Below are 56143 nucleotides of genomic sequence, written 5' to 3'. Positions count from 1 at the left end.
CACTCCGCGACCTCCTCCCAGGTCACCGGCGCCGACACCAGCGGAACCCGGCGCGCGCGCACCGTGTACGGCGCGGCGGTGGTCTTGCGGGCCGCGTTCTGGCTCCAGTCGACGAACACCTTCCCCGGCCGCAGACTCCGCGTCATCCGGTGCACCACCAGCCTCGGCAGCGCCCGCTCGGCCTCCACCGCGAGGGCTTTCGCGTACTCGGAGGTCTGTTCGGACGACCCTCCGCGCACCGCCGCCAGCAGGTGCAGCCCCTTCGACCCGGCCGTCTTCGCGTACGCCTCGATCCCGTCCGCCGCGAGCCGCTCGCGCAGCCACAGGGCGACCTCGCAGCAGTGGACGATCGTCGCCGGCGCGCCCGGATCGAGGTCGAAGACCAGCCGGTCGGCCTCGTCCGGCGTCTGCACCAGCCACTGGTGCGTATGGAACTCGGTGACCAGGTTCGCCGCCCAGACCAGGCTCGGCAGATCCTGCACCAGCACCATCCGGACCGGCCCCTCCGACCGCGGCACCTCGGCGGTGGTGACCCACTCGGGCGTACCCGGCGGCACGTTCTTCGTGAAGAACACCTGCCCCTGCGGCCCGTCCGGATAGCGCAGGAAGGACACCGCCCGGTCGCGCAGATGCGGCAGCAGCACACCGGCGGTGGTCGCGTAGTAGTGCAGCAGCTCCCCCTTGGTGAAGCCGGTCTCCGGGTACAGCACCTTGGGCAGGTTGCTGAGCGCGACCCGTCGCCCCTCCACCTCTGTGATAGGCGTCATAGCATGACAATCCCAGACATCGAGCAAGAAACCGGCTATTTCGCCTGGACCGGATATTGAAGAAGGAAGGGTGCGGCACGTGCGATCCATATGGAACGGCGCCATCTCCTTCGGCCTCGTCAGCATCCCGATCAAGCTGGTGAACGCCACCGAGAGCCACGCCATCGCCTTCCGCCAGATCCACACCGAGGACAACGGGCGCATCCGCTACCGCAAGGTGTGCGAGCTGGAGGACCGCGAGGTCAGCCAGGCGGAGATCGGCAAGGCGTACGAGGACGCGGACGGCACGATCATCCCGATCACCGACGAGGAACTCTCCCACCTCCCGATCCCGACCACCCGCACGATCGAGATCGTCGCCTTCGTACCGGCCGACCGGATCGACCCGCTCCAGATGGGTGCGGCGTACTACCTGGCGGCCGGCGGCGCCCCGGCGGCCAAGCCGTACACCCTCCTCCGCGAGGCCCTGAAGCGCAGCAACAAGGTCGCCATCGCCAAATACGCGCTGCGCGGCCGGGAACGCCTGGGCATGCTGCGCGTCGTCGGCGACGCCATCGCCATGCACGGTCTGCTGTGGCCGGACGAGGTCCGCGCGCCCGAGGGCGTGGCCCCCGACGTGGCCGTCACCGTCCGCGACAAGGAACTCGATCTCGCGGACGCCCTGATGGAGACGCTGGGCGAGGTCGACCTCAAGGACCTGCACGACGAGTACCAGGAGGCGCTGGAGGAGGTCATCGCGGCCAAGGCGGCCGGCGAGACCCCACCGGAGGCGCCCGCTCCGGCGGTCAGCGGCAAGGTGCTCGACCTGATGGCGGCGCTGGAGAGCAGCGTGAGGGCGGCCCGCGAGTCCCGGGGCGCCTCGCCTGCCGAGGCCGAGGTCAGACCCCTGCCGCAGCGCCGGGCCACGCCCAAGGAGGCGGGCGGCAAGAAGTCCACGGCCAAGAAGGCGACGGCTGCCGCGAAGAAGACGGCGGCACCGAAGAAGTCGACGTCCGAGTCCGCGAGGACACAGCCCGCGAAGAAGGCGACGGCGAAGTCCGCGTCCACCGCGAAGAAGGCGACGGCGAAGTCCACCTCCACCGCGAAGAAGACGACGACGCCCGGGAAGAAGGCGACGGCACGCAAGAGACCGGCGTGATGGCCCCGGCAGGCTTCCTGGCGTTGCGGAGGCGCGGGGGCGCGGGGGCGCGGGGGCACGGCGGCACGGGGCGCGCGGGGTTGCGGGGCACGCGGGGACGCAAGGGAACGCGGCTACGGGCGGTGGCGACGAGACGCTGTAGCCGCTCCCTCCTGGACGACTCCGACGACGCACGCCCGGCGCGGCGCTCGCCCTCACCCGGCGGCGCCTGTTGGCCGGGGCGGAGGCGATGGCGGCGGCTTCGAGAAGGGCCCGCGATGCCTTGACGCGCCCGGCGCGCACAGGATGTGCGCGATCTCGTACACCTGGAGGTGCCGCTGGTGCAGGGGACCGGTGCCGGCCGGGTCCAGAATCCGGTCGGTGTGATCGCTGGTCACCAGCACCCCGCACGGCACATCGGGCCGGGTCGGCCGGCCACAGGCACCCGCTCGCTGCCGCCGCCCCCGCTCCTCGGCGGGCCGCCCGGCGAACCCCTCGACACCCCTTGACACCCCACGGCACCGACAGCGCACGGAACGACCGGACACCGACGGGACTACGCGGCGTAGCGCATCAGTACGAAAATGAGGGCCTTCCGTTTCGGGCATCAGAGGCGTAGGTTCCGTTTACCCCGCGACGGCGTCCTACGGGGCGCTGGCCCGCCAGATCCGGAGCGGCGGGCCGCGCGGGGGCCAACTTCCTGATCAAGCCCACGTGTTGCCCAGGCCACTGGGCCCCGGCCGGCTCGATCTCGCCGGCGTCGGCCGAGACCTCGCCGCCGAGAGCCTGCGCGATGGCGGCGAACTCGCCGAGGGCGGCCTGGATGTCCTCGACGATCTCCTGGGCGATCACCTCGGGCGGCAGCAGGCTGTCGGTGTCATCGAGGGCCGGCCCCGGCGGCCAGCTCCCGCAGCGCCTCGTATGAGACGGCTTACGCAGCCCGGGCGTTGCTGAAATGCCCTGTACAGCAGGGGGAGTGGAGGTTTTCGAACGTGAGGAGAGCGGCTCCGAACCTCTCGCAGCTGCCGCTAGGCTCCCGGCATGAGCAGCGAGGAGACCCTTTTTACGTCCATTGGGCCATCCGCAAAGGTGCCACCGCAGCCTGCCGGGACGGAGCCACTGGCTGCCGCCGGCGCAGAGGCGCCTGCACGGGTACGCCCGACTCCCCACAGATCGAAGCTCGTTGAACTGCTGAGGAACCCGAAGCTTCCCGAGGAAGACAGGTCTTCGGTCGAAGCATCGATAGAGCGGTATGAGTCATGGATCGATGACATGACGAAGATCGACGCAACCGGTGATGAACTGATCCGCCAGTTGGTCGATGTGGTCAATGAGTACAAGAAAAGCGTGGAGCTCGATCTGATCTGGGACAGCGACAAGGACTTCCTGTTCAGACAGCGTGGGCAGCTGAAGATAGACAACTCCATAATCGAAGAATTCTTGCCGTGGCTGATCGATCCACGCGTCATCCCCGCCCTGACTGAGCAGGACCTGTATGCCGGACCGGCCGGGGCTTTCGCTGCGGCCTACTTCTCCAGCTCCCTCACGGCGCCGGCCGGTGGTATTTCCATGCAGGTCAGGCGAAAGGACCAGGATTTCACCCTGAGCAGGCGCGCCTACTTGAAGGCGTCGTTCAAGCCGGACTTTCCTGCCGGAGCTTCTTCCAGCATTGAACTGTGGTTGGCCTACGTGGCCGCCGAGTGCAAGACCAACCTGGACAAGACGATGTTCCAGGAGGCGAGCGCGACTTCCCACGACCTCAAGGTCGCTGTCCCGGCAGCCCGCTACTACCTGATCTGCGAATACCTCGACATGGCGCCCATCAGCACCGCCGGCACGGACATCGACGAAGTACTGATTTTGCGTGGAAAGAGGCTGGGTTCCCACAAGAGGAAAGAGTACTCGTCCGCTGCAAAAAGGAAGACGCTGAGGTCGGAATACGTCGATTACCTCGAGAGTAACCCGATCCGGTATGATGTCGTGCAGCGATTCGTCGATCATTTGAGGTCGCTGTTCGAGGCCAAAGATCCGAACGAAGAAGACGTTGTCGCCAAGGGATATTTCTAGGAAGCAGGGTATGGACGTCGAGGAGATCTTTGGCTCGGTCCGTGAGCGAGAATTCGACCGCAGCTTCATCGGGCAGGTCGATCTGGACGTGCTCGTCCGGGAGCGGCGCAGTGCGCTCCCCTGGCGCGGCCAATTCACTCCGGGTCTGGTGAGTAAACTCCTCGACGTCTACTATCCCGGCTCCGGCATCGTGGTCGACCCATTCCTGGGCAGTGGCACGACCGTCTTGGAATGCATCCGCAAGGGCATTCCGTCGGCTGGTGTCGAGATCAACCCCGCGGCGCTGGAGCTGTCCGGGATCCTGGAGCTCGCGTCACTGCCCCGCGAGCAGCGGCTGCAGATCGTCACGGAAGCCTCGTCCTATCTGGGCAAGGTCTCGACATCTGGACAAGACACGCTCTTCGGCGACTCAGAAGAAATCGAAGACTTCGTCGCCTACCTGCTCGACGGCCATCGCGGCGCCGTCGACAAGAACCTGGAGCGCGTCTTCGCCACCACCCTGCTGCTGAGCATGGGGGACAAGAAGGAGACGGACGGGAAGAAGGTGCACAAGTCCTGGAACCAGGTCCGTGACCTGATCACAGACTTCCCTTCCGACCCGGTCCCCTCCCGGGTGATTCCCGGCGACGCCCGGAGCGTCCCCCTCGAAGACGGCTGCGCAGGCCTGGTGGTCACCTCTCCGCCTTACATCAACGTATTCAACTACCACCAGAACTACCGCCCTGCCGTTGAGCGGATCGGCTGGAACGTCCTCCCTGCCGCGAGAACGGAAATCGGATCCAACCGAAAGAATCGCCAGAATCGATTCCTCACGGTGATCCAGTACTGCATCGACATGATGCAGGCGCTCAGCGAGATGGAAAGGCTGGTGTCCAGGGCAGGGAACGTCGTCCTGGTCGTGGGCCGGGAATCCCGGGTGCGTGGCGTCGCCTTCTCGAATTCCGAAATCGTAGCCGCACTGGCCGAGGGCCTGCCCAACCTGCGTTTCGTACGCTGGCAGGAAAGGAAGTTCACCAACAGGTTCGGTGCAGTGATCTACGAGGACATCCTGTCCTACCAGGTGGACAAGAACCCCAGCGCCGGCCGCGCGGACCTGAATGCCTTCGCACGCGACGTAGCCCGTTACGTCCTGGCGGAGGCCCTCGAACAAGCGACGGATGACGTCCGGGATGATGTGCAGAGTGCCCTCGTGAGCGTAGCGAAGGTAGAAGCGTCGCCGGAACTGAGCCTGATAAAGGTTTGAGCTTCGCGGGGTCGCAACGGGCTGGTCAAAAGACTCCGGGTTCGTCGCCGGCGGCTTCGAGTCCTTTCATGACGCGGTTGTGGAAGTCCCGCTCTTGCCGACGGCACGGCGCGGCGAAAAAGGCACGTTGGGCTTCCGCGAGCGTGCAGCTCAGCAGCCGCATGGTGACGAGTACGGCGTCCACGCCGTGGCAGTCGTGATCCTTGAGCCACTGCTGAAGCACGTCACTGTCGCGCGTTCCGTCCCACACGGGTCGGGCTGCTTCGAGCGTTGCCGTGACGCGGGCTGACCGTTCCGGTCCTATGGGCATGGCGCCGCCCCCCTTTTGGCCGCAGGTTACCCGTGTGGTGGGGAAGAGACGCGGTCTTTCTCATGCGGGGCGCCGCAGGCAGGATCCGAACCTGCGGATACAGAGATCAGATCTTGATGACGGTCACGCGCGACCCACAGAGGGCAGTGAGGTCTTCGGGGTCGGACGTGAGTACGGTGACGGGCCCGGGGGCGGCGAGGGCTGTTGCGCTCAGTATGGCGTCGATCGCGTATTTGTGGCCGTGCAGGCCGGCGTCGGCCAGAAGGGCGGCGGCGTGGCGGGCAATCGGTTCGGTGACCGGCTCCAGGACGAGGCGGGAGAGCGTCCATTCCAGTGCGGGGCGATCGACGCGTGGGTGGACCACCTCCACCAAGGTGGCCGCGGAGGTGATCACACGCAGGTCGTCGGCGCGGGCGAGAGCGAGCCAGGCGGTGACCGTTCGGTCGCGCAGCACGGCCTTGGCCAGTCCTTCGCTGTCCAGCACCAGCGTGCCGCCCGGGGTGGCGGGGGAACGGGTCATGCCGGCTTGCTCCGCCAATAATTCCCGAAGGGGACCGACCTTTCTCGATGAGCGGCGGAGGACATCGAGGCGGTCGCAGCCACGCTCAACAGTCGCCTCGACAAGAGCCTCGGTTGGAAGACACCCGCCGAAGCCCTAAGTTCCGGTCCCGGAAGTTCGTCCAAGCCCTCGACCGCCACCGGATGGCCGGATCGACAGGGAGAATCGGGGCGGCCGGCGACAACGCGGCCATGGAGTCCTTCTTCAGCCTGTTGCAGAAGAACGTCCTCAACCGCCGATCGTGGGCCACCCGCCAGGAATTGCGGATCACGATCGTGACCTGGATCGAACGGACCTACCACCGACACCGCCGACAAGCCGCACTCGACCGGCTGACACCTGTCGAATTCGAGGCCGTCATGACCACACCGGCCCTCCAGGCCGCGTGACCGAACCTGTCACCCAAACCTGCATCAGACCCGCACGGCAAGGAAAGCGGCCGATGTCCGGCGCCGTCTGGATCAGCCCGACTTCGGCGGCTTCTGCGTGTCGAAGGCGAAGAGAGTGTTCCTGGCCGCGGCCACGATCACCGCACGCCCAGCAACGGTCACGCGCGGGCTTGCGCCCTGCTCGCCCGTAAAACCATCGGCCTGCGGGTCCGTTGTCCACAGGGGTCTGCCGCCGTAAGGCGACAGCGCGACCACCCGGCCGGTGGCCGAGCTGAAATACAGCGCGTCGGCTCCCGCAACGGGACCCGAGGCACCCTCCACGCTGGTCTGCCGCGACCACTTCTTCCGGCCGGTCGCGGGGTCGAGTGCTGTGACGAGACCGGTCTGCCCGCTCACGTAGACGGTGCCGTCCGCCATGCCGGGCGTCCCCGCGTACGTCTTGGCCAGCCGGGAGTACGTGACCTTCCGCGAGGCGGGGTCGACCCGCGCCACCCCGTCGTAGCCGGCCAGCGCCGTTCCCTCCATGTGTCCCTGAAGGAGTACCAGCCTGCCGTCGGCGACACCCACCGGCACCGCGGGGCCGTTGACCGCGATGGGCCTGCCCAGCTTCCCCGAGGCGCGGTCGACCGTGTACAGGGTGGGGTGGCGCACCGCTGAGGCATCCACCTCCGCATCCGTCGCGCACATCGCCATGAGCTGTGGGCCCACCAGGACGGGAGCGCACTGCGTACCCGCGGGGAACGACGTCGTCCAGGTGACCTCGCCGCTGTGCGCGTCCCGGGACTCGAAGTGGGAGTTGGAAGCGTCGACCGTCACGACGGCGGAGCCGACCACAACGGCGTCCTGAGTCCGACCCGTGACGGCCGTCGACTGAGCGCCGGACGGCACGGACCACAGCTCCCGGCCGTTGTCGGCGTCGATGGCCACCACCTCGCTGGGAGGGTCCTGCGGGGCGTTCTGGGCGGCGAAGCGGTAACCGAGCACTGTGTCGTCGGTGACGCCCACCAGGTGCATGCCCTGGACGGGGACGCCCGGGCTCTTCACCGTCCACACCCGCGAGCCGTCCATGGCCCTGATACGGGTCGCGACGACACCGCCGCCCCCGCAGAACAGCGCGTCGCCGCGCGCGACGCAACGCAACTCGTCGGGGATGTTCTTGAGACCGCCCTGCACGATCTTGCGCCACGGCTTGAAACCGTCCGGAAGCGCGGCAACCGGCGCCGCAACGCTCTTGCCCTTGTCGCCGCCGCTGCTCCCCCCGAAGCCGCCCGCCTTCAGGGCGGCGACTCCCCCGCCGATCGCTGCCACCGCGACCGAGGCCGCGATCACAGGACGCCACCGGCGACGCAGACGGCGGCCGATGGGCTTGCCAGTGCGCCCTGTCTCGGGACCGGCCGGGGCGGTGGTCGGGTCGGTCGGCGCCGCGGTGGTCGGCATCGCGAAGTGATGCTCGGTGATCACGTCACGGGTGCAGCCCGCACCGACCCCGTTCGTGCCGGTCTCACCGAGGTCGGCCGGCAGGTCCCGCAGCAGCACGAGGAGTTCGTCCGCAGAGGGGCGCCGCTCGGGCTCCTTGTCCAGGCACGACTCGACGACCGCGCGCAAAGCCACCGGCACGGCACCCAGCGACGGCTCCTCGTGCACCACCTGATAAGCCGTCATGTACGGGCTGTCCGCGTCGAAAGGTCCGCGGCCTGTCGCTGAATACACCAGCAGCGTCCCCAGCGAGAAGACGTCGGACCGCGGCCCCACACCACGCGGCGCCTGCAACTGCTCCGGCGACATGAAGGGCGGCGTACCGATCACCCGCCCTGTCATGGTCAGCGTCTGCTGATCCGCGGCGCGCGAAATGCCGAAGTCGATGACGCGCGGGCCCTCGGGCGAGAGCACGACGTTCGAAGGCTTCAGGTCACGGTGCACGACCCCCACCCGGTGGATGTCGCGCAGCGCCTCCGCCAGTCCGATGGCGAGCCTCCTCAGCTCCGCTCCGTTCAGCGGGCCCTTCGTGGCGATGCGCTGGGCGAGGGTGGCCCCCTCGATATAGGTCGTCGCCATCCACGGCTGCTCGGCCTCAGGGTCCGCGTCGACCACGGCGGCGGTGAACGCGCCGCTCACCCGCCTCGCCGCCGCCACCTCCTGCCGGAAACGGATGCGGAACTCGTCATCCCCCGCGAACTGCTGGTGAATCAGTTTGATCGCGACAGGTCGCCCCGAACTCGTACGGGCCAGAAAGACCGTGCCCATGCCACCCGAGCCGAGCCGCGCCTCAAGCGGATAGCCGCCGATCTCGGCTGGATCACCCCCGCGCAGCGACACTCTTGCCGACCTCCCGTCCCCCGTGCACCTCTGCTGCCACGGGCCTGCGTACCTGTCCTGCACACAAACTAGCCGCAGGTCAGCACGGCAGAGCAAAGCGGGTGACGAACAGGGACCCCAGGACCGGGGAGGTGGGGCTCCTCTACCGGAAGCGGCAGGGGAAGGCCACGGCCAGGCGGCACAGGTGGGCGCTGCCGAGCACGATGCGTGGATGGCGGTTGCTGTGGCGCGGGCACGGGGCCATTTCCAGCGACGCTACCCGGTTACCCCTGCCTGACCGGTACTTCGTACACGATCTTGCACAGCGCCGCAGGCACGACGATGTCGGCGGTCTCAACCGCCCGCCCGTCAGCACTGAAGAAGATCCGATGGGTACGGGTACACGATGCCCCACGCTGGACGCCGAGAGGTTCGCCTCCTCGGCGTTCGTCTGTCCCAGTTCAGTCTCTTCCGCGGAGTGGGTTGACCGTGATGCCGATCTCGGCCTGCGACACACCACGCCGGCGCCCGCAAGGGGACCACCGTCAGGCAGGACGACAAGCGTCCCCGAGGTGATCGCGTATGGCTCCCAACTCGTGATCACGTATACGGGCTTGCCGTCCACCAGGTGCTCGTAGGTTGTGTGAACACAGTAGTCGCCGTCGGCAATACCGAGCCGTGCCGCGATGTCATGGAGAGCGGAGATCATGGCGTCGCTGCGCCCTTCCCATGACTCGCCGCGCGAGGAAACCTTGGACATCATTCGCGGATGACGAGGCAGGGTCCAGGAACATCCATAGAAACCGGCCACCGCGACGCTCGGCGTAGAGGCGTCCGGACGGGCATCCGGCGTATTCGTGAACTGCTCCTCAGTCGCAGGCGCGAGCTGCCGCTCCTTCAGGGAGCGGTTTCGCCGCTGGTGGAGACGGTGCCGTTGCAAGTGTTGGCGTGCGAGTTGGCGACGGCTCGGGGGGGAACGAGGTGGATCAGCCGCGAAGCCAGGTGAAGTGCGTCCCAACGGAGTGAGTTTTCATGGCGTCGATGAAGGTGGTGAAGACTCCGGTCGGGAAGGAGAGGGCCGCCCCGGTTGGGGCCTTTGAGTCGCGGATGGCTATGTGGGTGTCACGGTTCGCGATCTCCACACAGGCGTTGCCGTCGCCGCTGCCGGAGTAGGAAGACTTCTGCCAGTTGTCGCGGGTGGTCACGAGCACCCCACAGTTCCTTGGCCAACCTGTGGATGAGGTCACGCGACCGTGCAGTGTCGAGTGACGCGCCCTCAACTCTACGAAAAAGCGTTCGGAAGACGCCGAGCTGCGCTTCGGAGTCGATGAAGAGCACGCCGTGCGGGCCGTCGCGTACCACGGTGTCCAGCTTCTGCGACATCCTTCCAGGCCGCCTCTCAGCAAGCCAGGTCAAGGTGTCACCCAATTCTGCAGCAGTCCCGACAAGGTGATCTCGCCCTTGGCTCGGAAGCCGTACCACCTGCGGGCCACGTGCATCACGAACTGGCTTCGGGCAGGCCTCCCGGTAGCGGAGGTGGCCAGGCGCGCCGGCAACTCTCCTGAAGTCATCCATCGCCGCTACGCGGGCTGTATTGACGACAGTGAAGCAGAGAACAACATGAGGATTGAACGGGCGATGGGCTGGTCAGGCGCCGAGGAGTGATTGACACCGTGAGCGTCTAGTTTCCGGCAGGCTCCGAACGGAGCCTGCCGAGAAGCAGGATCAGTTAGGCAAGTTGCGGCCGGTGGTCAGACGTGGCCTCAGGAGGCTGCTCTAGCTGCAACTCCTTCTTCCGTTGCTCTTCTCGGATTCGCTCGACCTCTTCAGCAAATAGAGTCGACGCTTCTTCTGGTGCTAGATTCTTGTACCGTCGGATGTGAAGCGAGTAAGCCTGAATCTCTAGATCTATCGAGTCCGCTGTCTGTTGAAGATTGAGGCTGCGCTCGCGGAATTTGAAGTATGCGATGATTCCTGCTGAGATGCTAACTAGAGCGCTAAGGCCGACCGCAAGCCAACTCCAAACGCCCTGCTCTGCTGAGGCGGTAGTGCTTACAGAGGTGAGAATCGAGCCGATGATCACGGTTAGCTGGAAGAGGTTGTGTCTTCCTCTGTATTTTTCTGCGCTCCGTCGGTATTCGTCACGAAATTTAGGTGCGGATTCGTAGTAGATGTGGAAGGTGCTGGGAAGATCGGCCGTCCCTGCATCGATGGTTTGGAGTGAGGCCCTCTCTGCCTCACGCTGATGCAGATCTACCGTGCTTGCTATTGCCTGGGTTCGCCAATGCCACCAGCAGGCCGCGGATGCAATTATTGAAATGACGAGGCTTAGGCCGCCCAATTCGTTCAAGGCTGCTCGCCCGCCACCAGGGTGCGAGAAGTCAATTAGATAATTGCCCGCTATGATTCCACCGAGGATTATCAAATTTCCAGCTGACAGCCAGAGCAGAGTGAACCGTTTGATGAAACGGGCATTAGCTATCTCGGCTTCGATCTCGATGAGGCGCTGATCAATTTCCAGAATCGTTGAGACAGGTGCCACTCGTCCCCCAGTCGTGATCTCGTACGAGCAGTAGCAGGTCATCGACGTGATCGTTTAGACAGGCTAGCGAAGCTAGCACCGAAGGCCGAGGCTGTTGGGGGCAACCGGAGGAGTGGGGGGACTTCCCACGTCCGATCCCACACGCTCCTCACACGCGACTGGTGAGCGACAACGAGAAAGAGCGAGACCCAGTGAGACTGGATCCCGCTCTTCGCGTTAGGCACCTATGCTGGTCAACCGCATCATCGTGCTGATTGAAGCAAAGTGCCCCCGGCAGGATTCGAACCTGCGCACACGGCTCCGGAGGCCGTTGCTCTATCCCCTGAGCTACGGGGGCGTGTCGGGCGCTTCGCTCTCGCTTGCGGCGACGAGTAGAACCCTAGCAGGTCTGACGGGGTGATCAGGAACGGGTTTGCCGGGCGGGGGCGGGGGTGGGGCGACTGTAGGGGGTGGAAGTGGGGAAAACCCGGACGCGGTGGCCGGTGCGCACCTACTCTCGACGTGTGCCAGGGGCGTCGGGGCGGGTGCTTGTTGTGGATGACAACAAGGTCATCCGGCAGCTGATCAGGGTCAACCTTGAGCTGGAGGGGCTCGAGGTCGTGACCGCGGCCGATGGTGCCGAGTGTCTGGACGTGGTGCATCAGGTGCAGCCCGATGTCGTGACGCTGGATGTCGTCATGCCCCGGCTCGACGGGCTGCGGACCGCCGCCCGGCTCCGTGCCGATCCCCGTACGCACGACCTGCCCGTCGCGATCATCAGTGCCTGCACCCAGTACGAGGTCGAGGCCGGTCTCGGCGCTGGTGTCGACGCCTTCCTCGCCAAGCCCTTCGAACCCGCGGAACTCGTTCGGCTCGTCAAGCACTTGATCGGGAAGAAGGCCGGGGGCGAGGGTGCGAGCGGCGGGGACGGCCGGGGCAGTGGTGGGGAGGGGGGAGACGGCGGGGGAAGCGGTGGCGAGGACGGCGGGGGCGGTGGCGACGAGGGCGTGGCCGACGGGGTCACCGGTGGTGTTTCCTTCGGGGGATAGGGGCGGGTGACGCGCCTGCCGCGTTCCACCAGTCGAAACCGCCTCGCATACCCACCCCCCACCTCCCCTACGCTTGTCCCGTGACCCCCGTCGAGCTCTCCCGTGTCGTGCTGCACGCAGTGCGCCGTGCCGTCGATGACGGGCAGCTCAGTGTGGTCGTGCCGGAGCGGGTCGTGGTGACCGAGCCGGGGCCCGGAGGGTGCGGGGACTTCGCCACCAACATCGCGCTGCAGCTCGCCCGGCCGGCGGGGCAGCCGCCGTTGCAGGTCGCCGAGATCCTGCGGCCCCATCTCGTCGGCGCCGACGGTATCGGCGACGTCGTCGTGACCGGGCCGGGGTTCCTCAACTTCCGTCTCGCCGAGCAGGCCGGCCACGTCACCGCCCTGGTCCGGGAGATCCTGGCCCGCGGTGACGCGTACGGGCACGGGGACGCCCTCGCCGGACAGGTCGTCGCGTTGCGCGTGCCGTACGAGGTCCGTGCCGAGGTCGTCGCCGACGCGGTCGTACGGATCGTGGGCACCCAGGGCGGCCGGGCCACCGTCGAGCACGGCGAGCCCGTCAATCTGCGGCCTGTGCCCGCGCCCGAGGACCCCGCCCCGCTCGGGCCCGACGCCGCCCGGTGGGCCCTGCTCCATCCCGCCCCGCACGACCGGCCCCGGATCACCGCCGACCATCTCGTCCAGCGGGAGAGCAACCCGCTCTTCCGGGTCCGGTACGCCCACGCCCGGATCCGGTCCCTCAGCCGCAACGCCGCCCGCCTCGGTTTCACCGCCGCCCCCGGCGACCCGGCCCTCCCCGAGCCGGCCGCCGACTCCGCCGCCCCCGCCACCGCCGAGCCCACCGCCGGTGCTGGCGCCCCCGCCACCGCCGAGCCCACCGCCGGTGCTGGCGCCCCCGCCACCGCCGAGCCCACTGCCGGCGCCGGCGCCCGCGGCATCGCCGATCCCGCCGCCGCCCCCGGCCCGCGCCTCCTGGCAGCCGCCCTCGCCGCCCACCCCCGTGTCCTCTCCGTGGCCGCCGTGCACCGGTCCCCGGACCGGCTGGCGCGGCATCTCGTGGTCGTCGCCGATGCCGTGCTGCCCCTGCTGGCCACCCTGCTTCCGCGTGGTGACGAGAAACCCTCGGCCGCCCACCGTGCCCGGCTCGCCCTCGCCGAAGCCGCCGGGACGGTGCTGGCCGGTGGCCTGTCCCTGCTCGGCATCGACGCACCCGAACATCTCTGAGGGCCGGAGAACGAAGACATGAGCCCCGGAGAGACACAGAGAGTCTGAGAGTCACGTCATGAGCCGTTCCGCGCACCCCGCCGGGCCCCGTCACGCCGACGTCCTCCCCGACGGGCACTACACCGCCCCGCCCGCCGACCTCAACGCCCTCGACCCCAAGGTGTGGGCCCAGACCGTCGGACGCGACGACGACGGTGTGCTCACCGTCGGAGGGATCCCCGCCACCCGGCTCGCCGAGGAGTTCGGCACGCCCGCCTACATCCTCGACGAGGCCGACTTCCGCGCCCGCGCGCGGTCGTGGCGTACCGCCTTCGGTGCCGACGCCGACGTCTTCTACGCCGGCAAGGCGTTCCTCTCGCGTGCCGTCGTGCGCTGGCTGCACGAGGAGGGGCTGAATCTGGACGTCTGCTCGGGCGGGGAGCTGGCCACCGCGCTCTCGGCCGGGATGCCCGCCGAGCGCATCGCCTTCCACGGCAACAACAAGTCCGTGGCGGAGATCACCCGCGCCGTCGAGGCCGGGGTCGGGCGGATCGTGCTCGACTCCTTCCAGGAGATCGCGCGCGTCGCGCACATCGCGCAGTCCCTGGGCAAGCGGCAGAGGGTCCAGATCCGGATCACCGTCGGGGTGGAAGCCCACACGCACGAGTTCATCGCCACCGCCCACGAGGACCAGAAGTTCGGCATTCCGCTCGCCGGCGGGCAGGCCGCCGAGGCCGTGCGGCGGGCGCTGCAGCTCGACGGGCTCGAACTGATCGGTATCCACAGCCACATCGGTTCGCAGATCTTCGACATGTCCGGGTTCGAGGTCGCCGCCCACCGCGTGGTCGGGCTGCTCAGGGACATCCGGGACGAGCACGGCGTCGAGCTGCCCGAGATCGACCTCGGTGGCGGACTCGGGATCGCCTACACCAGCAACGACGACCCCCGCGAACCCCACGAGATCGCCAAGGCCCTCACCGAGATCGTCTCCCGCGAGTGCGACGCCGCGAGGCTCCGCACCCCGCGCATCTCCGTCGAGCCCGGGCGCGCCATCGTCGGCCCCACCGCCTTCACCCTGTACGAGGTCGGCACCGTGAAGCCGCTCGACGGGCTGCGCACGTACGTCTCCGTGGACGGCGGCATGTCCGACAACATCCGCACCGCGCTGTACGACGCCGAGTACAGCGTGGCGCTCGTGTCGCGGACCTCCAGCGCCGAGCCGATGCTCGCCCGGGTCGTCGGCAAGCACTGCGAGAGCGGGGACATCGTGGTCAAGGACGCGTTCCTGCCCGCCGACCTGGCGCCGGGCGACCTCATCGCCGTACCCGCCACGGGCGCCTACTGCCGCTCCATGGCCAGCAACTACAACCACGCGCTCCGGCCGCCCGTCGTCGCGGTGCGGGACGGGGAGGCACGGGTGATCGTCCGGCGGGAGACGGAGGAGGACCTCCTGCGTCTCGACGTCGGATGAGCGGGCTGCCGGGCAGTCCGCCGGCCGGGCTGCCCGGCGGTGTGCGGGGCAGCGTGGTGACCAGCCGGAAGATCTGCGGATTTTCCGTCTCGGCTGGATGAAATAGACGTCTCACGATCCGGACAATGGACAGAAACTGCGGTTCAGTGAGTGAGACTGGTCGAACCGTAGACGGTATGAGGAAACGAGGTCGGATGATGCGTACGCGTCCGCTGAAGGTGGCGCTGCTGGGCTGTGGAGTTGTCGGCTCAGAGGTGGCGCGCATCATGACGACGCACGCCGACGACCTCGCCGCGCGGATCGGGGCCCCCGTCGAGCTGGCCGGGGTCGCCGTACGGCGGCCCTCCAAGGTGCGTGAGGGCGTTCCCGCCGAGCTGGTCACCACCGACGCCACCGCCCTCGTCAAACGCGGGGACATCGATGTGGTGGTCGAGGTCATCGGCGGGATCGAGCCCGCCCGGACCCTCATCACCACCGCCTTCGAGCACGGGGCGTCCGTCGTCTCCGCCAACAAGGCCCTGCTCGCCCAGGACGGGGCCGCCCTGCACGCCGCCGCCGAGGAGCACGGCAAGGACCTCTACTACGAGGCCGCCGTCGCCGGCGCCATCCCGCTGATCCGGCCGCTGCGCGAGTCCCTCGCCGGTGACAAGGTCAACCGGGTGCTCGGCATCGTGAACGGCACCACCAACTTCATCCTCGACAAGATGGACTCCACGGGTGCCGGCTACCAGGAGGCGCTCGACGAGGCCACCGCCCTGGGGTACGCGGAGGCCGACCCGACCGCCGACGTCGAGGGCTTCGACGCCGCCGCCAAGGCCGCCATCCTCGCCGGCATCGCCTTCCACACGCGCGTCCGCCTGGACGACGTCTACCGCGAGGGCATGACCGAGGTCACCGCCGCCGACTTCCGCACGGCGAAGGAGATGGGCTGCACCATCAAGCTGCTCGCCATCTGCGAGCGGGCCGAGGACGGCACCTCCGTCACCGCGCGCGTGCACCCCGCCATGATCCCGCTGACCCATCCGCTCGCCTCCGTGCGCGGTGCGTACAACGCCGTCTTCGTGGAGTCGGACGCGGCCGGGCAGCTGATGTTCTACGGCCCCGGCGCGGGCGGTGCCCCGACCGCCTCCGCCGTCCTCGGCGACCTCGTCGCCGTGTGCCGCAACCGGCTGAACGACTCCACCGGGCCCGGCGAGTCGGCGTACGCCGACCTGACCGTGTCGTCGATGGGCGAGGTCGTCACCCGGTACCACATCAGCCTCGACGTGGCCGACAAGCCGGGTGTGCTTGCCCAGGTCGCCACCGTGTTCGCCGAGCACGGGGTGTCGATCGACACCGTCCGCCAGCAGGGCAAGGACGGCGAGGCGTCCCTCGTCGTCGTCACCCACCGCGCGTCCGACGCCTCCCTGTCCGGGACCGTCGAGGCGCTGCGCAAGCTCGACACCGTGCGCGGTGTCGCCAGCATCATGCGGGTTGAAGGAGAGTAAGCAGCAATGACCCACCAGTGGCGCGGAATCATCGAGGAGTACCGGGACAGGCTGCCGGTGTCCGACACCACGCCGGTCGTGACGCTCCGCGAGGGCGGCACGCCGCTCGTGCCCGCGCAGGTGCTCTCCGAGCGCACGGGCTGCGAGGTCCACCTGAAGGTGGAGGGCGCCAACCCCACCGGGTCCTTCAAGGACCGGGGCATGACCATGGCCATCAGCAAGGCCAAGGAGGAGGGCGCGAAGGCCGTCATCTGCGCGTCCACCGGCAACACCTCCGCCTCAGCCGCCGCTTACGCCGTGCGCGCGGGCATGGTCTCGGCCGTTCTCGTGCCGCAGGGCAAGATCGCGCTCGGCAAGATGGGGCAGGCCCTCGTGCACGGCGCGAAGATCCTCCAGGTGGACGGGAACTTCGACGACTGCTTGACGCTCGCTCGAGCCCTGAGCGAGAACTACCCGGTGGCACTGGTGAATTCGGTCAACCCGGTGCGCATCGAGGGTCAGAAGACGGCCGCCTTCGAGATCGTGGACATGCTCGGCGACGCCCCCGACATCCACATCCTGCCGGTGGGCAACGCGGGCAACATCACCGCCTACTGGAAGGGCTACAAGGAGTACGCCGCCGACGGCATCGCCGCGAAGACCCCTCGCATGTGGGGCTTCCAGGCCTCCGGCAGTGCCCCGATCGTGCGCGGCCAGGTCGTCAAGGACCCGTCGACCATCGCCACCGCCATCCGCATCGGCAACCCCGCCTCCTGGAGTTACGCACTGGCCGCGCGGGACGAGTCCGGCGGCGCCATCGACGAGGTGACGGACCGTGAGATCCTGCGCGCCTACCGCCTGTTGGCCGCACAGGAGGGCGTCTTCGTGGAGCCCGCCTCCGCCGCGTCCGTGGCCGGTCTGCTCAAGGCTGCCGAGCAGGGCAAGGTCGACCCGGGCCAGCGCATCGTGTGCACCGTCACCGGCAACGGTCTGAAGGACCCCGACTGGGCCGTCGCCGGCGCCCCGCAGCCGGTCACCGTCCCGGTCGACGCGGCCACCGCGGCCGAGCGCCTCGGCCTGGCCTGAGCGGGCTGGCCTGAGCGGCCTGGCCTGAGCGGCCTGGCTTGAGCGGCCTGGCTTGAGCGGGCCGGCCTGAGCGGCCGGTCCGGCCCGGCCCGAGCGGCTCCGGCCTGACTCGAGCCGGGGAGAAACCCGTGGCAGGGTGCACGGGGGGCTTGCGACACGCATCGTGCGCCTCCCGTGCGCCCTATGTCGCCACAGAACCTTCCTTCGATAGGCTGTACCGAACCCGCCTACCGCACATGCCCTGCGTGTGGGCACGGGGCCGCGTCTCTGCGCGACCCGACGGGTCTTCGTACGTCATCGGATGTCCATCGAACCCATCGAACGGCATTCGACTCCATCGGATGTCATTCGACAGTCACGCAGCTCAAGGAGAGTCTTCGAGCGATGGCCGGTCCAGCCTTCCGCGCCGCCGCCGTCCGGGTGCGCGTTCCCGCCACCAGCGCCAACCTCGGCCCGGGTTTCGACGCCCTGGGCCTCGCGCTGGGTCTGTACGACGACGTCGTCGTCCGGGTGGCCGACTCCGGGCTGCACATCGACATCGCGGGTGAGGGCAGCGAGACCCTCCCGCGGGACGAGAGCCACCTGCTCGTCCGCTCCGCGCGCACCGCCTTCGATCTGCTGGGCGGACAGCCCCGCGGTCTGGAAATCGTCTGCGCCAACCGCATTCCGCACGGCCGTGGCCTGGGCTCCTCCTCCGCCGCCATCTGCGCCGGTATCGTCGCCGCCCGCGCGGTGACCATAGGCGGCGAGGCCCGGCTCGACGACGCGGCCCTGCTGGAGCTGGCCACCGAGATCGAGGGCCACCCCGACAACGTGGCGGCGTGTCTGCTCGGCGGCTTCACCCTCTCCTGGATGGAGGCCGGCGCCGCGCGGGCGATCAGGATGGAGCCGGACGATTCCATCGTTCCGGTGGTTTTCGTCCCGGGAAAGCCGGTTCTGACGGAGACCGCCCGCGGCCTGCTGCCGCGCACCGTGCCGCACGTCGACGCCGCCGCCAACGCCGGCCGGGCGGCCCTGCTCGTCGAGGCCCTGACCCGGCGCCCCGAGCTGCTGCTGCCCGCCACCGAGGACCGTCTCCACCAGGAATACCGCGCCCCGGCCATGCCGGAGAGCGCCGCACTGGTGGAGCGGCTGCGCGCCGACGGCGTCCCGGCCGTCATCTCCGGCGCAGGGCCCACCGTCATGGCCCTGGCCGACGCGGCGACCGCCGCCAAGGTGGAGGCCCTGGCCGGCGCCGACTGGGCCGCCAACCGGCTCCGTCTCGACACGCAGGGAGCGAGCGTTCTGCCGCTCGCGACCACCGGTGCGGACTGATCGCGGGCGGTTGGCGGATTTCGAGAGGGGGAATGTTTGTTGGATCCGGTAGTGTTAACCTCAAGTCTGCACCCGACCTGACCATGGCGAGGTGCCTCGTGTCCCCGTCCGGGACAGACATTCTTCCGGGAGCCTCCCGAGCCACTCCGTGTTCCTTGCGCCGTACCTGGGCAGTACGTCGTATGCGGACACTGGGCGGACCGCCGGGCACGCTCCGGAATCGGTGCTGCCACACCACGTGACACCGCGGGTGCCACGACCCGCGGAAGCGCCGTCACCAGAAATTTCTCTTCCGCCGCTTTGGCGGACCACCGCCCCGGCCCGGTTCACATGAAGACAGAACCGTAGCCGGACAGCACAACCGGTCGCCGAGCCAGACAGGCCGACGTCCGCTCCAGGGAAGGACCCTTCGTGAGCGACACCACCGATCTGATGGGCGCACGTGTCGAGGAGACCGCTGCCGCGCCCGCCACGGACGCTTCCGCGCCTGCCACCGGTGCCGGCTCCCGGCGGCGCCGCGGTACCGGCCTCGAGGGCATGGTGCTGGCCGAACTGCAGCAGGTCGCCTCGGGCCTCGGCATCAGGGGCACCGCGCGGATGCGCAAGAGCCAGCTGATCGAGGTCATCAAGGAAGCCCAGGCCGGTGGGGGAGCCGCCCCCAAGGCCGAGGCCGCCACCGAGACCAAGCCCAAGCGCCGTGCCACTTCCAAGGCCCGTACGGGTGAGACCGCCGACGGCGAGAAGAAGGCCGAGGCCCAGGCCGAGAAGGCTGTGGCCCAGCAGCAGATCGAGATCCCCGGCCAGCCGGCCGGGGGCGAGCGCGGGGGAGACGACACCCCCACCGAGCGCCGTCGCCGCCGCGCCACCGCCGAGGCCGGCAGCCCCGCCGCGAGCGCCTCCGCCGCGGGAAGCCCCGAGACCGTCGCCGCCGAGGCGAAGAGCGAGCCCAAGGCCGAGACGCCCGCGCAGCCGCAGGGCGAGGCCGGTGACGGCGAGGGCCGTGGCCGCCGCGACCGCCGTGAGCGCGGCCGGGACCGCGACCGGGACCGCGACCGGGACCGCGACCGCCGGGGCAAGGGCGACGAGCAGCAGGGCCAGGGTGGCCAGCAGCGCCAGCAGCAGGGCCAGCAGGGCGGCCGTCAGGACCGCCAGCAGCAGGACGACGACGACTTCGAGGGCGGCCGTCGTGGCCGTCGTGGCCGCTACCGCGACCGCCGTGGCCGCCGTGGCCGCGACGACGTCGCCGAGCCGCAGCTCGCCGAGGACGACGTCCTGATCCCCGTCGCGGGCATCCTGGACATCCTTGACAACTACGCCTTCATCCGGACCTCCGGCTACCTGCCCGGTCCGAACGACGTGTACGTCTCCCTCGCCCAGGTCCGCAAGAACGGCCTGCGCAAGGGTGACCACGTCACCGGTGCGGTCCGTCAGCCGAAGGAGGGCGAGCGCCGCGAGAAGTTCAACGCGCTGGTCCGCCTCGACTCCGTCAACGGCATGGCGCCCGAACACGGCCGTGGCCGACCGGAGTTCAACAAGCTGACCCCGCTCTACCCGCAGGACCGCCTCCGCCTGGAGACGGACCCGGGCGTGCTCACCACCCGCATCATCGACCTGGTCTCGCCGATCGGTAAGGGCCAGCGCGGTCTGATCGTGGCCCCGCCGAAGACCGGTAAGACCATGATCATGCAGGCGGTCGCCAACGCGATCACGCACAACAACCCCGAGTGCCACCTGATGGTCGTCCTCGTCGACGAGCGTCCGGAAGAGGTCACCGACATGCAGCGGTCGGTCAAGGGCGAGGTCATCTCCTCGACCTTCGACCGCCCGGCCGAGGACCACACCACGGTCGCCGAGCTGGCCATCGAGCGCGCCAAGCGCCTGGTGGAGCTGGGTCACGACGTGGTCGTGCTGCTCGACTCCATCACGCGTCTGGGCCGTGCCTACAACCTGGCCGCGCCGGCCTCCGGCCGCATCCTCTCCGGTGGTGTCGACTCGACCGCCCTGTACCCGCCGAAGCGCTTCTTCGGTGCCGCGCGCAACATCGAGGACGGTGGCTCGCTCACCATCCTGGCGACGGCTCTCGTCGACACCGGGTCCCGCATGGACGAGGTGATCTTCGAGGAGTTCAAGGGCACGGGCAACATGGAGCTGAAGCTCGACCGCAAGCTCGCGGACAAGCGGATCTTCCCGGCCGTGGACGTCGACGCCTCCGGTACCCGCAAGGAGGAGATCCTGCTCGGGGCCGAGGAGCTGGGCATCGTCTGGAAGCTGCGCAGGGTGCTGCACGCGCTCGACCAGCAGCAGGCGATCGAGCTGCTGCTGGACAAGATGAAGCAGACCAAGTCGAACGTCGAGTTCCTGATGCAGATTCAGAAGACGACGCCGACGCCCGGCAACGGGGACTGACGGTTCCTTCCCGACCACAGGGCCGCCCCTCGTCCATCAGTGACGGGGGGCGGCCTTTTGGCGCTGAGGGGAGTGGACGCCTCGCGCGTCCACGTCCACTCATCGCCTTCTGGGGGGGACCTCCTTGTCCAAGCCCATGCCCGGCAGCGGGCGGCACAGACGCCGGATACGTGTCGCGCTGCCTTTCGCCGCCGCCGGCATCGCCGCCGCCGTGACCGCCGCTGTCATGACGACGTCCGCGAGTGCGAGCACCGCACCGCCCACCCCGACCACCAAGCCCGCCGTCACCCAGCCGTCCCAGGCCACCCTGGAGCAGCGCATCGCAGGCGCCTCCGGCACCGGTACGTCCGACCAGACCACCACCAGCAGCGGCGCCGTCTCACCGAAGATCATCGGTGGCAGCGAGACCACGATCTCCTCGGCGCCCTGGATGGCCCAGCTCTGGTACTACGACGACAGGGGCACCAGCGACACCAGTGACGACATCGGTTTCTTCTGCGGCGGCTCGGTCGTCTCGCCGACGAAGATCCTCACCGCCTCGCACTGCGTCAAGGGCTTCAGCTGGAGCAAGAACGGCGCCGTCGTCACCGGCACCGACCAGCTGCCCACCACCGACTCCACCGGCACCACGGACCTGCACGGCGGCCAGGCCACCGGTGTGCTGCGCCAGTGGAGCCACCCGTCGTACAACGCGACGACCATCGACAACGACATCGCCGTCCTCACCCTGGACGTCCCGGTCAAGGCCACGCCGATCCGCATGACCACGTCCGGCGACACGGCCTCCTACGCCGCCGGCACCAGCGCCACGCTCTACGGCTGGGGCCGCACCAGCTCCACCAGCCAGGACATCTCCCAGACCCTGAAGACGGCCACGCTGCCCATCCAGTCGGACACCACCTGCTCCGGCTACTACGGCACCGAGTTCCTCAAGGGCCACATGGTGTGCGCGGGCAACCCCGCCAGCGGCAGCGACAGCGGCACCACCACCGCCTGCAACGGCGACTCCGGCGGCCCGCTGGTGGTCAAGGACTCCTCCGGCGCGAAACGGATCGTCGGCGTCGTCTCCTGGGGTGTCCAGGACTGCGTGACGAAGGGCGCCTACAGCGTCTTCTCGAAGGTGACCACGTACGTCGGCGCCGCCTACCCGCAGATCGACGACGGCAACCTGAGCTACTACGACGGCAAGGCCGACCTCTTCGTGCGCAACGCCTCCACGAAGACGGGCTACGAGAAGGACTCCAAGGGGACCTCGTTCGGCTCCCGGATCTCCCTGGGCGACTGGGGCGGCGTCAACACGGTCCTCACCACCGACCTCAACCGGGACGGGTACCAGGACTTCATCTACCGGGTCAGCTCCACCGGAGACGTGTACTGGGACCACTTCGTGCTCAACAGCGCCCGCACCGACGGCTCCTGGGCCTCGACGAAGATCTTCGGCGGCTGGGGCACCCGCAAGCGGATCATCGTCCCCGGTGACCTCACCGGCGACTACAAGCCCGACCTGCTCTCCGTCGACTCCGGCGGCACCATGTGGCTCTACCCGGGCAACGCCAACGGCACCTTCGGCTCGCGCGTCTCGGTCGGCACCGGCTGGCTCCAGTACAACAGCGTGCGCGGCCACGGCGACTTCACCGGCGACGGCAGGGCCGACCTGATCGCCCGCCAGGCCAGCACCGGCGACGTCTACCTGTACAAGGGCACCGGCAAGTCCGGCAGCGGCGCCTTCGCCTCCCGGATCAAGGTGCGCAGCGCCTGGACCGGCTACAACGCCTTCGACGCGGTCGGCGACGTGACCGGTGACGGGAAGGCCGACTTCCTGGCCCGCACCCCCGGCGGCACCCTCTACCTCTACCCGGGCACCGGGAAGGCGACCAGCGAGATCTTCGCCTCACGGATCTCGGTCGGCACCGGTTTCCAGCAGTACGACCTCTGGGGCTGAGAACCGCAGGTGAGCTCCGGCTCGCCCGGACCGGCCCGTCACACACCGTGCCCACCGCTGTACGCGGTGGGCACGGTGCGTCGGGCAACCCTGTCCCGAGTTCTCCCGCCCGGCCCGGTGGGGCGACGATGGAGCGGTGATGACCGTGCCTGATTCTCACCGCAGGGGGTAACCGGACGGGACGAGACCCACGAGGAGTGAGGTGTCCGCCGAGAGCACGTCGCAGCCCGGCACACCGGAGCCGGCCGGGACCGGCTCCGGCGGCAGGGGACGGCGCCGCAAGGCCCGCAGCACACGCCGCAAGGCCCTGCTCGCCGTGGCCTGGACGGCCGCGGGCATCGTCGTCCTGGGCGGTACCGGCGCCGGATACCTCTACTTCAAGCTCAACGGCAACATCACCAGCATCGACTTCGACCAGGTCCTCGGCAGCGGCCGGCCCACGAAGATCGACAACGGTTCCGAGAACATCCTGGTCCTCGGCTCGGACTCGCGTTCCGGCAGCAACAGGAAACTCGGCGGCGGTGCCGACGTCGGCAGCGCCCGTTCCGACACGGCGATGATCATCCACGTCTACCGGGGCCACAAGAGGGCCGGCGTGGTCTCCATCCCGCGGGACACCCTGATCGACCGCCCCGCGTGCACCGACTCCCACGGCACGACGCACCCGGCCGCGACCGCCGTGATGTTCAACTCCGCGTACTCCACCGGCGGTGCCGCCTGCGCGGTCAAGACCGTCGAGACGATGACCGCAATCCGCATGGACCACTACCTGGAGGTCGACTTCGCCGGCTTCCAGAAGCTCATCGACGACCTCGGCGGGGTCGAGGTCACCACGACCAGGAACATCGACGACCCGCAGAGCCATCTGCGCCTCGAGGCCGGCCCCCACACCCTGGACGGTCGGCAGGCCCTCGGCCTGGTCCGCACCCGGCACGGCGTCGGCGACGGCTCCGACCTGGGCCGCATCCAGCTCCAGCAGGCCTTCGTCAAGGCGCTGATCAGCCGGGTCGAGCACGTCGGCCTGCTCGGCAACCCGAAGAAGCTGTACGACCTCGCCGACACCGCCACCAAGGCCGTCACCACCGACTCCGACCTCGGCACGGTCAACTCCCTCGCCGACTTCGTGAACGGCCTCAAGGGCATCGGCTCGTCCCACATGAGCATGGTCACGATGCCGGTCCGCTACGACGCGGCCGACCTCAACCGTGTCCTCCCGCAGCAGGCGAAGGACCGGCTGGTGTGGGACGCCCTGAAGCACGACCGCCCGATCCCGAAGGCGGCCACGAAGGGCACGGCGACGGGCGAGGCCGGGGGCGTGGTGGCTCCCTGAGCCCCGGCGGGCCCCCTGCGCCCGCTCCGGGACCCCTGGGAACACCCCGGGACCCCTGGGAACACCCCGGGACCCCTGGGAACACCCCGCGGAATAGAACAGCAGCACCCCCGGTTTTGGGGGATGGCTCCAGTCCTGGCAGACTGGTACGTCGGCTCCGGTTCACGCTCCCGCATCCCGCGGCGGCGACCCGGCGCCCTCCCGAAACCTAGGAGACACCTTGAAGCGCGACATCCACCCCGCGTACGTCGAGACGCAGGTCAGCTGCACCTGCGGCGCGTCGTTCACCACCCGCAGCACCATCGAGTCCGGCACCATCCGGGCCGAGGTCTGCTCCGAGTGCCACCCGTTCTACACGGGCAAGCAGAAGATCCTCGACACCGGTGGCCGTGTGGCCCGCTTCGAGGCCCGCTTCGGCAAGGCTGCCGCCGGCTCCAAGAAGTAGCGAGCCCCATTTCGCCGGTCCACGGTCACGCCCCGCCGGGGTGTGCCCGGGACCGGCGTTTTTGGTCGCCCGCCCTTCCCCACACCGCAGTACAGGAGCCCAAGATGTTCGAGGCCGTCGAGGAACTCGTCGCCGAGCACGCCGACCTGGAGAAGCAGCTCGCCGATCCGTCGGTCCACGCCGACCAGGCGAACGCGCGCAAGCTGAACAAGCGCTACGCCGAGCTGACCCCGATCGTCGCCACGTACCGCTCCTGGAGGCAGACCGGCGACGACATCGAAACCGCGCGGGAGCTGGCCGCCGACGATCCTGACTTCGCAGCCGAAGTCAAGGACCTGGAGAAGCAGCGCGAGGAACTGACCGAGAAGCTGCGCCTGCTGCTGGTCCCGCGTGACCCCAGCGACGACAAGGACGTCATCCTGGAGATCAAGGCGGGCGCGGGCGGCGACGAGTCGGCGCTGTTCGCCGGTGACCTGCTGCGCATGTACCTGCGGTACGCCGAGCGCGTCGGCTGGAAGACCGAGGTCATCGACGCCACCGAGTCCGAGCTGGGCGGCTACAAGGACGTCCAGGTCGCGGTGAAGGCCCGCGGGCAGATCGAGCCCGGCCAGGGCGTGTGGGCGCGGCTGAAGTACGAGGGCGGGGTGCACCGCGTGCAGCGCGTGCCGGCCACCGAGTCGCAGGGCCGTATCCACACCTCCGCGGCCGGTGTCCTGGTCACGCCGGAGGCCGAGGAGGTGGACGTCGAGATCAACCCGAACGACCTGCGCATCGACGTCTACCGGTCCTCCGGGCCCGGCGGCCAGTCCGTCAACACCACCGACTCCGCCGTGCGCATCACCCACCTGCCGACCGGTGTCGTCGCCTCCTGCCAGAACGAGAAGAGCCAGCTGCAGAACAAGGAGCAGGCGATGCGTATCCTGCGCTCCAGGCTGCTCGCCATGGCGCAGGAGGAGGCCGAGCGGGAGGCTGCCGACGCCCGCCGCAGCCAGGTCCGCACCGTCGACCGCTCCGAGAAGATCCGCACCTACAACTTCCCGGAGAACCGCATTTCGGACCACCGCGTCGGCTTCAAGGCGTACAACTTGGACCAGGTCCTGGACGGCGAACTCGACGCGGTCATCCAGGCCTGCGTCGACGCAGACTCGGCGGCGAAGCTCGCAGCCGCGTAAGACACGTACGCACGTACGACCACAAGTACGAGTACGAGTACGACACGGAGGACTCGCGTGAACCTGCTGCTCGCGGAGGTGGCCCAGGCCACCCAGCGGCTGGCCGACGCCGGCGTGCCCTCGCCGCGCACCGACGCGGAGGAGCTGGCCGCGTTCGTGCACGGGGTCAAGCGCGGCGAACTGCACTCCGTGAAGGATGCGGACTTCGACGCCCGGTACTGGGAGGTCATCGCCCGCCGTGAGCAGCGCGAGCCGCTGCAGCACATCACCGGCCGGGCGTACTTCCGCTACCTGGAGCTGCAGGTCGGGCCGGGGGTGTTCGTGCCCCGGCCGGAGACCGAGTCCGTGGTCGGTTGGGCCATAGACGCCGTGCGCGCCATGGACGTGGTGGAGCCCTGCATCGTGGACCTGTGCACCGGTTCGGGCGCCATCGCGCTCGCCCTCGCACAGGAGGTCCCGCGCTCGCGGGTGCATGCCGTGGAGCTGTCCGAGGACGCCCTGGTGTGGACCCGCAAGAACATGGAGGGCTCCAGGGTCGACCTGCGTCAGGGCAATGCCCTGACGGCCTTCCCGGACCTCGACGGCCAGGTCGACCTGGTCATCTCCAACCCCCCGTACATCCCGCTCACCGAGTGGGAGTACGTCGCCCCTGAGGCCCGTGACTACGACCCCGAGCTGGCACTGTTCTCCGGCGAGGACGGCCTCGACCTCATCCGGGGCCTGGAACGCACCGCGCACCGGCTGCTGCGCCCCGGCGGCGTCGTCGTCATCGAGCACGCCGACACGCAGGGCGGCCAGGTGCCCTGGATCTTCACCGAGGAGCGGGGCTGGGCCGACGCGGCCGACCACCCCGACCTCAACAACCGTCCCCGGTTCGCGACCGCGCGCAAGGCGCTGCCGTGAGCACCTTCGAGACTTCCACCCCGCAGTACGTGTACGAGGAGGCCCGCTAGATGGCACGGCGATACGACACCAACGACGCGACCGACCGCGCGACGGGTCTGCGCGAAGCCGCGTCCGCCGTCCGCCGGGGCGAGCTGGTGGTGCTGCCGACCGACACCGTGTACGGCATCGGCGCCGACGCGTTCTCCGGGGACGCCGTCGCCGACCTGCTCGCCGCCAAGGGCCGGGGCCGCAACATGCCCACCCCCGTTCTCATCGGCTCCCCGAACACCCTGCACGGCCTCGTCACGAACTTCTCCGAGCTGGCCTGGGACCTGGTCGACGCGTTCTGGCCGGGCGCGCTGACGCTGGTCGCCAAGCACCAGCCGTCCCTGCAGTGGGACCTGGGTGACACACGGGGCACGGTGGCCGTCCGCATGCCGCTCCACCCCGTCGCCATCGAACTGCTCACGGAGGTCGGCCCGATGGCGGTCTCCTCCGCGAACCTCACCGGGCACCCGGCGCCGGAGGACTGCGACGCGGCCCAGACGATGCTCGGCGACTCCGTCTCCGTCTACCTCGACGGCGGCCCCACCCCCGGCAACGTGCCGTCGTCCATCGTGGACGTCTCCGGCGAGGTGCCGCTGCTGCTGCGCGAGGGCGCCATCTCCCCGGACGAGCTGCGGAAGGTCGTACCCGACCTCGAGGTGGCGAATTGACGGCCCCTGGAGCGGGGCGTGGCATAGGCGACGGGGAACGCGAGGCGGAGCAGACGACGACGTTCGGGTTTCCGCGCGACACCTTCCACATCCTCCACGTCAGCACCGGCAATGTGTGCCGCTCGCCGATCACCGAGCGGCTGACCCGGCATTTCCTCATGGAGCGGCTCGGTGTGCTCGGCGGGGGGCTGGTCGTCACGAGCGCGGGCACCTGGGGCCACGAGGGCGCGCCCATGGAGGCGAACGCCGAGGCGGTCCTCGCCGACTTCGGCGCGGACGCCTCCGGGTTCGTCGGCCGCGAGCTGCTCGACGAGCACGTCATCAAGGCCGACCTGGTCCTCACGGCCACCCGCGACCACCGCGCCCAGGTCATCTCCATGGGCCATTCGGCGGGCCTGCGCACCTTCACCCTGAAGGAGTTCACCCGTCTGGTCCGGGCGATAGACCCGGCCACCCTGCCGCCCCTGGAGGACGGCGTGGTCCTGCGCGCCCGCGCCCTGGTGCGTGCCGCCGCCGCCCTGCGCGGCTGGTTGCTGGCCCCGACGGCGGAGGCGGACGAGGTGCACGACCCGTACGGGGCACCGCTGCCGTTCTTCCGCTCGATCGGCGACGAGATACACGAGGCGCTGGATCCGGTGGTGACGGCGTTGACGGGGGTTCCCGCGCGGACGTGACAGCCGCGCGGGGCGGTGGGTGCGGGCCTACATTGGGGGATACGTCACCGTCGATCGCCCGGAGTCCGTCATGTCGGTCACCACTGCCCACGAGACCGATGTCCTGCGACGGCAGGACCCGCAGCTGGCCGAGATCCTGCTCGGCGAGCTGAGCCGGCAGTCGACGACGCTCCAGCTGATCGCCGCCGAGAACTTCACCTCCCCGGCGGTGCTGACCGCGCTCGGCTCGCCGCTCGCCAACAAGTACGCGGAGGGCTATCCGGGCGCCCGGCACCACGGAGGCTGCGAGATCGTGGACGTCGCCGAGCGGCTCGCGATCGACCGCGCCACGGCGCTGTTCGGCGCCGAACACGCCAATGTGCAGCCGCATTCGGGATCGTCGGCCGTGCTGGCCGCGTACGCGGCCCTGCTGCGCCCCGGCGACACCGTGCTCGCCCTCGGCCTGGCCTACGGCGGTCATCTCACGCACGGTTCGCCCGCGAACTTCTCCGGGCGCTGGTTCGACTTCGTCGGGTACGGCGTGGACGCGGAGACCGGGCTCATCGACCACGACCAGGTGCGCACCCTGGCCCGTGCGCACCGGCCGAAGGCGATCGTGTGCGGCTCGATCGCCTATCCACGGCACATGGACTACGCCTTCTTCCGGGAGGTCGCCGACGAGGTCGGGGCGTATCTGATCGCGGACGCGGCGCACCCCATCGGCCTCGTCGCCGGGGGCGCGGCACCCAACCCGGTGCCGTACGCCGACATCGTGTGCGCCACCACCCACAAGGTGCTGCGCGGCCCGCGCGGCGGAATGGTGCTGTGCGGCGCGGAGCTGGCCGGGCGCGTCGACCGGGCCGTGTTCCCGTTCACCCAGGGCGGTGCCCAGATGCACACCATCGCCGCCAAGGCCGTCGCGTTCGGCGAGGCGGCGACGCCGGCGTTCGCCGCGTACGCGCATCAGGTGGTCGCCAATGCGAGGGTCCTCGCGGCCCGGCTGGCCGCGGAGGGGCTCGCCGTCACCACCGGCGGCACGGACACCCATCTGATCACCGCCGACCCCACCCCGCTCGGCGTGGACGGCCGTACCGCGCGCGGCCGGCTCGCTGCCGCCGGGCTGGTCATGGACTGCTGTGCGCTGCCGCACGGAGACAGCCGCGGGCTGCGGCTGGGCACGGCCGCGGTGACCACACAGGGCATGGGGGAGCCGGAGATGGAGCAGATCGGAGCGCTGATGGCGCGCGTGCTGCGCGCGGAGACGGACTCCGCCGGGACGCGCGAGGAGGTGCGCGAGCTGACCGGTCGGTTTCCGCCGTATCCCGGCTGACAGCATCGTGTGCAACCATCCTCGCTACCCGGAAGTCCTCATCCGTATGCGTCCCTCGCTAGGGTGTGGGGCTGTGATGGCCAGCGAGACCTGTGGGGAAGCCCGTGCGTGAATACCTGCTGACGCTCTGCATCACGGCCGCGGTGACGTATCTGCTGACAGGGCCGGTACGGAAGTTCGCGATCGTGGCCGGGGCCATGCCGGAGATCCGGGCGCGTGACGTGCACCGGGAACCCACTCCGCGCCTCGGCGGGATCGCCATGTTCTTCGGCCTGTGCGCGGGCCTGCTGGTGGCGGACCATCTCACCAACCTCAACGAGGTCTTCGCGAAGTCCAACGAGCCGCGGGCGCTGCTCTCCGGAGCGGCCCTGATCTGGCTGATCGGCGTCCTGGACGACAAGTTCGAGATCGACGCGCTGATCAAGCTGGGCGGTCAGATGATCGCCGCCGGTGTGATGGTCATGCAGGGTCTGACGATCCTGTGGCTACCGATTCCGGGCGTCGGCAATGTGGCGCTCACTCAGTGGCAGGGCACGCTGCTCACCGTGGCCCTGGTCGTCATCACGATCAACGCGGTCAATTTCGTGGACGGCCTGGACGGCCTCGCGGCGGGCATGGTCGGCATCGCGGCGACGGCGTTCTTCCTGTACTCGTACCGGATCTGGTACTCGTACGGCATCGAGGCCGCGGCCCCGGCGACGCTGTTCGCGGCGATCCTGATGGGCATGTGCCTGGGCTTCCTGCCGCACAACATGCACCCGGCGCGGATCTTCATGGGCGACTCGGGCTCGATGCTGATCGGTCTGGTGCTGGCCGCGGGTGCGATCTCCATCACGGGCCAGGTCGACCCGGACGCCCTCGCCCTGTTCACGGGTTCGGAGAAGGCGGCGGTGCACCAGACGGTGCCGGTGTACATCCCGCTGCTGCTGCCGCTCACGATCATCGCCGTCCCCGCGGCGGACCTGGTCCTCGCGATCGCCCGCCGGACCTGGCGCGGCCAGTCGCCGTTCGCCGCGGACCGCGGTCATCTGCACCACCGTCTGCTGGAGATCGGGCACTCGCACAGCCGGGCCGTACTGATCATGTACTTCTGGTCGGCCCTGATCGCGTTCGGCGCCCTTGCCTACTCGGTCAACTCGGCGTCCATGTGGATCGTTCTCGGGGTGGTGTTCTTCAGCGCGGTGGGCCTGGTGCTGCTCCTGCTGCCGCGCTTCACCCCGCGCGCTCCGATGTGGGCACAGCGCTTCGTGCCCCCGCGCTACCGCAGGCGCCGGCGCGCCGCCGGGGCCCTCGTGCAGCAGGCGGAACCGGGGAACAGCGAGGAGCGGGCCCCTGTCGCCGCGGGCGCGGCGCGCGTCAACGGGGCGACCGCGATCGGCGCTCGTTCGCGTTTTCTTGACCGGCGCTAAGACCCGCCAAGGTAAGAATCTGACTAGAGCATTGCCATCTCGTGGGGGAGCGAACTTCCCAATACCAGACAAACAACCCCGGTTTTTGCACAGACGCGCAGGGTCAGTCTCATGTGTGACAGCAAGCACACGTACCAGGTAAAGACCTCATCAAATAGTTTGTGATACGGTTCACGAGAACCCCGGAGAGAGCCGAAGGACCCAAGTGCGAGGGTCCCTCGGCGTGAGGTCTCGATCACTCGGCCCGGGACTACGCTCGTCCATGACGACACCTGCCCCCCTGTGAAAGCGGAGTTGCCGCCATGCCGTCCAATGACGTCCGGAACCTTGCGCAGATCGCTGTGCCCACAGCGGTTGCCGGCGTGATCGTCGTCGCCGTGAGCGCCGCGATCGCGGGGGGCAAGGGCGCGCTCGGCGCGGTCGTCGGCACGCTGCTGGCCATCCTGTTCATGGGAATCGGCCTGTACGTGCTCCAGTGGACGGCAAAAACGCTCCCGCAGCTGTTCCAGATGATGGGGCTGATGCTCTATGTCGCACAGCTGCTGCTCCTCCTGATCTTCGTCGCTGTTTTCAAGGACACCTCACTCTTCAACGCGAAGACGTTCGCCGTGTCGCTCGTCGTCGCGACCGTCGTGTGGATGGCCGCGCAGGCTCGTGCGCACATGAAGGCCAAGATCTTCTACATCGACCCGGACTCCGCGAAGAGTGACAAGCCCGAGAAGACAGGGCCGTCGTCGTGAGGGGTAGGGGCGGGATAAAGGCTTGTGAGATCTCCTGCTATCGTCCGGTGCCAACTGCGGCATCGCGGGCGCGGGCATCTGAGCTGACGCCTGCTCTATCGCGAGGCTCGATGCCCTCCAGCCGCCCCCCCATCCGTAACACCAGTCCGGTGCCGATCCGCGGCCGTGTGCCGCGCCGACACAACGAGGTTGCCGAACCCATGCGTCACGCCGAAGGAGCCCGCGGTGAGTGCTGACCAGACCCAGCTCGCCTTTGACTGGAGTTGTCGGATCATGTCCGACAACGGGTGTGGCTTCCCGGCTCCGGGCCTGCACTCGTTCCTGTTCAAGCCGATGGCCACCGTCGGCGGGTTCGAGTTCAACAAGGTGATGCTGCTCGCGCTCATCACCTCTCTGCTCGTCGTCGCGTTCTTCTGGACCGCCTTCGGCAAGGCCAAGGTCGTCCCGGGCAAGCTCCAGATGATCGGCGAGGCCGGCTACGACTTCGTGCGCCGCGGCATCGTGTACGAGACCCTCGGCAAGCGCGAGGGCGAGAAGTGGGTGCCGTTCATGGTCTCCCTCTTCTTCTTCGTCTGGATCATGAACATCTGGTCCGTGATCCCGCTGGCCCAGTTCCCGGTCTCCTCGGTCATCGCCTTCCCGATGGTCCTCGCCGCGGTCGTGTGGATCCTGTGGGTCGGTCTGACCTTCAAGCGCCACGGTTTCGTGGGCTTCTTCAAGAACGTCACGGGCTACGACAAGTCGCTCGGCGCGGTGCTGCCGCTGGTCATGCTGATCGAGTTCCTCTCGAACCTGTTCGTGCGGCCCTTCACCCACGCGGTGCGACTGTTCGCCAACATGTTCGCCGGTCACCTGATGCTGGTGATGTTCACCGTCGCCTCCTGGTACCTGATGAACAGCTGGATGATCCCGGCCGCCGGTGTGTCGTTCGTCATGACCATCGTCATGATCCTCTTCGAGCTTTTCGTGCAGGCCGTCCAGGCGTACGTCTTCGTGCTCCTCGCCTGCTCCTACATTCAGGGCGCTCTCGCCGAGCACCACTGAGCCGTACCACCCGCCCCTAAACCTCCAGACGTCCGGTGGCCAACCCCCACCGGTCCATGAAAGAGAAGGAAGATCCGGCATGTCCGCTCTCCAGACCCTCGCCGCCGACGGTGTCCACGGCTCCCTCGGTTCCATCGGTTACGGCCTCGCCGCGATCGGCCCCGGCGTCGGCGTCGGCATCATCTTCGGCAACGGCACCCAGGCCCTGGCCCGTCAGCCCGAGGCCGCTGGTCTGATCCGCGCCAACCAGATCCTGGGCTTCGCCTTCTGTGAGGCGCTCGCCCTCATCGGCATCGTTATGCCGTTCGTGTTCGGTAAGTAATCACCCCTTACCCGACACGAATCGACGAAAGGCACTGATGTGATCGCCAACCTGGTACAGCTGGCGGCCGAGGAAGAGCAGAATCCGCTCGTTCCGGCCGGTCCCGAGCTGCTCGTCGGCACCATCGCCTTCGCCATCGTGTTCTTCTTCTTCTGGAAGAAGCTGCTTCCGAACATCAACAAGGTTCTGGAGGAGCGTCGAGCGGCGATCGAAGGCGGCATCGAAGAGGCCGACGCCATGAAGGTCGAGGCCCAGAGCGTCCTTGAGCAGTACAAGGCCCAGCTCGCCGAAGCCCGGCACGAGGCCGCGCGTCTGCGCCAGGAGGCGCAGGAGCAGGGTGCCGCGCTCATCGCCGAGATGCGCGCCGAGGGCCAGCGGCAGCGCGAGGAGATCGTCGCCGCCGGTCACACGCAGATCGAGGCCGACCGCAAGGCCGCCGCGCAGTCGCTCCGGCAGGACGTCGGCACGCTCGCCACGGAGCTGGCCGGCAAGCTCGTCGGCGAGTCCCTCGAGGACCACGCCCGCCAGAGCCGTGTGATCGACCGCTTCCTCGACGAGCTTGAGGAGAAGGCCGAGGCCACGCGATGAACGGAGCGAGCCGCGAGGCCCTGGCAGCCGCACGTGAGCGTCTCGACGCGCTGACGGACTCCACGTCCGTGGACGCCGTACAGCTCGCCGACGAGCTGGCGGCCGTCACCGCGCTGCTCGACCGCGAGGCCGGCCTGCGTCGGGTCCTCACCGACCCGGCGCAGCCCGGGGAGGCCAAGGCGACGCTGGTTCAGCGCCTGATCGGCGGCCAGGTCAGTGGTACCACCGCCGACCTGCTGTCCGGGATGGCCCGCGCTCGCTGGTCGCAGCCCCGCGACCTGGTCGACGCGCTGGAGGAGCTGGCGAACGTCGCCGACCTCACCGCCGCGGAGAAGTCGGGCACGCTGGACGACGTGGAGGACGAGCTGTTCCGGTTCGGCCGGATCGTCTCCTCCAGCACCGACCTGCGCGCCGCGCTGACCGACCGCGCCGCCGGCGCCCCGGCCAAGACCGAGCTGCTGCACCGGCTGCTCGGCGGGCGGGCCAAGCCGGCCACCGAGCGTCTGGTGACGCGCCTCGTGACCGCGCCGCGTGGACGTAGCCTGGAAGCGGGACTGGAGTCCCTGTCCAAGCTCGCCGCCGACCGCCGGGACCGCATGGTCGCCGTCGTCACCTCGGCGGTGCCGCTGAGCGACGGGCAGAGGCAGCGCCTCGGCGCCGCCCTGACCAAGCTCTACGGCCGCCGGATGCACCTCAACCTCGACGTCGACCCCGAGGTCGTCGGCGGGATCCGGGTGCAGGTCGGTGACGAGGTCATCAACGGTTCCATCGCGGACCGGCTGGAGGACGCGGCCCGCCGCATGGCGAGCTAGCAGCACTCGATACGTCGAGACAAGCGTTCGAGAAAAGCAGTACGTACTTACGGCCCTGGTTGGGCCGTGCAGAGGATTCCTGGGGGTCGCCCCCAGACCCCCAAAGTGAAACTTCGGGCCCAACAAGGAGAGCAGGGAACCCAGATGGCGGAGCTCACGATCCGGCCGGAGGAGATCCGGGACGCGCTGGAGAACTTCGTCCAGTCGTACAAGCCGGACGCGGCCTCGCGCGAGGAGGTCGGTACGGTCACCCTTGCCGGCGACGGCATCGCGAAGGTCGAGGGCCTGCCCTCGGCCATGGCCAACGAACTGCTGAAGTTCGAGGACGGCACCCTCGGCCTCGCGCTCAACCTGGAAGAGCGCGAGATCGGTGCCATCGTCCTCGGTGAGTTCAGCGGCATCGAAGAGGGTCAGCCGGTCACGCGCACCGGTGAGGTCCTCTCCGTCGCGGTCGGCGAGGGCTACCTCGGCCGCGTCGTCGACCCGCTCGGCAACCCGATCGACGGCCTCGGCGAGATCGAGACCGACAGCCGGCGTGCCCTCGAGCTGCAGGCCCCCACGGTCATGCAGCGCAAGTCGGTGCACGAGCCGATGGAGACGGGCTACAAGGCCGTCGACGCGATGACCCCGATCGGCCGTGGTCAGCGTCAGCTGATCATCGGTGACCGCCAGACCGGCAAGACCGCCCTGGCCGTCGACACGATCATCAACCAGCGCGACAACTGGCGCACCGGCGACCCGAAGAAGCAGGTCCGCTGCATCTACGTCGCCATCGGCCAGAAGGGCTCCACCATCGCCGGCGTGCGCCGCGCGCTGGAGGAGAACGGCGCCCTGGAGTACACGACCATCGTCGCCGCCCCGGCGTCCGACCCGGCCGGCTTCAAGTACCTGGCGCCGTACACCGGTTCGGCCATCGGTCAGCACTGGATGTACCAGGGCAAGCACGTCCTGATCATCTTCGACGACCTCTCGAAGCAGGCCGACGCCTACCGCGCCGTGTCGCTGCTGCTGCGCCGCCCGCCGGGCCGTGAGGCCTACCCGGGTGACGTCTTCTACCTGCACTCCCGCCTGCTGGAGCGCTGCGCCAAGCTCTCCGACGACATGGGCGCCGGTTCGATGACCGGTCTGCCGATCGTCGAGACCAAGGCCAACGACGTCTCGGCGTTCATCCCGACCAACGTCATCTCCATCACCGACGGCCAGTGCTTCCTGGAGTCGGACCTGTTCAACGCCGGTCAGCGTCCCGCGCTGAACGTCGGTATCTCCGTCTCCCGAGTCGGTGGTTCCGCGCAGCACAAGGCGATGCGCCAGGTCTCCGGTCGTCTGCGTGTCGACCTCGCCCAGTTCCGTGAGCTGGAGGCGTTCGCCGCCTTCGGTTCCGACCTGGACGCGGCCTCCAAGGCCCAGCTGGAGCGCGGTCAGCGCATGGTCGAGCTGCTGAAGCAGGACCAGTACCAGCCGATGGCCACCGAGGACCAGGTCGTCTCCGTCTGGGCCGGCACCAACGGCCGTATGGACGACGTCCCGGTCGCCGACATCCGCCGCTTCGAGCGCGAGCTGCTGGACTACCTGCACCGCCAGGAGTCGGGTCTGCTCACCTCCATCCGCGAGGGCGCCAAGATGTCGAACGACACGATCCAGGCGATCGACGACGCCGTGGCCGCGTTCAAGAAGCAGTTCGAGACCTCGGACGGCAAGCTGCTCGGCGAGGACACTCCTGCCGCTGCCGCCAAGTGACGTAAGGAAGGGACCTGACTCATGGGAGCCCAGCTCCGGGTCTACAAGCGTCGCATCCGATCCGTCAGCGCGACCAAGAAGATCACCAAGGCGATGGAGATGATCGCCGCCTCGCGCGTCGTCAAGGCGCAGCGCAAGGTGGCGGCCTCCACGCCGTACGCGACCGAGCTGACGCGCGCGGTCACGGCGGTCGGTACGGGTTCGAACACCAAGCACCCGCTCACCACGGAGGCGGAGAACCCGGCCCGTGCCGCGGTTCTGCTCCTCACGAGCGACCGCGGTCTGGCCGGCGCCTTCAACTCCAACGCCATCAAGGCGGCGGAGCAGCTGACCGAGCGCCTGGAGCGCGAGGGCAAGCAGGTCGACACGTACATCGTCGGTCGGCGCGGTGTCGCCCACTACAACTTCCGTGAGCGCAAGATCTCGGAGTCGTGGTCGGGCTTCACGGACGAGCCGACGTACGCGGACGCCAAGAAGGTGGCGGCGCCTCTGATCGAGGCCATCGAGAAGGACACGGCCGACGGCGGCGTGGACGAGCTCCACATCGTCTTCACCGAGTTCGTCTCGATGATGACGCAGACGGCGCTCGACGCCCGACTGCTGCCGCTGCGCCTCGAAGAGGTCGCCGAGGAGGCCGCCCCCAAGGGCGAGATCCTCCCGCTGTACGACTTCGAGCCCTCGGCGGAGGACGTCCTCGACGCCCTGCTGCCGCGCTACGTGGAGAGCCGCATCTACAACGCGCTGCTCCAGTCGGCCGCTTCGAAGCACGCTGCCACGCGGCGCGCGATGAAGTCGGCCACCGACAACGCGGGCGAGCTGATCAACACGCTCTCCCGTCTTGCCAACGCGGCCCGCCAGGCCGAAATCACCCAGGAAATCAGCGAGATCGTCGGTGGCGCGAGCGCCCTGGCCGACGCGACCGCGGGGAGTGACCGATAATGACCACCACTGTTGAGACCGCGACGGCTACGGGCCGCGTCGCCCGGGTCATCGGCCCGGTCGTCGACGTGGAGTTCCCCGTCGACGCGATGCCGGACATCTACAACGCCCTGCACGTCGAGGTGTCCGACCCGGCGAACGCCGGTGAGAAGAAGACGCTGACCCTGGAGGTCGCCCAGCACCTGGGTGACGGCCTGGTCCGCACCATCTCCATGCAGCCGACCGACGGTCTGGTCCGCCAGGCCCCGGTCGTCGACACCGGCGACGGCATCACCGTCCCGGTCGGCGACTTCACCAAGGGTAAGGTGTTCAACACCCTCGGTGAGGTGCTGAACGTCGACGAGCAGTACACGGGCGAGCGCTGGTCCATCCACCGCAAGGCCCCGAACTTCGACGAGCTCGAGTCGAAGACCGAGATGTTCGAGACCGGCGTCAAGGTCATCGACCTGCTGACCCCGTACGTCAAGGGCGGCAAGATCGGTCTGTTCGGCGGCGCCGGCGTCGGCAAGACGGTGCTCATCCAGGAGATGATCTACCGCGTCGCCAACAACCACGACGGTGTCTCCGTGTTCGCCGGCGTCGGTGAGCGCACCCGTGAGGGCAACGACCTCATCGAGGAGATGTCGGACTCGGGCGTCATCGACAAGACCGCGCTCGTCTTCGGTCAGATGGACGAGCCCCCGGGCACCCGTCTGCGCGTCGCGCTGGCCGGCCTCACCATGGCCGAGTACTTCCGTGACGTCCAGAAGCAGGACGTGCTGTTCTTCATCGACAACATCTTCCGCTTCACGCAGGCCGGTTCCGAGGTCTCCACGCTGCTCGGCCGCATGCCGTCCGCGGTGGGTTACCAGCCGAACCTGGCCGACGAGATGGGTCTCCTCCAGGAGCGCATCACCTCGACCCGCGGTCACTCGATCACCTCGATGCAGGCGATCTACGTCCCCGCCGACGACCTGACCGACCCGGCCCCGGCCACCACCTTCGCCCACCTCGACGCGACGACGGTTCTGTCCCGTCCGATCTCCGAGAAGGGCATCTACCCGGCCGTGGACCCGCTGGACTCCACGTCCCGGATCCTGGACCCGCGCTACATCTCGGCGGACCACTACAACGCGGCCATGCGCGTGAAGACGGTCCTGCAGAAGTACAAGGACCTCCAGGACATCATCGCGATCCTCGGTATCGACGAGCTGGGCGAGGAGGACAAGCTCGTTGTCCACCGTGCCCGTCGCGTGGAGCGCTTCCTGTCCCAGAACACCCACGTCGCCAAGCAGTTCACCGGCGTGGACGGTTCGGACGTGCCGCTGGACGAGTCGATCGCGGCGTTCAACGCGATCATCGACGGCGAGTACGACCACTTCCCGGAGCAGGCGTTCTTCATGTGCGGTGGTCTCGACGACCTGAAGAAGAACGCGAAGGAGCTGGGCGTCTCCTGACTCCAGGCATCTGCCTGAGTCGTGAGGGGGCGGGTACGTCCCGCCCCCTCTTCCACGCCCACTAGACTTGTAACCAACACCCGGCACTCCCGCCGGGTGGTGACCCGAGGAGCCACCCTTGGCTGCTGAGCTGCACGTCGAGCTGGTCGCCGCCGACCGCCAGGTCTGGTCCGGCGAGGCCACCCTGGTCGTCGCGCGCACCACGTCCGGCGACATCGGCGTCATGCCCGGTCACCAGCCGCTGCTCGGTGTGCTGGAGTCGGGCCCGGTGACCATCCGGACGAACGACGGTGGAACGGTCGTCGCCGCGGTGCACGGCGGTTTCATCTCGTTCGCGGACAACAAGCTGTCGCTGCTGGCCGAGATCGCCGAGCTGTCGGACGAGATCGATGTCCAGCGTGCGGAGCGGGCGCTCGAGCGCGCGAAGGCCGAGGCTGACGCCTCTGCCGAGCGCCGCGCGGACGTCCGCCTGCGTGCGGCGGCGGCGCGCTGATCCCAGCGCGCGGCGCGTTGACGTCACTCAGCCGCGGCCGGCCCGGAGCAATCCGGTGCCGGTCGCGGCTGAGGCAGATACGGGTGTTTTTTCCGTTTCATTACTCAATTGCAGCGCTACTACCCAGGAGACGAGGAGGTCGGTGTCGATGGTCCTCGCTCTGACTGTGTGCGGGATCGTGGTCGCGCTCGTGGTGGTGGGGCTGTTCCTGTTCGGTCTGCGCCGCAGGCTGATCCAGCGCTCCGGCGGGACCTTCGACTGCTCCCTGCGCTGGGACGTGGCCGAGAAACCGGACAGCAGCGGCAAGGGCTGGAGCTACGGCGTCGCCCGCTACAACGGCGACCGCATCGAGTGGTACCGGGTCTTCTCGTACGCCTTTCGGCCCCGCCGGGTCCTGGAGCGGGCCCAGATCGAGGTGTCCGGCCGCCGTCTGCCGGAGGGTGAGGAGGAGCTGGCGCTGCTCTCCGACGCGGTGATCCTCGCCTGCAGCCATCGGGACACCCGCCTCGAACTCGCCATGAGCGAAGACGCGCTGACCGGTTTCCTCGCCTGGCTGGAGGCAGCCCCGCCCGGACAGCGAGTGAATGTGGCGTAGCCACACTCACTCGCTGGGGGAGTCCCCCGGACGAAGTCTGGGGGAGCGCCGATCTCGCTTGGTGCTTCTACAGGTTGCTGTTGATGGCGCTCACCAGCTCGCCGTCGCTGGTGTCACCGCTGAACTCCCAGAAGAACGCGCCGCCCAGCCCCTGGGCCTTGGCCCAGCTCATCTTCCCGGCGATGGTGGCGGGGGTGTCGTACGACCACCAGTTGCTGCCGCAGTGCGCGTACGCCGTGCCCGCGACGGTGCCGGTGACCGGGCAGGACGTCTTGAGCACCTTGTAGTCCTCGATGCCCTGCTCGTACGTGCCGGCCGCTGGGCCCGTGGCCGTGCCGCCGGGGGCGTCCTGGGTGACGCCGGTCCAGCCGCGGCCGTAGAAGCCGATGCCGATGAGCAGCTTGTTCGCGGGGACGCCGATCGCCTTGTACGCGGCCATCGCGTCGGCGGTGGTGTAGCCCGCCTTCGGGATGCCGGAGTACGAGGTGAGCGGGGAGTGCGGGGCGGTCGGGCCCTTGGCGTCCCAGGCACCGAAGAAGTCGTACGACATCACGTTGTACCAGTCGACGTAACTCGCGGCGCCCGCGTAGTCCGCGGCCTCGATCTTGCCGCCGGAGGAGCCGTCGGCCGTGACGGCCGCGGTGACCAGCGCGGAGGAGCCGAACTTGGCGCGCAGCGCGGCCATCACGTTCTTGAAGGCCGCCGCCCCGCTGGTGTCGCAGGACAGCCCGCAGGCGTTCGGGTACTCCCAGTCGATGTCGATGCCGTCGAAGACATCGGCCCAGCGCGGGTCCTTGACCAGGTTGTAGCAGGACTGCGCGAAGGCGGCCGGGTTCTGCGCGGCCTGCCCGAAGCCGCCGGACCAGGTCCAGCCGCCGAAGGACCACAGCACCTTGATGTTCGGGTACTTGGCCTTCAGCTCGCGCAGCTGGTTGAAGTTGCCGCGCAGCGGCTGGTCCCAGGTGTCGGCCACGCCGCTGACCGACTGGTCGGCGGTGAACGCCTTGTCGTAGTCGGCGTAGGAGTCACCGATCGCGCACTGGCCGCCCGTCACGTTCCCGAAGGCGTAGTTGATGTGCGTGATCTTCGACGCGGAGCCGGAGGTCACCAGGTTCTTGACGTTGTAGTTACGGCCGTAGATGCCCCACTCGGTGAAGTAACCGAGCTTGACCTTGGTGCCGCCGGTGGGCGGGGGAGTGGTGGTGCCACCGGTGGTGTGGACGGCGACCGCGCCGCTGACCGGGCCGGTCTGGTCGGCGGTGTCCCGGGCCTGCACGGTGTAGGAGTAGTCGGTGCCGGCACTCAGGCCGGTGTCCGTGTACGACGTCGTGGTCACCGTGGAGACGACCTTGCCGTCGCGCAGCACGTCGTAGTTCTTGACGCCCTTGTCGTCGGTGGCCGCGCTCCAGCTGAGCTTCGCCGAGGTGTCGGTGACGTCGGAGGCGGTCGGCGTGCCGGGCGCGGAGGGGGCCGCGTCGCCCGGGACGGTCGTACCGTCACAACTGTCGTCGTTGAGCTTGCAGTTGCTCGGCGATCCCGATCCGGCACCGTTGAAGCCGAAGGAGACGGAGGCGCCGGGCGCGATGGAGCCGTTGTAGGACTTGTTCTTGGCGGTCCAGTGGGTGCCGGAGTTGGTGACGTCCGCGTCCCAGGCGGAGGTGACGGATGTACCGGAGGGGAAGTCCCACTCGACGGTCCAGGAGCTGATGCTGGTGGTGCCGGTGTTCTTGATGGTCCACTGACCGCCGAAGCCGGTTCCCCAGTCGCTGGTCTTCGTGTAGGTGGCGGTCGCGTTCGTCGCGGCCTGGGCGGGGCCGGCGAGACCGACCAGGCCGGCCAGGGGGAGCAACAGGGTCGCGAACCCTGCCGCGGCTCGGTGTCTGAAGCGCATGCTGCGCCTCCCTCGGTAGGGGATGTCAGGGGCATGACTGTCACGCCCACGGTGCCGCGAGGATAGAAAGGTCTGGACCAGGGGTCAATAGGTCTGGACCACTTGCACCGTGGGCCGCTGGATGCCCAATTCCCCTGCCGCGGGGTCGCTTTGGACTCGGCTGAGCGGTTCCGGCCTGTCCGGGGGCCGGTTCACGTGCGTCTTCACGCGTGGATCTCAGGTGGCGGGGCGGTTGCGTCGGGATACAGGCGGACAAGGCGACGAGGTGCTCGCACGCACGGCGCTGCGAACCCTTCAGGAGGAGGGCGACGCGTCGCGTGTCCCGCCGGCGGACGTACTGGCGGACCTCTTCGGGCCGCCGGCGGACGCGTCCTCGGCGGGTGCTGCGTGAAGTACGCCCTCGAGTTCACCGCCGCGGCGCGCCGCCGGCTCCGGACCGTCGACCGGGCGACCGCGCTCGGCGTCCTGCACGCGCTCAGCCGCCTGGGACGACGACCCCTACAGCGATGACGCCGACGTGAGGAAACTGTCCGGCCATGACGGCCTGTACCGGCTTCGCGTCGGTACGTACCGGATCGCCTGTCTGACCGACGACGGCAAGCTCGTCGTCCTCGCGGTCGAGATCGGACCGCAGGGGCATCCGCCGGCGCCGGTGAAGGTCGCTAACGCTCCCCGCCCGGCACCCACAGCACGTCACCGACATCCTTGTTCGCGACCCGCGCCAGGATGAAGAGCAGGTCGGAGAGGCGGTTGAGGTAGGTCGCGGTGAGCGGGTTCATGGTCTCGCCGTGCACCTCCAGGGCCGACCACGTGGAGCGCTCGGCCCGTCGTACGACCGTGCAGGCCTGGTGGAGCAGGGCCGCGCCCGCGGTACCGCCGGGCAGGATGAAGGAGCGCAGCTTCTCCAGCTGTTCGTTGAAGCGGTCGCAGTCCGCCTCCAGCTTGTCGATGTAGAACTGCTCGACCCGCAGCGGCGGGAATTCGGGGCTCTCCACCACCGGCGTCGACAGGTCCGCACCCACGTCGAACAGGTCGTTCTGGACGCGGGTGAGGACCTTGACGACCTCCTCGTGCAGACCGCCCAGCGCGATCGCGGTGCCGATCACCGCGTTGGCCTCGTTGGCGTCCGCGTACGCGGAGATCCGGAGGTCGGTCTTGGCGACCCGGCTCATGTCACCGAGGTTGGTGGTGCCCTTGTCGCCGGTCCTGGTGTAGATGCGTGTCAGATTGACCATGCGGCCAGCGTAGTTACGCCGCGGCCGTCCTGAACACGCGTGTGCCCAGCGTCACCGACACGATCGTGAAGCCGACGGCGACGAGGACGCCGTACAGCATGTGCGTGCTCGTGTACCGGCCGACGTACGCGTCGCGCACCGCATCCACCAGGTAGCGGAACGGCACGAAGTGCGAGAGCACGTCCAGCCAGGCGGGCGCCAGGGACATCGGGAGCATCAGGCCGGACAGCAGCATCGACGGCATCGACAACATGTTGATCGTCGGGCCGAACTCCTGCGGGGTGCGGGCCTTCATCCCGAGCGCGTAGGACAGCGAGGCCAGCGACAGCGTGAGCAGCGCGACGAACCCGAAGCCGATGAGGACGCCGGGCAGGGGCGCACGCAGGCCCATGACCAGCGCGGCCAGCACCAGCAGCACCGCCTGGAAGACGAACACCGTGGCGTCCCGCAGCACCCGGCCGAGGAGGAGCGCGAGTCGGCTGACCGGGGTCACGCGCATCCGCTCCACCACCCCCTGCCCCTTCTCGATGATCACCGTGAAGCCCGCGAACAGAGCGCCGAACAGGCCGAGTTGGAGCAGCAGGCCCGGCACGAGCACCTGCCAGGAGCTGCCCTGCCCGCCCAACGGCAGATCGGTGAGCAGCGGGCCGAAGAAGAGGAGGTGCAGCAAGGGTGTGAGGACGCCGAAGAGCAGGGCGAAGCGCGAGCGCAGGGACTGGCGGAGGTACCGGCCGTAGACGAGGGCCGTGTCGTGCAGAAGCATCGCGGTGGTCCTATACGGCGACGGGGGTGTGGTCGGCCGGGGCGGGGGCACGGCCGGTGATGGCGAGGAAGGTGTCCTGGAGCGTGGCGTCGAGCGAGCCGCCGTAGCGGAGCTTGAGCGCACCGGGGGTGCCCTCGGCCGCGACCGTTCCCCGGTCCACGACGACCAGGCGGTCGGCGAGGGCGTCCGCCTCGTCCAGGTAGTGGGTGGTGAGGAAGACCGTCGTGCCGTACTCGTCGCGCAGCCGGCGGATGAGCCTCCACAGGTCGGCGCGGCTGCCGGGGTCCAGACCGGTCGTCGGCTCGTCCAGGAACAGCACTTTCGGGCGGTGGGTGAGCGCCATCGCGATGTCCAGGCGTCGCCGCTGACCGCCGGAGAGCGCGCCGGTCCTGCGGCCGAGCAGGTCGGTGAGGTCCAGTTCGCGGGCGAGTTCGGCCGCGCGCTCGGCGGCCCGCGCCTTCGGCAGGCGGTACATCCGGCCCTGGGTGACCAGCTCCTCCCGCACGCTGATCTGCGGATCGACGCCGCCGGACTGGGCGACGTAGCCGCACACCCTGCGCACGCCCACCGGGTCGGTCGCCAGGTCGTGCCCGGCGACGGTGGCCGCGCCGCCGGTGGGCGCCAGCAGAGTGGTGAGCATCCGCAGGGTGGTGGTCTTGCCGGCGCCGTTGGGTCCGAGGAAGCCGAGTATCTCGCCCTCCTGAACGGTGAGGTCGACGCAGCGTACGGCCTCGACCGGGCCCTGTCTGGTCTGGAAGGTGCGCGCCAGCCCGGCCGCGCTGATGACTGCTGCCATGCCCCAAGAAAAACAGAGCCTCTTAAATTTTGCAACGTCCCCAAAAATTCATGGGCTCCAGTTATTTGGCCGGCGGCCTACGATGACGCCATGGCAGAGGGGCTCAGGGAGCGGAAGAAGCGCGAGACCAGGCAGCGGATCTCGGACATCGCCACGGGACTGTTCCTGGAGCGCGGCTTCATGGCGGTGACCATGGCGGACGTCGCCGAGGCGGCCGACGTCTCCGTCAACACGGTCTACAACTACTTTCCGGCCAAGGAGGACCTCTTCTTCGACCGCTCCGCGGGAGTGACCGACCGGCTCGCCCGCTGGGTGCGCGGCCGGGACACGGGCGAGTCCGCGGCCCGGGCCGTCCTGCGTGAACTGCGCGAGGAGGTCGAGGCCGTCTCCCCTCGGTTGGGCCTGATGGAGGGCTACGACCGGTTCATGCGCGTCATCGACGAAGCCCCGCCGCTGCGCTCGCGCCTGTGGAGCCTGCAGCAGGAGATCCACGACAGCCTGGAGGCTGTCCTGCGCGAGGAGACGGGCGCGGCCGACGGCGAGGCGCTGCCGGGGCTGATCGCCGGTCAGATCTGCTGGATCCACCAGACGGTCTTCGTCACCATCGGACGCGAAATGCTCGCCGGCCGCGAACCGGCCGAAGTGTCACGGGAGATACTGGTCCTCATCGACGACATCGAGGACCTGCTCAGCGAGAAGGTCCTCGGCTACGCGGTACGCGGACGGAATTAGCGGAACGCTCCGCCCTTCACGGCCGTGACGAACGACGCCCACGGCATGGCCGCGAAGACGAGGGCGGGACCGTGCGGGGTCTTGCTGTCCCGGACGGGGACGGCGGAGGGGGCCGTGTCGGAGACTTCGAGGCAGGCGCCGCCGTCGGGGTTGCTGTAGCTGCTCTTGCGCCACGTCACGTTGCTCAGGTCGATGGTTCGCACGGCACTTCCTCCAGCATCCGCAGGATGAACTTCCGCGACTCGGCAGGGCTCAGCGCCTGGTCGCGCATTGCATCGTAGGCACGTTGCAGTCGCTCAACTGAAGCGTTTTCCTTGATGAGTTCGCCGCGATAGGCATTCTCGGCGTACGCGACCGTGCTGGCGCCCGCCAATCGCAGGAACATGACGTCGGTGCTCACGAGACCGTGCAGGCAGGCGGACTGCGGCAGCACCTGGAGCGTAATGTTGGGGCGCTCCGCGGCTTCCAGCAGGTACTCCAGCTGTTCCCGCCACGCCCCCAAGTCCCGCAGGCGAGCACACAGGGCCGCCTCGGCCAGGATGCTGCGGAACGGCGGTGCGTCCGCCCCCTCCAGCAACTGCCGCCGACTGGTGCGTGCCTCGACCTGTTGCTCCAGTTCCTTGCCCTTGACGCCGCCCAGGGCGAGCAATTCGTAGGCGTAACCATCCGTCTGCAGCAAACCGTGCACGGTGCTTACCCCGAAGTGCCAGAGGTTCACCGCCTCAGCCTCCAGGGCCATGTACCGCCGGTACTGCTCCTTGAACTGCGTCGGATCCCCGACCGCCATCTCCCACATCGCCAGCAGCAGCCCCGGCGTGCCGTAGTACTGGTCCAGCGCCTCCGCGACCTCCGGGCCGCCCAGGGTCTCGCCGCTCTCCAGCTTCTTGAAGAGTGACGGATCCCAGCCCACCGCGTCGGCCAGTGCCCGCAGGCTCAGGCCTCTGGAGGTGCGCAGCAGGCGGAGTTCCTCCGCATAGCGTCGGCGGGGCTCCTGGCTGCGTCCCGTGATCACCCTTCGTGCCGGCATCGCGGACCCTCCGTGCGTAGTTACTGGAACACGAAGGGTAATCAGCGGGGTGGGGGCCGCGCAGGGCAACGGGGAAAGGGGCCCTGCGGGGCCCGGTCACCGTGGCGCGTCCGAACGGCTGGGCAGGGCCGGGTTGAAGGCGCTTGCGCGGCGCCTCGTCCAGGGCGGGGTGAAGGTCAGCAGGAAGCTGATGCGGTCGGCGAAGCGGGGTTCGGGTACGGGTATCTCGACGCCTGGGTGCTCGGCGTAGCCGCTGGTGACGGTACGGGCCACGTAGTTGGTGATGGCGTCGGCACGCTGGGCGCGCGGGCGCCCGCCCGGAGCGGTGAGGCGGCTGAGGATGCGCAGCACGGTGGGAACGGACGCGTCGAACGTGCAGTGCACGGGCGGGCTGATGCCGATGACGGGGATCGTGTCGTGGTCTGCCGCGGTGTCGAGGCACGCCTGGTCGTGCCAGAAGGAAGCCGCGTGGGCCTCGCCGCGGGCACTGTGGTGCAGGGAGAGGCAGTAGGCGGCGGGGGAGTGTCCCGCGCCGGCGGCGTACTGCCACCAGAAGCGGGCTCCCTCGTCGATGCCGGCCACGTGGAGGGCGCACCCCAGCAGCCAGGCCCCTTCCGGTTCGGGGAGTTGGTCGGTGAGGAACTGGAGGGTGCCGGGGGCGAGCGCGGTGAGGACGGCGTCGCACAGGGCACGCAGCTGGCGGACCGCGACGGCGTCGGCGTGCGCGGGGTCGGTGAGGGTGGTGTCGTCGTACGTGGGGTCGGGGTAGGCGCCGTCTTCGTACGGGACGGTGTCGGCGGGAACACCGGGGCTGTCGTGCAGACGGGCGCGGGCGAGGAGAGCGTCTATGGCAGTCATGGCGTACGGATTCACTCCCGGGGGCTGTCGAGGAGGTCTTCGAGGGCGGCACGGGCATGGTGGTCGATGGCGTGCGCGATGGCCGGGCTCAGACCGGTGACGTAGGGGATCGTTTCCTCCAGGTCCAGGCCGCACAGGTGGCCCAGCACGATGACGTCCATGTGGTCCTGCGGGAGCCGGGTGATGGCGTCGAAGAGGTCCACCATCTCGGTCAGCACGACGAGGTGCCCCGGCACGCTGTCGCTGACCTCCTCGGTGGAGAAGACGGCGGCGCGCAGGTCGGGGTGGCCGTCACGGTAGGCGGCGCGGGCCAGTACGCGGGAACGGAGCAGAAGCCAGGCGTTGCGTCGGAGGTTCGCGCTGCTGGCGACCGTGTTCCAGGACAGCCACAGCAGGTCGAAGGTCTCTCCCACCGCCCAGCGGACACGGTTGTCGGTCAGCAGGAAGGCGCGCGCATAGGCGGTGTAGGGGGCGTGCATCTTCTCGGTGAAGGCCCGGTGGGCCAGGGGCGGGATCTCCGGTTCGCTGGCGACCTGCTGGATGCAGTTGCGGATCCACTCGGGTTTCTTGTGCGCCTCGCGTGCCGCGGCCGTCCACAGGCGGCGCATCGGCCGGACGGGCAGGCCCAGCGCCCGTATCACGCTGAACGTGATCTCCCAGGCCGGGTAGTAGCCGTTGCCCCGGAGGAGTTCGCTGATGCGGGCCTTGGAGTAGCCGGAGCGGTCGACGAGGTCGTTCAGGGTCAGACCGCTGGAGAAGACATGGCTGCGGACCGGCTCCAGCCAGGCCCGGTGCGAGGGGCCCGCCGCCTCGGAGATTCCGAGCGGCTTACGGCCCCGCCTGCCGCTGTTCTCCGGCTGGGGCGGCTGGTGGTCGCCCTCCGGCGGGGGAGGCTGGTCGTCGCCAGGAGGACAGGTCATCGGGGCGGCTCCTCCCCGGCATCGGCGGGCGCGGGGACCGGGCCGGCGGGCGCGCGGGCGCCGTCGTGCCCGGTCAGGGCCTGGGTGATCTGCTGCACGAGCAGGCCCAGGGACGGGAGCAGGGTGACCACGGCCGCGACCTGTCCCAGCACGGTCATCACCGTGCTCCATGTGAGGACCGCCACCAGCACGGTGACGGTCACCACCTTCTTACTCGACATCGCACTTCGTTTCTGTGAGCGGGGGTCTCACTCCAACTGGGCCTCCGACAGGCGGTGCTGAAGCGCCATCAGGAGGGAGAGCCAGCATGGCCCCGTCACCGTCCACCACGCCACGTGATCATGGGTGTACGGAACAATGGCCTCCCAGGGGCCAGGGCTCCGCTAGCCCCCGCCACCCCTGACACGGTGGATGAACGGCGATGATTCAGCCCTTTGAGGGGGAAAGGCCACGTCTTGGCGCGCCATGCCATGGACGCCGCCATCATGGGATCCGAGGCGCCACTCGACGCCGCACCCAAAACCGTGCGGCCCCCTGTGCTGAAGCGACACCCAAGAGGGGGCCGCGCGGACGGACCCGGACATCACGGGCCGAACGACGGGCGGGAAACGCCCCCTTGGACACCTGATGCTGCTGCCGGTGTGATGTCCGTCAATTGAGACGTGACGCGCGTTACTTACCGGTCACACAGCCGCTCCGGAGCGCTATGGTCCGGCCGAGAGGCAGACGTCACCGCGTTCATAGGGAGTCGGAGTGGCACGGAAACTCGCCGTCATCGGGGCCGGTCTCATGGGGTCCGGAATTGCCCAGGTCGCCGCGCAGGCGGGCTGGGACGTCGTGTTGCGCGACGTCACCGACGAGGCACTCAAGCGTGGCACCGACGGCATCAAGGCCTCGTACGACAAGTTCGTGAGCAAGGGCAAGCTGGAGGCGCACGACGCCGAAGCAGCCCTCGGCCGCATCACCGCGACCACCGACCTGGACGCCGCCGCCGACGCCGACATCGTCGTCGAGGCCGTCTTCGAGAAGCTCGAGGTCAAGCACGAGATCTTCCGCACGCTCGACAAGATCGTGCGCGAGGACACCGTGCTCGCCTCCAACACCTCCGCCATCCCGATCACCAAGATCGCGGCGGTCACCGAGCACCCGGAGCGGGTCGTCGGTGTGCACTTCTTCTCACCGGTTCCGATGATGCAGCTGGTCGAACTCGTCCGCGGCTACAAGACCAGCGACGAAACCCTCGCCACCGCGCGGGAGTTCGCCGAGTCCGTCGGAAAGACCTGCATCGTCGTCAACCGGGACGTGGCCGGGTTCGTCACGACCCGCCTCATCTCGGCACTCGTCGTCGAGGCGACCAAGCTCTACGAGTCCGGCGTCGCGACCGCCGAGGACATCGACCTCGCCTGCAAGCTGGGCTTCGGTCACGCCATGGGCCCGCTGGCCACGGCGGACCTCACCGGGGTCGACATCCTGCTGCACGCCACCAGCAACATCTACACCGAGTCGCAGGACGAGAAGTTCGCCCCGCCGGAGCTGATGCGCCGGATGGTGGACGCGGGTGACATCGGCCGCAAGAGCGGGCAGGGCTTCTACAAGTACTGATCCGCACGTACCGACAGCACAGTCCAGGTACCGACCGGTACGGACTGGCATCGACCGGCATCGACCGGCACGGACTGGTGCCGACCGGTGCAGATCTGGATGCACCTCCCGGGATTGTTACTCCCGGGGGGTGAATTCGGTATCGGTTCGCTTACAAGCAGCAACCGCTCTGCCACTCGGGCAGTCAGACGTTGCACAGCACCGTCATGGAGAGTACGTCACCGCACTCAACGGGGAGCGCATATGCACATCAGGGGCGACCACGTCGAGCTGGTCGTCGGGGGCCGCCTCGACGTCCGCAGCGCGGCGGACGCCCGTACGGCCTTGCACTCGGCCGTCGACGACGGAGTCGGCGACCTGGTGCTCGACCTGTCCGAACTCGACTCCTGGGACGCCACGGGGCTCGGCGTGATCATGGGCGCCCACCGGCGGGCCGGCCGCTGCGGTCGCCGCCTGGTGCTGCGCGGCGTGCCGCCGCAGATGCAGCGCCTGCTGGTGGCCACCCGGCTGCACCGGATCCTCGCCATCGAGGGCGGCATCGGGGTGGAGTCGCTGCCCCGGGTCTGACGGCGCGGTGCCCGCAGGACGGGCGCAACGCATCCTCCGGGGTGAACCGGGCGAGGGTCAGGACCCGGGCGGAGCAGCCGAACCGCGCGTCGAGGGCAATCCTCACGAGACCATGACGTCTCGGGCCGCGCGGCACCCCGCCGTGTCCTCGATACGGACCGAAGGTTTAGGGTTCGGTCGCCCGCCGCCTCGCAACCCTCTCCCGAGCGGGCCCGGACCAGAAGCGACAGTGCGGTGTGCAACAGGCCGGGAGGGGCCGGCGTACGGGCTGGCACACGACGCTTTTGGGGGGCTGGAACCCATGGACCCGATCGATCCGGGACCCGAGGAGCAGAGCCACGCTCCGAGCCGCCGCCCGCCCCGGGACTCCCTCGGCACCGACTTCGGTCCGGGCGCACCCGCGCCCGCCCGTACGGAACGGCTCGTCTGCGGTGACTTCCTGCTGACCGTCAACCCCGTGGACGGCAGCGAGATAGCGCCCTGCCGGCCGGCCGAACGGCCCGGCAGACCGCGCAAGCGGACCGCCGCCGAGCGCGCCGAGACCGAGCGCGCCGCCCGGCCGCCCGTGCCGCCCGGCCCGGCAGGACCCACGCTCCCGCTCCTGGAACGCCAGGACGAACGCGAACGCCTGGTCCGGCTGCTGGCCCGCGGACGCTCGGTACGCCTCACCGGCCCCGGCGGCTGCGGCCGCACCGCCCTGCTCGACCTGGTCGCCGAGGACTGCCTGGACCTCGCCCCCGACGGCGTGGTCCGGCTCAGCGGCTTCCACCGCACGGCCGGGGACCTGCTCCACGACCTCTTCCGTGCCGTCCACGACGCGCCCCGGTACCGCCCCGATCGGGACGAACTGCTCGAACTCGTCCGGGAGATCGGCGCGGTCGTCGTCGTGGACGACCTCGAGTTCGGCGGCGCCGCCCTGGACGAACTGCTCGACGCCACCCCCGAGTGCGCGTTCCTGTTCGGCGCCACGCCCGACGTCCCCGTCCCCTCCGTCGAGTCGGACGTCGAGGAGGTCTTCCTCCCCGGACTGGACCGGGCCGGCGGCGTGGAGATCCTGGAGCGGGCCGTCGGCCGTGTCCTCACCGAGGAGGAGGCCAACTGGGCCGGCGACCTGTGGTTCGAGTCCGAGGGGCTGCCGCTGCGCTTCGTGCAGGCCGGCGCCCTGCTCCGGCAGCGCGACGAGCTGCGGGCCGGCGCCGACCCGGTGGACGAGTACGGCGTCTTCGACGGCGTGCGCATCCCGGTGGGCGCGCCCCCGGAGCCGGAGGACGACGTGCCGCTGCCCTCCCTCGGCGAGGCCGCGGCGCCCGCCCCGCTGCTCGCCTCCCGGCTCAGCGGCTCGGCCCGCACCACCCTCCGCTTCGCCGTCGCCCTCGCCGGTGAGGTGCCGCACCAGGCCCATCTGCCCGCGCTGGTCGGCGACACCCACGCGGACGCCGCGCTCGGCGAGCTCGTGAGCTGCGGGCTGGTCTCGCCGGTCGGCTCCCGCTACCGCCTCGCGGCCGGCGTGCAGACCCAGCTGGAGGCCGCCGGATACGCCGACGGCGCCCCGGCCCGGGCGCACACCGTGGCCGAGCACTACACCTGGTGGGCCGGGCATCCCTCGGTCACCGCGGAACGGGTGTGCGCGGAGGCGGACGCGGTGCTCGCCGCGCTCACGGCGGTCGTGCCCGCCACGTCCTCCAGGCTCTCGGCTCCCGGGCAGGAGGGATCGTCGACGCCGGCCGAGAAGGAGGAGAGCTGTGCCGTGCGGCTCGCCCGTACGGCGGCGCCCGCCTTCGCCGCCGGACTGCACTGGAATGCCTGGGAGCGGGCCCTGCGGTCCGGTGCGGAGGCCTCCCGACTGTCCGGGGAGGTGTCCGAACAGGCCTACTTCCACCACGAGTTGGGCGTTCACGCGCTGTGTGCCGGACAGCTCGACCGGGCCCGCGCGGAGCTGGAGGCGTCCATCGGGCTGCGCGGCGTGCTCGCCGACAAGCGGGGCACGGTCGCCGGGCGGCGGGCTCTGGCCCTGGTGTCCGACCGCGCCGGGCACCTGCCCGGGGTGCCGGTGCCGTTGCCGGCCGGTGAGGTGCCGTCGCACGCCCGTCACGACGACCCGACGCCTTCGCCGACCGGGGCGCCGGCCCTCTTCCCGCCGTCGTACACCACCTCGCCCACCGCGCAGACCCAGGTCATCCCACGGCCCCCGGCCGGGCGGTCCGAGGGCGGCTTGCGGCGTCTGGCCCGCCGCAACCTGGTGGTGGCCGGGTCCGGTGCGCTGCTGGTGGCCGTCCTCGGTACGGTCATCACGCTCGGCATGACCTCTCATGAGAGCGCGGACGACAACCCGGCCGACCAGGTGACCAACGTCGACCCGTCCACGAGCCAGGGCGCCGACGACGGCGACGCGGGCGCGGACCCGGGCACGGGCACGAGCAGCACCGCTTCCACAACACCCACCAGCCGTCCGACGCCCCCGGCCCCCGCCGGCACCTACGCCACGACCCCGGCGGCACCTGCCCCCACCCCGCGCGGCACGGAGGGTGCGGGCGACGGGAGCACGACCTCTGCGCCGCCGCACCCGACGACAACCCCGTCGTCCCCCACGCCGACGCCGACCGACTCGTCCCCGACGCCGGCGACGACCTCACCGACCCCCACCGGCACATCGGGCTCGCCCACGCCGACAGGCTCGGCCTCGACCACCCCGACCACGACGAACACGGCCGGCGGCCCGACGACAGCGACGGGTTCGGCGGGAGCGGGGCAGGGCAGCGGCGCGGTGATGTGACGGCCGTCCCACCGCTGCGCCCCGCGACCGCGTTCGGCCCGCGGCGGTGTCAGGGGTGCCGACCGGCATGAGGCGGGTTCGGCACCGCCGGGCCGTCGTGGTCGCTCGCCGTCGCGGCGGATCGAAGGGAGCGGCGGGGTCAGAACAGCCGCAGCTTGTCGTCCTCGATGCCGCGCAGGGCGTCGTAGTCCAGGATCTGGCAGTTGATGCCGCGGTCGGTGGCGAGGACGCGGGCCTGCGGCTTGATCTCCTGCGCGGCGAAGACGCCACGCACCGGGGCGAGGTGCGGATCGCGGTTCAGGAGGTCCAGGTAGCGGGTGAGCTGCTCCACGCCGTCGATCTCACCCCGGCGCTTGATCTCCACCGCGACGGTCCGGCCCTCCGCGTCCCGGCACAGGATGTCGACCGGGCCGATGGCCGTCATGTACTCGCGGCGGATCAGCGTGTAGCCCTCGCCCAGCGTCTCGATGCGGTCGGCGAGCAGCTCCTGCAGGTGCGCTTCCACGCCGTCCTTGATCAGGCCGGGGTCCACGCCGAGTTCGTGCGAGGAATCGTGGAGGATCTCCTCCATCGTAATGATCAGTTTCTCGCCCGCCTTGTTGACGACCGTCCACACGCCCTCTTCGTCGCCCGTGCCCTCCTTCAGCGTGCAGGGCGGCGACATCCAGTTGAGGGGCTTGTAGGCCCGGTCGTCCGCGTGGATGGAGACGCTGCCGTCCGCCTTGACCAGGATCAGGCGGGGCGCCGAGGGCAGATGGGCGGTGAGCCGGCCGGCGTAGTCGACCGAGCACCGGGCAATGACGAGACGCATGGTCGGCAACGCTACTCGACGTCCGCCGGTGCACGGAATCCGCCCATCCCGCTGCCTGTGGATCGCCCCATTTGTCCCTGGAAACTCTTGTTCCTCCCTGGCCGATTGTGGGCGGAACGGGACCGTTTCATATACGCGTTCTGCTGGTGTGGTCACCGACCGTTGCCTACCGTAGAGAACGGGAGGTCGCGGGCCGTGTACGAAGCGTGTTCGACATCGTGAACTCCCCTATCTGTCCGGCAACCCCTGCTCTTCGGGGTGCGAGAGGAGAACCCATGTCGCTCGACGTCTCACCGGCCCTACTCGAACAGGCCGAGCGAGGCGAGGTCGACGAAGAAGCATTCGTCGACTGCGTCCGGACCTCCCTGCCCTACGCATGGGAGATGATCAGCTCCCTGGTGGCCCAGCTGAAGGTGGACGGCGGCAAGTTCGCCGACAACCAGACGCCTCCGCCGGACGAGCAGGCACGCGGTCAGCTGCTGCGTGCACTCGCGAGTGACGCCATACGCGGCGCCCTGCAGCGGCACTTCGGTGTGCGGCTGGCCTTCCAGAACTGCCACCGGGTGGCGGTGTTCCCGTTGGAGGCCTCCGTCGACGAGAGCCTGGCCCGTTTCACCTCGGTGCGCAGCCAGGTACTGAACCAGTCGCCGGAGTTCCGGGACTGCTGACGCCTGGCTCCGGGACCGCTGTGGCGATGAGCCGCTCGCTTGCCGCTCCACCTGGGGGAGGTGCATTGACTACTGGGGCGGCAAGCCCCCGGACGGAACGGGCCGGACGGAACGGCCCGGACGGAGCGCACGGGAGCCGGTGGCCGGTCAGCGCAGCTGCGGCAGCACCTCGGCGCCCAGCCGCCGTACGTTCTCCTCCGTCGCCGCCAGGTCGCCCGAACCCTCCACGAGGAGGGCGAAGCGGTTGATGCCGGTACGCTCCGACGTGGCCGCGAGCCGGTCGGTGCACAGCCGCGGTGTGCCCACCGGGTGCAGGCCGCAGAGCAGTTCCGTGTAGGCGAGCGGGTCGCGCATCGCGCGCGCCCGGCCGTCGACCGTCACATGCGCGTCCAGCCCCTGCTTCAGCCAGCCCGGCATCGCCTTCAGCAGAGTCTCCACCGCGTCGGTGCGCCGGTCCGTGATCTGGCAGACGCCGGCCGACACATGGGCGGCGCCCGCGACCTCCTCGGCGGACCGGCCCGCCGCGTGTGCGCAGCGCCGCCACAGGGCGACCATCGCGGCCTTCTCCTCGTCCCCGATGTGCATCCCGAGCAGCATCGGCAGCCCGCGCTCGGCGGCCAGCCGGACGCTCGCCGGGGAGGTGCAGGCGACGACGACCTCGGGACCGGGCGTCTCCGTCAGGGCCTCGGACGGGCGCGGCACGACGGGCACCTCGCGGAAGACGAACCGCTCGCCCGCGGCGGCGACGGACGGTTCGCGCAGCCATCGCAGCAGCAGATCGAGTGATTCCGGGAAGCCGCGCTCGTACGCCACGAGCCCCGTGCCGAAGACCTCCAGGTCCACCCAGGGCCCGCCGCGGCCGACCCCCAGCGTGAACCGTCCGCCGCTCGTCAGGTGCAGCAGCGCGGCCTGTTCGCCGAGGGCGACCGGGTGCGCGGTGGGCAGCACGCTGACCGCGGTGCCGACCCGGATGCGGCGGGTGCGGCCCAGCAGCAGCGCGGCCAGGGTGACCGCGGACGGGCAGGTGCCGTACGGCACGAAGTGGTGCTCGGCCAGCCACACCGTGTCGAGCCCGGCCTCCTCGGCTACCTCCGCCGAGCGGACCGCCCGGTGCAGGGCCTCCCCAGGGCCCTGGCCCGGGAACTGGGCCGACAGCACAAAAGTTCCTACGCGCATCGCATTTCCCGCTTCCTCGGCTCCGACCCGGAGCTCCCCCACCCGGCATAACCGGAGGCCGCGTGCCGAGGACACGGCTTGCAGGGCAATTTGCGGATTGTCTGCAGAATCGGGCGTTCCGAAGGAGGACTTGTATGGATCGGTTCCCTGCACGTGCCCCGGTCGGCGCCGCGTACGCTGGATGGGGTCCGTGCTTCCCGTAGAGCCCCGAGAGGTGTCCCGTGTCCCCCCGTCGCAACCGTCCGAAGGCAACCGGATCGTCGGGCCGGAGCGCCGAGGACGACCACGCCGGCCGGTACGGCGGCTGGCAGTCCACGGAGAGCTGGCAGGGCGAGGAGTGGAGCGTACGCAACGTCGCCGGGGCGAGTGCGGAGGGCAAGGCGTACCGCTGCCCGGGCTGCGACCAGGTGATCCCCTCCGGTGTCCCGCACGTGGTGGCCTGGCCGGAACACGCGGGCGTGGACGACCGCCGGC

At 69.4% G+C, this 56143-nt stretch carries 53 protein-coding genes, 1 tRNA gene and 4 pseudogenes (2 of these 58 cut by a window edge); 38 read left to right on the top strand and 20 right to left on the bottom strand.

The features are described 5' to 3' along the window. Positions 1-767, bottom strand: the 5' portion of a protein-coding gene (gene ligD / locus K7G59_RS16520) for a non-homologous end-joining DNA ligase (RefSeq protein ID WP_225834824.1). Its footprint begins 115 nt before the window's first position; the window shows 767 of its 882 coding nt (coding positions 1-767); it begins with the start codon at positions 765-767; its stop codon lies beyond the left edge, outside the window. Between the two features lie 79 nt (positions 768-846). On the opposite strand from ligD, the gene K7G59_RS16515 reads away from it, so the two are divergent. After that, complete coding sequence (locus K7G59_RS16515; protein ID WP_225834823.1) at positions 847-1905, top strand: Ku protein; 1059 nt, start codon at positions 847-849, stop codon at positions 1903-1905. A 552-nt stretch (positions 1906-2457) separates the two neighbouring features. Here the strand turns inward: K7G59_RS16515 and K7G59_RS16510 are convergent. Next, positions 2458-2736 carry a hypothetical protein gene (locus K7G59_RS16510; protein WP_225834822.1) on the bottom strand — a complete coding sequence of 93 codons (279 nt, stop codon included), beginning with the start codon at positions 2734-2736 and terminating at the stop codon, positions 2458-2460. A gap of 189 nt (positions 2737-2925) precedes the next feature. On the opposite strand from K7G59_RS16510, the gene K7G59_RS16505 reads away from it, so the two are divergent. Both K7G59_RS16505 and K7G59_RS16500 read left to right on the top strand, forming a co-directional pair. Continuing rightward, positions 2926-3951, top strand: a complete 1026-nt coding sequence (locus K7G59_RS16505) for a Bpu10I family restriction endonuclease (protein WP_225834821.1) — start codon at positions 2926-2928, stop codon at positions 3949-3951. A 10-nt stretch (positions 3952-3961) separates the two neighbouring features. Continuing rightward, the gene (locus K7G59_RS16500; protein WP_225834820.1) at positions 3962-5194 is read left to right on the top strand and encodes a DNA methyltransferase; all 1233 of its coding nucleotides are present in this window, start codon (positions 3962-3964) and stop codon (positions 5192-5194) included. 25 nt (positions 5195-5219) lie between these two features. On the opposite strand, the gene K7G59_RS16495 is transcribed toward K7G59_RS16500, so the two are convergent. Both K7G59_RS16495 and K7G59_RS16490 read right to left on the bottom strand, forming a co-directional pair. Continuing rightward, positions 5220-5444 carry a hypothetical protein gene (locus K7G59_RS16495; protein ID WP_225834819.1) on the bottom strand — a complete coding sequence of 75 codons (225 nt, stop codon included), beginning with the start codon at positions 5442-5444 and terminating at the stop codon, positions 5220-5222. A gap of 166 nt (positions 5445-5610) precedes the next feature. Continuing rightward, entirely contained in the window at positions 5611-6024 is a 414-nt protein-coding gene (locus K7G59_RS16490) for a DNA-binding protein (protein WP_225834817.1), read from the bottom strand. Positions 6025-6027: 3 nt separating this feature from the next. Here K7G59_RS16490 and K7G59_RS16485 point away from each other — a divergent pair. Both K7G59_RS16485 and K7G59_RS16480 read left to right on the top strand, forming a co-directional pair. Further along, positions 6028-6204: pseudogene (locus K7G59_RS16485) on the top strand (IS30 family transposase); the annotation flags it as partial. Continuing rightward, positions 6153-6452: pseudogene (locus K7G59_RS16480) on the top strand (IS3 family transposase); the annotation flags it as partial. The pseudogenes K7G59_RS16485 and K7G59_RS16480, both read left to right, overlap by 52 nt. Before the next feature lie 72 nt (positions 6453-6524). Here the strand turns inward: K7G59_RS16480 and K7G59_RS16475 are convergent. From K7G59_RS16475 to K7G59_RS16445, 5 genes and pseudogenes are all read right to left on the bottom strand, one after another. Then, positions 6525-8768: a serine/threonine-protein kinase gene (locus K7G59_RS16475; protein WP_225834815.1), complete on the bottom strand. Its 2244-nt coding sequence runs from the start codon at positions 8766-8768 to the stop codon at positions 6525-6527. Positions 8769-9733: 965 nt separating this feature from the next. Beyond that, positions 9734-9958 (bottom strand): DUF397 domain-containing protein, encoded by a 225-nt coding sequence (locus K7G59_RS16465; RefSeq protein ID WP_374114239.1) that lies wholly within the window; start codon positions 9956-9958, stop codon positions 9734-9736. A gap of 4 nt (positions 9959-9962) precedes the next feature. Next, positions 9963-10121, bottom strand: a pseudogene (locus tag K7G59_RS16460) (transcriptional regulator); the annotation flags it as partial. 355 nt (positions 10122-10476) lie between these two features. Continuing rightward, the gene (locus tag K7G59_RS16450) at positions 10477-11331 is read right to left on the bottom strand and encodes a DUF4231 domain-containing protein (protein ID WP_225834811.1); all 855 of its coding nucleotides are present in this window, start codon (positions 11329-11331) and stop codon (positions 10477-10479) included. Between the two features lie 223 nt (positions 11332-11554). Further along, positions 11555-11626, bottom strand: a tRNA-Arg gene (locus K7G59_RS16445). A gap of 166 nt (positions 11627-11792) precedes the next feature. Between K7G59_RS16445 and K7G59_RS16440 the strand changes: the two genes are divergently transcribed. The 26 genes from K7G59_RS16440 to K7G59_RS16315 all read left to right on the top strand — a co-directional run bounded on the left by K7G59_RS16440 (position 11793) and on the right by K7G59_RS16315 (position 39850). After that, complete coding sequence (locus K7G59_RS16440; protein ID WP_225834809.1) at positions 11793-12317, top strand: response regulator; 525 nt, start codon at positions 11793-11795, stop codon at positions 12315-12317. Positions 12318-12397: 80 nt separating this feature from the next. Continuing rightward, positions 12398-13540, top strand: a complete 1143-nt coding sequence (gene nrtL, locus K7G59_RS16435) for an ArgS-related anticodon-binding protein NrtL (protein WP_225834808.1) — start codon at positions 12398-12400, stop codon at positions 13538-13540. 58 nt (positions 13541-13598) lie between these two features. After that, on the top strand, positions 13599-14990 hold the full coding sequence (lysA, locus tag K7G59_RS16430; RefSeq protein WP_225834807.1) for a diaminopimelate decarboxylase: 1392 nt from the start codon (positions 13599-13601) through the stop codon (positions 14988-14990). Between the two features lie 194 nt (positions 14991-15184). Then, positions 15185-16477, top strand: a complete 1293-nt coding sequence (locus K7G59_RS16425; protein WP_225834806.1) for a homoserine dehydrogenase — start codon at positions 15185-15187, stop codon at positions 16475-16477. Positions 16478-16483: 6 nt separating this feature from the next. Then, complete coding sequence (gene thrC, locus K7G59_RS16420) at positions 16484-17542, top strand: threonine synthase (RefSeq protein ID WP_225834805.1); 1059 nt, start codon at positions 16484-16486, stop codon at positions 17540-17542. A gap of 384 nt (positions 17543-17926) precedes the next feature. Next, entirely contained in the window at positions 17927-18856 is a 930-nt protein-coding gene (gene thrB, locus K7G59_RS16415) for a homoserine kinase (RefSeq protein WP_225834804.1), read from the top strand. A gap of 411 nt (positions 18857-19267) precedes the next feature. After that, a complete protein-coding gene (gene rho, locus K7G59_RS16410) occupies positions 19268-21262 on the top strand; it encodes a transcription termination factor Rho (RefSeq protein ID WP_225834803.1) in 1995 nt (664 codons plus the stop codon). Between the two features lie 136 nt (positions 21263-21398). After that, positions 21399-23204 (top strand): trypsin-like serine protease, encoded by a 1806-nt coding sequence (locus K7G59_RS16405; RefSeq protein WP_225835107.1) that lies wholly within the window; start codon positions 21399-21401, stop codon positions 23202-23204. A gap of 202 nt (positions 23205-23406) precedes the next feature. Next, entirely contained in the window at positions 23407-24534 is a 1128-nt protein-coding gene (locus K7G59_RS16400; RefSeq protein ID WP_225834802.1) for an LCP family protein, read from the top strand. A 220-nt stretch (positions 24535-24754) separates the two neighbouring features. Then, on the top strand, positions 24755-24979 hold the full coding sequence (gene rpmE, locus K7G59_RS16395) for a 50S ribosomal protein L31 (RefSeq protein WP_014675000.1): 225 nt from the start codon (positions 24755-24757) through the stop codon (positions 24977-24979). A 104-nt stretch (positions 24980-25083) separates the two neighbouring features. After that, positions 25084-26151 carry a peptide chain release factor 1 gene (gene prfA, locus K7G59_RS16390; protein ID WP_225834800.1) on the top strand — a complete coding sequence of 356 codons (1068 nt, stop codon included), beginning with the start codon at positions 25084-25086 and terminating at the stop codon, positions 26149-26151. Positions 26152-26208: 57 nt separating this feature from the next. Next, on the top strand, positions 26209-27054 hold the full coding sequence (prmC, locus tag K7G59_RS16385; RefSeq protein WP_225834798.1) for a peptide chain release factor N(5)-glutamine methyltransferase: 846 nt from the start codon (positions 26209-26211) through the stop codon (positions 27052-27054). 50 nt (positions 27055-27104) lie between these two features. Then, on the top strand, positions 27105-27752 hold the full coding sequence (locus K7G59_RS16380; RefSeq protein WP_225834796.1) for an L-threonylcarbamoyladenylate synthase: 648 nt from the start codon (positions 27105-27107) through the stop codon (positions 27750-27752). Beyond that, entirely contained in the window at positions 27749-28426 is a 678-nt protein-coding gene (locus K7G59_RS16375; RefSeq protein WP_225834794.1) for a protein-tyrosine-phosphatase, read from the top strand. The genes K7G59_RS16380 and K7G59_RS16375 overlap by 4 nt, the downstream gene beginning before the upstream one ends. 70 nt (positions 28427-28496) lie before the next feature. Further along, on the top strand, positions 28497-29735 hold the full coding sequence (glyA, locus tag K7G59_RS16370; RefSeq protein ID WP_225834793.1) for a serine hydroxymethyltransferase: 1239 nt from the start codon (positions 28497-28499) through the stop codon (positions 29733-29735). Positions 29736-29839: 104 nt separating this feature from the next. Continuing rightward, positions 29840-31144: an MraY family glycosyltransferase gene (locus tag K7G59_RS16365; RefSeq protein WP_225834792.1), complete on the top strand. Its 1305-nt coding sequence runs from the start codon at positions 29840-29842 to the stop codon at positions 31142-31144. Between the two features lie 302 nt (positions 31145-31446). Beyond that, positions 31447-31884: a hypothetical protein gene (locus K7G59_RS16360; protein ID WP_225834791.1), complete on the top strand. Its 438-nt coding sequence runs from the start codon at positions 31447-31449 to the stop codon at positions 31882-31884. A gap of 273 nt (positions 31885-32157) precedes the next feature. Further along, positions 32158-32928, top strand: coding sequence for a F0F1 ATP synthase subunit A (gene atpB / locus K7G59_RS16355; RefSeq protein WP_225835104.1), 771 nt, complete (start codon positions 32158-32160; stop codon positions 32926-32928). Between the two features lie 79 nt (positions 32929-33007). Then, entirely contained in the window at positions 33008-33250 is a 243-nt protein-coding gene (locus K7G59_RS16350) for a F0F1 ATP synthase subunit C (protein WP_225834790.1), read from the top strand. A 39-nt stretch (positions 33251-33289) separates the two neighbouring features. After that, positions 33290-33838 (top strand): F0F1 ATP synthase subunit B, encoded by a 549-nt coding sequence (locus K7G59_RS16345; RefSeq protein ID WP_225834789.1) that lies wholly within the window; start codon positions 33290-33292, stop codon positions 33836-33838. Next, entirely contained in the window at positions 33835-34650 is an 816-nt protein-coding gene (locus K7G59_RS16340) for a F0F1 ATP synthase subunit delta (RefSeq protein WP_225834788.1), read from the top strand. The genes K7G59_RS16345 and K7G59_RS16340 overlap by 4 nt, the downstream gene beginning before the upstream one ends. A 144-nt stretch (positions 34651-34794) precedes the next feature. Beyond that, a complete protein-coding gene (atpA, locus tag K7G59_RS16335; RefSeq protein WP_225834786.1) occupies positions 34795-36387 on the top strand; it encodes a F0F1 ATP synthase subunit alpha in 1593 nt (530 codons plus the stop codon). Positions 36388-36408: 21 nt separating this feature from the next. Next, positions 36409-37326, top strand: a complete 918-nt coding sequence (locus K7G59_RS16330) for a F0F1 ATP synthase subunit gamma (RefSeq protein WP_225834784.1) — start codon at positions 36409-36411, stop codon at positions 37324-37326. Further along, positions 37326-38762 (top strand): F0F1 ATP synthase subunit beta, encoded by a 1437-nt coding sequence (gene atpD / locus K7G59_RS16325; protein ID WP_225834781.1) that lies wholly within the window; start codon positions 37326-37328, stop codon positions 38760-38762. The genes K7G59_RS16330 and atpD overlap by 1 nt, the downstream gene beginning before the upstream one ends. A 118-nt stretch (positions 38763-38880) precedes the next feature. Then, positions 38881-39255, top strand: a complete 375-nt coding sequence (locus K7G59_RS16320; protein ID WP_225834779.1) for a F0F1 ATP synthase subunit epsilon — start codon at positions 38881-38883, stop codon at positions 39253-39255. Between the two features lie 148 nt (positions 39256-39403). Continuing rightward, positions 39404-39850 (top strand): DUF2550 domain-containing protein, encoded by a 447-nt coding sequence (locus tag K7G59_RS16315; RefSeq protein ID WP_225834777.1) that lies wholly within the window; start codon positions 39404-39406, stop codon positions 39848-39850. Positions 39851-39917: 67 nt separating this feature from the next. On the opposite strand, the gene K7G59_RS16310 is transcribed toward K7G59_RS16315, so the two are convergent. After that, positions 39918-41741 (bottom strand): glycoside hydrolase family 18 chitinase, encoded by a 1824-nt coding sequence (locus tag K7G59_RS16310; protein WP_225834775.1) that lies wholly within the window; start codon positions 41739-41741, stop codon positions 39918-39920. A 387-nt stretch (positions 41742-42128) separates the two neighbouring features. Between K7G59_RS16310 and K7G59_RS16305 the strand changes: the two are divergent. After that, positions 42129-42369 (top strand): annotated as a pseudogene (locus K7G59_RS16305) (type II toxin-antitoxin system RelE/ParE family toxin); the annotation flags it as partial. Positions 42370-42403: 34 nt separating this feature from the next. Here K7G59_RS16305 and K7G59_RS16300 read toward each other — a convergent pair. From K7G59_RS16300 to K7G59_RS16290, 3 genes are read right to left on the bottom strand one after another with little or no spacing between them, the layout of a single operon-like run. Continuing rightward, entirely contained in the window at positions 42404-42976 is a 573-nt protein-coding gene (locus tag K7G59_RS16300) for a cob(I)yrinic acid a,c-diamide adenosyltransferase (protein WP_225834773.1), read from the bottom strand. A 13-nt stretch (positions 42977-42989) separates the two neighbouring features. Further along, positions 42990-43739 (bottom strand): ABC transporter permease, encoded by a 750-nt coding sequence (locus K7G59_RS16295; RefSeq protein ID WP_225834771.1) that lies wholly within the window; start codon positions 43737-43739, stop codon positions 42990-42992. Between the two features lie 10 nt (positions 43740-43749). Next, entirely contained in the window at positions 43750-44535 is a 786-nt protein-coding gene (locus tag K7G59_RS16290) for an ABC transporter ATP-binding protein (protein ID WP_225834770.1), read from the bottom strand. 90 nt (positions 44536-44625) lie between these two features. Between K7G59_RS16290 and K7G59_RS16285 the strand changes: the two genes are divergently transcribed. Then, positions 44626-45267 (top strand): TetR/AcrR family transcriptional regulator, encoded by a 642-nt coding sequence (locus K7G59_RS16285; protein ID WP_225834769.1) that lies wholly within the window; start codon positions 44626-44628, stop codon positions 45265-45267. Here K7G59_RS16285 and K7G59_RS16280 read toward each other — a convergent pair. The 5 genes from K7G59_RS16280 to K7G59_RS16260 form a co-directional block, all read right to left on the bottom strand. After that, the gene (locus tag K7G59_RS16280; protein WP_225834768.1) at positions 45264-45470 is read right to left on the bottom strand and encodes a DUF397 domain-containing protein; all 207 of its coding nucleotides are present in this window, start codon (positions 45468-45470) and stop codon (positions 45264-45266) included. The two genes, K7G59_RS16285 and K7G59_RS16280, sit on opposite strands and share 4 nt — an antisense overlap. Beyond that, complete coding sequence (locus K7G59_RS16275) at positions 45452-46294, bottom strand: helix-turn-helix transcriptional regulator (protein ID WP_225834767.1); 843 nt, start codon at positions 46292-46294, stop codon at positions 45452-45454. The genes K7G59_RS16280 and K7G59_RS16275 overlap by 19 nt, the downstream gene beginning before the upstream one ends. Positions 46295-46390: 96 nt before the next feature. Then, the gene (locus tag K7G59_RS16270) at positions 46391-47152 is read right to left on the bottom strand and encodes a hypothetical protein (protein ID WP_225834766.1); all 762 of its coding nucleotides are present in this window, start codon (positions 47150-47152) and stop codon (positions 46391-46393) included. 11 nt (positions 47153-47163) lie between these two features. Then, entirely contained in the window at positions 47164-48072 is a 909-nt protein-coding gene (locus tag K7G59_RS16265) for an XRE family transcriptional regulator (protein ID WP_225834765.1), read from the bottom strand. Next, positions 48069-48293 carry a hypothetical protein gene (locus tag K7G59_RS16260; RefSeq protein WP_225834764.1) on the bottom strand — a complete coding sequence of 75 codons (225 nt, stop codon included), beginning with the start codon at positions 48291-48293 and terminating at the stop codon, positions 48069-48071. The genes K7G59_RS16265 and K7G59_RS16260 overlap by 4 nt, the downstream gene beginning before the upstream one ends. A 532-nt stretch (positions 48294-48825) precedes the next feature. Between K7G59_RS16260 and K7G59_RS16255 the strand changes: the two genes are divergently transcribed. The 3 genes from K7G59_RS16255 (at position 48826) to K7G59_RS16245 (ending at position 53014) form a co-directional block, all read left to right on the top strand. After that, positions 48826-49674: a 3-hydroxyacyl-CoA dehydrogenase family protein gene (locus tag K7G59_RS16255; RefSeq protein WP_225834763.1), complete on the top strand. Its 849-nt coding sequence runs from the start codon at positions 48826-48828 to the stop codon at positions 49672-49674. A gap of 243 nt (positions 49675-49917) precedes the next feature. Then, positions 49918-50241: an STAS domain-containing protein gene (locus K7G59_RS16250; protein ID WP_225834762.1), complete on the top strand. Its 324-nt coding sequence runs from the start codon at positions 49918-49920 to the stop codon at positions 50239-50241. A 301-nt stretch (positions 50242-50542) separates the two neighbouring features. After that, a complete protein-coding gene (locus K7G59_RS16245) occupies positions 50543-53014 on the top strand; it encodes an ATP-binding protein (protein WP_225834761.1) in 2472 nt (823 codons plus the stop codon). Positions 53015-53153: 139 nt separating this feature from the next. Here the strand turns inward: K7G59_RS16245 and nucS are convergent, their stop codons facing one another. Further along, entirely contained in the window at positions 53154-53825 is a 672-nt protein-coding gene (gene nucS / locus K7G59_RS16240) for an endonuclease NucS (protein ID WP_225834760.1), read from the bottom strand. Positions 53826-54100: 275 nt separating this feature from the next. Here nucS and K7G59_RS16235 point away from each other — a divergent pair, with 275 nt between their 5' ends. Next, a complete protein-coding gene (locus tag K7G59_RS16235; RefSeq protein WP_225834759.1) occupies positions 54101-54493 on the top strand; it encodes an SCO5389 family protein in 393 nt (130 codons plus the stop codon). Between the two features lie 147 nt (positions 54494-54640). Here the strand turns inward: K7G59_RS16235 and K7G59_RS16230 are convergent, their stop codons facing one another. After that, complete coding sequence (locus K7G59_RS16230; RefSeq protein WP_225834758.1) at positions 54641-55669, bottom strand: LLM class flavin-dependent oxidoreductase; 1029 nt, start codon at positions 55667-55669, stop codon at positions 54641-54643. Positions 55670-55890: 221 nt separating this feature from the next. On the opposite strand from K7G59_RS16230, the gene K7G59_RS16225 reads away from it, so the two are divergent. Beyond that, on the top strand, positions 55891-56143 hold the 5' portion of the coding sequence (locus K7G59_RS16225) for an ATP/GTP-binding protein (protein WP_225834757.1). It continues 80 nt past the right edge of the window; 253 of the gene's 333 nt are visible here — the first part of the coding sequence; it begins with the start codon at positions 55891-55893; the stop codon falls past the right edge of the window.

Source organism: Streptomyces sp. NK08204 (assembly GCF_020400585.1).
Lineage (GTDB): Bacteria > Actinomycetota > Actinomycetes > Streptomycetales > Streptomycetaceae > Streptomyces.
This window is presented reverse-complemented; position numbering and strand designations above follow the sequence as displayed.

Bases quoted from the DNA above. Each gene is read 5' to 3' on its own strand.
- lysA (WP_225834807.1), top strand. From the start codon at position 13,599: ATGAGCCGTTCCGCGCACCCCGCCGGGCCCCGTCACGCCGACGTCCTC.
- K7G59_RS16505 (WP_225834821.1), top strand. From the start codon at position 2,926: ATGAGCAGCGAGGAGACCCTTTTTACGTCCATTGGGCCATCCGCAAAG.
- K7G59_RS16425 (WP_225834806.1), top strand. From the start codon at position 15,185: ATGATGCGTACGCGTCCGCTGAAGGTGGCGCTGCTGGGCTGTGGAGTT.
- nucS (WP_225834760.1), bottom strand. From the start codon at position 53,825: ATGCGTCTCGTCATTGCCCGGTGCTCGGTCGACTACGCCGGCCGGCTC.
- K7G59_RS16290 (WP_225834770.1), bottom strand. From the start codon at position 44,535: ATGGCAGCAGTCATCAGCGCGGCCGGGCTGGCGCGCACCTTCCAGACC.
- K7G59_RS16330 (WP_225834784.1), top strand. From the start codon at position 36,409: ATGGGAGCCCAGCTCCGGGTCTACAAGCGTCGCATCCGATCCGTCAGC.
- K7G59_RS16260 (WP_225834764.1), bottom strand. From the start codon at position 48,293: ATGTCGAGTAAGAAGGTGGTGACCGTCACCGTGCTGGTGGCGGTCCTC.
- K7G59_RS16295 (WP_225834771.1), bottom strand. From the start codon at position 43,739: ATGCTTCTGCACGACACGGCCCTCGTCTACGGCCGGTACCTCCGCCAG.
- atpB (WP_225835104.1), top strand. From the start codon at position 32,158: ATGTCCGACAACGGGTGTGGCTTCCCGGCTCCGGGCCTGCACTCGTTC.
- thrC (WP_225834805.1), top strand. From the start codon at position 16,484: ATGACCCACCAGTGGCGCGGAATCATCGAGGAGTACCGGGACAGGCTG.
- K7G59_RS16285 (WP_225834769.1), top strand. From the start codon at position 44,626: ATGGCAGAGGGGCTCAGGGAGCGGAAGAAGCGCGAGACCAGGCAGCGG.
- K7G59_RS16350 (WP_225834790.1), top strand. From the start codon at position 33,008: ATGTCCGCTCTCCAGACCCTCGCCGCCGACGGTGTCCACGGCTCCCTC.
- prfA (WP_225834800.1), top strand. From the start codon at position 25,084: ATGTTCGAGGCCGTCGAGGAACTCGTCGCCGAGCACGCCGACCTGGAG.
- K7G59_RS16315 (WP_225834777.1), top strand. From the start codon at position 39,404: ATGGTCCTCGCTCTGACTGTGTGCGGGATCGTGGTCGCGCTCGTGGTG.
- K7G59_RS16275 (WP_225834767.1), bottom strand. From the start codon at position 46,294: ATGCCGGCACGAAGGGTGATCACGGGACGCAGCCAGGAGCCCCGCCGA.
- K7G59_RS16500 (WP_225834820.1), top strand. From the start codon at position 3,962: ATGGACGTCGAGGAGATCTTTGGCTCGGTCCGTGAGCGAGAATTCGAC.
- K7G59_RS16450 (WP_225834811.1), bottom strand. From the start codon at position 11,331: ATGACCTGCTACTGCTCGTACGAGATCACGACTGGGGGACGAGTGGCA.
- K7G59_RS16270 (WP_225834766.1), bottom strand. From the start codon at position 47,152: ATGACTGCCATAGACGCTCTCCTCGCCCGCGCCCGTCTGCACGACAGC.
- K7G59_RS16405 (WP_225835107.1), top strand. From the start codon at position 21,399: ATGCCCGGCAGCGGGCGGCACAGACGCCGGATACGTGTCGCGCTGCCT.
- glyA (WP_225834793.1), top strand. From the start codon at position 28,497: ATGTCGGTCACCACTGCCCACGAGACCGATGTCCTGCGACGGCAGGAC.
- K7G59_RS16380 (WP_225834796.1), top strand. From the start codon at position 27,105: ATGGCACGGCGATACGACACCAACGACGCGACCGACCGCGCGACGGGT.
- K7G59_RS16230 (WP_225834758.1), bottom strand. From the start codon at position 55,669: ATGCGCGTAGGAACTTTTGTGCTGTCGGCCCAGTTCCCGGGCCAGGGC.
- K7G59_RS16310 (WP_225834775.1), bottom strand. From the start codon at position 41,741: ATGCGCTTCAGACACCGAGCCGCGGCAGGGTTCGCGACCCTGTTGCTC.
- atpD (WP_225834781.1), top strand. From the start codon at position 37,326: ATGACCACCACTGTTGAGACCGCGACGGCTACGGGCCGCGTCGCCCGG.
- K7G59_RS16245 (WP_225834761.1), top strand. From the start codon at position 50,543: ATGGACCCGATCGATCCGGGACCCGAGGAGCAGAGCCACGCTCCGAGC.
- K7G59_RS16300 (WP_225834773.1), bottom strand. From the start codon at position 42,976: ATGGTCAATCTGACACGCATCTACACCAGGACCGGCGACAAGGGCACC.
- K7G59_RS16235 (WP_225834759.1), top strand. From the start codon at position 54,101: ATGTCGCTCGACGTCTCACCGGCCCTACTCGAACAGGCCGAGCGAGGC.
- K7G59_RS16360 (WP_225834791.1), top strand. From the start codon at position 31,447: ATGCCGTCCAATGACGTCCGGAACCTTGCGCAGATCGCTGTGCCCACA.
- K7G59_RS16490 (WP_225834817.1), bottom strand. From the start codon at position 6,024: ATGACCCGTTCCCCCGCCACCCCGGGCGGCACGCTGGTGCTGGACAGC.
- K7G59_RS16265 (WP_225834765.1), bottom strand. From the start codon at position 48,072: ATGACCTGTCCTCCTGGCGACGACCAGCCTCCCCCGCCGGAGGGCGAC.
- atpA (WP_225834786.1), top strand. From the start codon at position 34,795: ATGGCGGAGCTCACGATCCGGCCGGAGGAGATCCGGGACGCGCTGGAG.
- thrB (WP_225834804.1), top strand. From the start codon at position 17,927: ATGGCCGGTCCAGCCTTCCGCGCCGCCGCCGTCCGGGTGCGCGTTCCC.
- K7G59_RS16340 (WP_225834788.1), top strand. From the start codon at position 33,835: ATGAACGGAGCGAGCCGCGAGGCCCTGGCAGCCGCACGTGAGCGTCTC.
- K7G59_RS16250 (WP_225834762.1), top strand. From the start codon at position 49,918: ATGCACATCAGGGGCGACCACGTCGAGCTGGTCGTCGGGGGCCGCCTC.